Genomic DNA, 55,694 nt, shown 5'->3' with positions numbered 1-55,694 from the left:
CCGGATGGCGCGCCAGTGCCGTTCGGCGCCGAAGTGTTCAGTGCAGACGGCAAGCCGGTCGGGACCGTGGCGCAGGCAGGCCGCGTGCTAGTACGCGGGCTGGCAACGGACGCCGGCACGCTGACGGCACGGTGGAGCCAGGCCAGTGGCGATGCCTGCACGCTGCACTATGACCTCGGCAAGCCTGGCAACCAGGCGGCGGCAATGGTGGCCAGCGATGCACCGTGCACGCGCTGATGCAGCCGTTCACCACACCAGCTGGTGGCGACGCGCATAGTCGACCATCTCCACCAGCGAGCCGACATTAAGCTTGGCCATGATGTTGGCCTTGTGCGTGCTGACCGTCTTGCTGCTGATCAGCAGCTCGGCGGCGATCGCCTTGTTGGAATGACCGCGCGCCAGGTATTGCAGGATGGTGATTTCGCGATTGCTGAGCCGCGGGATGCCGGAGTCGAGCGCTTCGCCGAGCTGGCGCGCGGCTTCCAGCGTGTACATGGGGAACACCAGGTAGCCGCTCAGCACGCCGCGCGCGGCCTGCAGCACCTCGGGCACGCCGCGATGCTTGACCACGAAGCCGTGCGCGCCGGCGCGCAGCGCCCGCACCGGGGCGGCGGTGGCGTCGGTGCAGGACAGCACCAGCACATGTACCGTGGGAAAGGTTGCCGACACGCGCCGGACGAAATCGACGCCGGGATTGCCGAAATACTCGACATCGACCAGCACCAGCCCGGGGCGGTGATCGCGCACCAGCCGGAACGCATCGCGCACGCCGTCGGCTTCCAGCACTTCGGCGGCCTCCAAGGCCGCCGCCAGTTGACCGGACAGCGTAGTGCGGAACCGGGAAGGCTCGTCGACGATCAACGCGTGTTGCAATTGGAACTCCTTGACAGCTTGGGGGAACTGCCAAGATTAAGGGCCATGCTGCGTGCTGAAGCGCGGAATACTCGCTGCGCGGGAGCAGCAGAATCTGCGCGGCGGCCGGGCAATTCCGCAGGGGTGCACAGCCAGGCGTAGCCGGGCCGGCCTGCGCGTCAGGACCTGGCGGCGTCCAGCACTTCAGTCAGTTTGCGGCTGGCGTCCAGCGCCGCTGGGAAACCGCAGTAGACGGCGCTGTGCACCATCAGTTCGCGCAGTTCCTCGGGCGTGACGCCGTTGGCCAGCGCGCCGCGCAGGTGGCCGGCCAGTTCCTGCGGCCGGTTCAGCGCGATCAGCATCGATACCGTGGCCAGGCTGCGCTGCTTGCGATCCAGCCCTTCGCGGGTCCACACCGTGCCCCATGCAAACTCGGTGACCAGCTGCTGCAGGCTGGTGTCGCCCTGCTGTGCGGCGGCATCGAGCGCGCGCTGCACGTGCGTCGGGCCAAGGACCTCGGTGCGGACTTCGAGGCCGGTGGCGAACGCGGGGGTGGGCGTGTAGTCGGCATTCTGGCTGGGGTCGGCCATGGCATCTGTCTCCGGTATCAGGTGGTGACAGATCTTAGCCGAACCGGCCGCTCACTCCGTGCCGGCGGGCAGGAAGCGCGGCGCCGGCGCCGAGCGTGGCACCTCGCGCTCGCCCTGCCGGAACATCCGGTAGGTGCCGCGCGCCTGGTTGTGCGGATGGCAGGCGGCCTCTTCCAGAGTCAGCACGCGCGCGAAGCAGACATCGGTGCCGCCCAGCAATGCCTCCCAGTGCTTGCTCGGCTGGGCGGCGATGCACGCGGCGATGCGCGCCTTCAGGGCGGGCCACTGGACGCGGTCGTATTGCGTGGCGGGATCGACGTCGGTCAGTTCCAGCCGTTCGAGCAGTTCGCGGTAGAACTGCGGCTCGAGTGCGCCCAGCGTGATGGCGCGGCCGTCGGCGCAGCGGTAGACGTCATAGAACGGCGAGTCGTGGAACGGGCTGGGCTGGGGTCCGCCGAGCGTGCCGGCGGCCCGCGATACCTGCACCAGCGAGCCGAGCATGGCAACGATGTCGGTGATCGCCGCATCGACCACGCAGCCCTGGCCGCTGGCACGCGCGCTCAGGATGGCGCTGGTCAGGCCGAAGGCCAGCCCGAGCGCGCCGGTGGCGTCGCCCATCACGGTCGGCGGCACCATCGGCAGCGCATCGTCGCGCGCGGCCATCGACAGCAGGCCGGTCAGCGCGATGTAGTTCAGGTCATGACCGGCGCTCTGCGCCAGCGGGCCGCTCTGCCCCCAGCCGGTCATGCGGCCGTACACCAGGCGCGGATTGCGGGCATGGCAGGCCTTGGGGCCCAGGCCGAGCCGCTCCATCGCGCCGGGGCGCAGCCCTTCGATCAGCGCATCGGCGCCTGCCACGAGGTCGAGCGCCGCGGCGACGCCATCGGGCGACTTCAGGTTCAGCTGCACCACCTGCTTGCCGTGCTCCAGCTCCATCTCCGGCGGCACGGCCTGGCCGCGCAGGATGCGGCGCGCGTCAGGGGCGACCGGGCGGGTCACCAGCGTTACCTCGGCGCCGAGGCCGGCCAGCATGGCGCCGCACAGCGGGCCGGGGCCGATGCCTTCAAATTCCACCACCTTGATGCCGCGCAGGGGCAGCAGCTTGCCATGCTCACTCATTTGCTTGTCTCCGGTTGCCGTGCGCCGGGGTCCGAGGTCGGGATCCGGGCCAGCCTGGGTGGGATATGTAGTGCGCCGCGTCAGTACGGCCTCCTGCCGGCCTGTCACGGCGCTCGCGAGCCATGCTACGCGCCACGGCGCCTGGGCGGCAATGGCCGAAACAGCCAGCCGGGTTGACGGATTTGCCATGCGGCCGGTTATCGCACGCGAGGCCGTGGTGGCATCGTAATTTTCCGAACCAACTTGATCTAAGTCGGGTCACAGCGGGAAACTTGCTGCGATGATGGTTTCAGATGGCGCCGGCGCCCCGCGGCGGCAGCGTCAGGAGGTGTTCTTCAACCTGGCTCGTCCCGACAATCCCCAACGACAGCCCCCAATCCAGGAGATTCCCGTCATGACCAATATCGTGCTCGCCACCGATGGCTCGGCCTTCAGCGATGCCGCGGCGCGCTTTGTTGCCGAAGGCAAGCTGCTGCAGACCGGCTTTACCGTGCATGTCGTGCATGTCGCCCCGGAAGTGAGCGGCCAGGTGCGCGCCTTTGTCAGCAAGGAAACCATCGACGACTGGCACAAGGAGGCCAGTGACAAGGCGATGGCGGGTGTCAGCGAGATCCTCAAGACGGCCGGCGTGCCGTTCGAGCAGCATGCGCTGCACGGTTTTGCGCCGGAACGCATCGTGGCCTATGCGCGTTCGGTGAATGCCGAAGCCATCGTGATGGGCACGCACGGCCGCGGTTCCTTCTTCGATGCGGTGATCGGTTCGGTGGCCGGACGCGTGCTGGCGCAGGCGGATTGCCCGGTGCTGCTGGTCAAGGCGCCGGAAAAGAAGGGTAACTGAACAAAAGAGCCGGCAGGCTAACGTTTGAGGTGCTCCCAAGCCACCCCGAGCTAGCCTAAGCAAGGTGTTCTCCCTCTCCCGCAAGCGGCAGAGGGGAGTTGCAGCAGCCGTCAAGCGCCCCACAGGGGCGCTTCGTCCATCAGGGCCACCTGTTCGCGCAGTTCAAGAATGCGATCCTGCCAATAGCGCGCGGTGCCGAACCACGGGAACGCGGCCGGGAAGGCAGGGTCGGCCCAGCGGCTGGCCAGCCAGGCGCTGTAGTGCAGCAGGCGCAGGGTGCGCAGCGCCTCCACCAGCCACAGTTCGCGCGTGCGGAATTCGGCGAAGTCCTCATAGCCGGCCACAATGTCGGCCAGCTGGTCCTGCATTGCCGCGCGGTCGCCCTCCAGCAGCATCCAGATGTCCTGGATCGCCGGCGCCATGCGGCTGTCGTCGAAATCCACGAAGTGCGGGCCGGGCGCTCCGAGGCTGCCGCCGCGCGCATCGTCTTCGTCGATCCACAGCACGTTGCCGCGGTGGCAGTCGCCATGCACGCGCAGCAGCGGCACGTCGCCGGCGCGTTCGTAACAGCGGCGCACGCCGTCCAGCGCGAGCTCGGCGACCGACTGCCACGCCGGCAGCAGGTCGACGGGGATGCAGCCGCTGGCCAGCAGCCAGTCGCGCGGGGCAATGCCGAAGGTGTCGATATCCAGCGCGGGCCGGGCCTGGTAAGGCTGTGCCGCGCCGGTGGCGTGGATACGGCCGATAAAGCGGCCGAGCCAGGTCAGCGTGTCCTTGCGGTCGAGCGCGGGTTCGCGGCCGCCGCAGCGCGGGAACACCGCAAAGCGAAAGCCGGCGTGGTAGCGCAGCGTGCCGGCATCCGGCGCACCGGCCGGCAAGTACAGCGCCGGCACGGCCGGGATCTCGGCATCGGCCAGCTGCTGCACGAAGGCGTGTTCTTCCAGGATGGCCGCGTCGGTCCAGCGGCCGGGGCGGTAGAACTTGGCGATGACCGGCGCGGCGTCCTCGATGCCGGCCTGCCACACCCGGTTCTCATAGCTGTTGAGTGCCAGCAGCCGCCCGTCGGGGCGCAGGCCGGCGCTTTCGAGCGCGTCCAGCATCCGCTCAGGCGTCAGGCCGGCATAGGGAATACCGGAATCGGCCGGGGCGGTGAACGCTGTCATGGTGTCAGTCGCGGTTGCGGTTGCCGCCGAGCAGTGCGGCCTGCGGCGCCGGGCGGCGGTTGCGCACGGGGGCCGGGGCCGCATCGTGCTGCTGGCGCGCCGGCTGGGCAGCGCGTTGCTGGCCGCGTGCCGGCTCCTGGCTGCCCTGGCGCGGTGCGCCGCCGCGTGCGCCGCCATTGCTGCCACCATTGCCGCCGGCGTTGCCATTGCCGTTGCCGCCGCCGCGGCGCTGGCCGCCTTCGGCCTGCCGCTGGCGCGGTTGGCCGCCCTGGCCCTGGCGCGGTGCATCGTGGGCCTGGCGCGGCGCGCGCGCGCGTTGTGCCGGCTCGCCGTCGGCGTTGGCCGGGCGTGCCTGGCTGCGGCCGCGGCCCTGCCCTTGCCCCTGCCCTTGCCCCTGCCCGCCGCCGCCGCCGCGTTGCTGGCGGCCCTTCTGGATCGGCTCGGGCGCGATGCTCGGGTCGACTTCAAACCCCGGCAGCACGGTCTGCTCGATCTTGCGCTTGATCAGGCGTTCGATATCGCGCAGCAGCGCATGCTCGTCCACGCAGACCAGCGAGATCGCCTCGCCCTCGGCGCCGGCGCGGCCGGTACGGCCGATGCGGTGCACGTAGTCCTCGGGCACGTTGGGCAGGTCGAAGTTGACCACGTGCGGGAGCTGGTCGATATCGATGCCGCGCGCGGCGATATCGGTCGCCACCAGCAGCCGCAGCGTGCCGGCCTTGAACTCGGAGAGCGCGCGCGTGCGCGCCGACTGGCTCTTGTTGCCGTGGATCGCCAGCGCCGACAGGCCGTCCTTGGTCAACTGCTCGGCCAGGCGGTTGGCGCCGTGCTTGGTGCGGGTGAACACCAGCACCTGGTGCCAGTCGTGCTGGCGCACCAGGTGCGCCAGCAGTTCGCGCTTGCGTTCGCGGTCGACCGGGTAGACGCGCTGGTCGACGGTCTCGGCGGTGGTGTTGCGCCGCGCCACCTCGATCGAGGCGGGGTTGTTCAGCAGGCGGTCGGCCAGCGCGCGGATATCGTCCGAGAACGTCGCCGAGAACAGCAGGTTCTGGCGCTTGGCCGGCAGCACGTTGAGGATCTTGCGGATATCGTGGATGAAGCCCATGTCGAGCATGCGGTCGGCTTCATCGAGCACCAGCAGCTCTACCTGCGACAGGTCGACGGTGCGCTGGGCCACGTGGTCGAGCAGGCGGCCCGGCGTGGCCACCACGATATCGACGCCGCGCTTGAGCTGCTCGATCTGCGGGTTGATGCCGACGCCGCCGAACATCACCATGGAGCGCAGGCGCAAATACTTACCGTAGTTGCGCACGCTTTCCTCGACCTGCGCGGCCAGTTCGCGAGTGGGCGTCAGCACCAGCGCGCGTACCGGCGGCTTGCCGGCGCGCGGCGCGTTGCCGGCGGCTCGGGCCGCGGCGGACTCGGACAGCAGGTGCAGCATCGGCAGGGTGAAGCCGGCGGTCTTGCCGGTGCCGGTCTGGGCGCCGGCGAGCAGGTCACCGCCCTTGAGGACGGCCGGGATCGCCTGCGCCTGGATGGGAGTCGGTGAGGTGTAGCCCTGTTCGGCCACCGCACGCACAATCTTTTCGGACAAGCCGAGTTCGGAGAAAGACATGAATTGCTGCTTCGGCCATCCCTGCGCACGCGGTGCGCGGATCGCGGGATGGCTCGTGTAATCGATGTTCGGTATCGGTAACAGGAGCGGCCGGAAGGCCGGCCCGGCAGGCCAGTGGCCCGCCCGCGGGAAAGGTCGCTAGTGTACCAGTCCGTCGCGAGCCGGTTCTGCACATGCGGCAGCGCCGCATGCGCGGCTGCATACATCGGCGCGGCCAGGTGACGCTGCGCTATCATGAATGGCTCCGCAGGCGGCCCGCCTTCAAGGCGCCGCAGTGGCGCCTGCCCATCCTGACTGCCCCGGCCCCCTACTGCGCCCCGGAGCCCGCCATGCGCTTGCGTTTCCTCGAAGACCAGGAAGTCACCCTGTTTGCGGCCATCCCGGTCGGCATCGTGGCGGCCATTGCGACCACGCTGTTCAAGGAGGCGCTGGAAGGTGCCGGCGTGGTGCTTTTTTCCAGCCATGCCGACGTGGTGGTCGTCTTTGCCGCACTGGCGCTGGGCTGGCGCGTGGTGGTGCCCGCGGTGGGCGGTGCGCTGGCCGGCGCGCTGCTGGTCCTGTCCAACCGGCTGGCCAGCAGCCACAGCGGCGCGACCGACTATATGGAAGCGGTGGCAAATGGCAGCGGCCGGCTGCCGGTGCGGATCACGCTGCTGCGGGCCATGTCCTCGTTCTTCTCCATCGTCAGCGGCAGCTCGGTCGGCAAGGAAGGCGCGATGATCCAGCTGGCGGCGCTGTGCGGCTCGCTGTTTCCGACCACCCGGCTGGAGCGCGGCGGCGGCTCGAACATGCGCCGGATGCTGACCGCCTGCGCCGCCGCGGCGGGCCTGGCGACCGTCTATCACACCCCTTTTTCCGCCGCCGTTTTCGTCGCTGAAGTGGTGTTTGGCGCACTGGCAGTGCAGCGGCTGATGCCCCTGTTCCTTGCGTCGGTAGCCGGCGCCATGGTCAGCCAGTGGCATGGCGGACTGCAGCCGCTGTATCCGGGCCTGGTTATCGCGCCGGACCTGCGCCCGCATATCCTGCTGGCGGCAGCCGGACTCGGCGTGGCGGCCGGCATCGTCGGCGCGCTGTTCCTGCGCGCATCTGGGTTCGCCCGCAGCCGCTTCGCCGCGGTGCCGGGCGGGCCGGTGGCGCGGCTGGCGCTGGGCGGCGCGCTGGTGGGAGTGCTGGCGATGGCGGTGCCCGAGGTCGTGGGCAACGGCTACCACACCATCCAGACCATCCTGCAGGAACAGCCGCTGAGCGTGCCGGTGGCCGGGGTGCTTCTGGCCAAGCTGGTGGCCACGGTGATCAGCATGGGCTCCGGCGCGGTCGGCGGGGTGTTCACCCCGTCGCTGTTCGTCGGCGCGGCGCTGGGGCAACTGCTGGCGCTGGCCATGCATGGCGTCGCCGACGGTGCCACGCCGCTGCTGCCGCTGGTCGGCATGAGCGCGTTCCTGGCGGCGACCAGCCAGGCGCCGCTGATGTCGGTGCTGATGGTGTTCGAGATGACGCTGGCGCCGGCATTGCTGCTGCCGTCGATGATCGGCGCGGTGGCGGCGTACTACACGGCATCGCGCTGCCAGACGCTGTCGCTGTACAGCGTGATCGCCGAGCGCGCACAGGCGTCGGCCGCGGCCGAGCACGCCCGCACCATGACGCTGGCGGGGCTGTGCGACCCGACCGCCACCGTGCTCGACCCCAACGCCAGCCTGGCCGAGGCCGCCGACAAATTCGCCGAGACCGGTACCCGCTATCTCTACCTGGTGCAGTTCGACGGGCGCCTGCTGGGCGCACTGTCGATCCACGCCGTGCAACGCGCCCAGCGCGAAGGCTCGCAGCAAGGCGTGCTGGAGCTGGCCGAGCGCGACTTCCCGTCGCTGACGCCCGATTCGCGCCTGCGCGATGCGCTCGAGGTGTTCGCCGAACACGGCATCAACCGGATCCCGCTGGTGCGGGACAGGGTCGACCATGAGCTGATCGGTACCGTGTCGAAGCAACGTGTGCTGCAAGAGGCATCCTGCCTGTTCTGAATGCCATCTCGCCGGGCCGCCCCGGGGAGGCGCCAAACGAGTAAAATGCCCGGTTGCGCCCGCTCCGGGCCATCCCACCCACGCTTCGCCTTACTTGACGGAGTTTCCCCATGCCAGCAGGTCGTGATATGCGCCGCGAGGCGCCGGAAGTTGCCAGTTCCTCGCGCGGGCGGTTGCCGTGGCTGGCGGGCGTAACGGTGGCGGTGACGGTAACGGCCCTGCTGCTCGGCGCGGCCGCCGCCTCGGCCCAGCCGGTGCGGGTGATCCCTGAAGACGCGCCGGCAGCCAGGCTGGTGCTCGCCGCTCCGTCGGCCTCCGCGCCGCAGACCGCCACGCTGGACGGCAAGACCGTGGGCGTGGCACCGGGCGTGCGCCTGTTCGGTACCGACAACCAGCTGCTGGCCACCGCCGCGGTGGCAGGCCAGAAGCTGCCGGTGCGGTACAAGCTCGACCTCTACGGCCAGTTGCTGACCGCCTGGGTGCTGAGCGAGCCGGAGCAGAAGGCGCTGAAACAGAAATCGTAGTCCCCCGAAAGAGCGCGGCGTGCCCCACGCGACCGCGCGTTGTTGCAACACCCTGATGCCCCCAGGTCAACCACTGAGATCGGCATATGAAGAAAGTTTTCGTCAAGACGTACGGCTGCCAGATGAACGAGTATGACTCGGACAAGATGGTCGACGTCCTCAACGCCAGCCAGGGGCTGGAACCCACCGACAACGTCGAAGATGCCGACGTGATCCTGTTCAACACCTGCTCGGTGCGCGAGAAAGCGCAGGAGAAGGTGTTTTCCGAACTGGGCCGGATGAAGGCGCTGAAGGCGGTCAAGCCCGACCTGGTGATCGGTGTGGGCGGCTGCGTGGCCAGCCAGGAAGGGGCCAGCATCGTCTCGCGCGCGCCGTACGTCGACGTGGTGTTCGGCCCGCAGACGCTGCACCGCCTGCCCGACCTGATCTCGCGCCGCCAGCGCACCGGCCAGTCGCAGGTGGACATCTCCTTCCCCGAGATCGAGAAGTTCGACCACCTGCCGCCGGCGCGCGTGGAAGGCCCGAGCGCCTTCGTCTCGATCATGGAGGGCTGCTCCAAGTACTGCAGCTACTGCGTGGTGCCCTACACCCGCGGCGAGGAAGTCTCGCGCCCGTTCGAGGACGTGCTGGCCGAAGTGGCCGGCCTGGCCGAGCAAGGCGTGCGCGAAGTCACGCTGCTGGGCCAGAACGTCAACGCCTACCGCGGCAAGATGGGCGACACCACCGAGATCGCCGACTTTGCGCTGCTGATCGAATACGTGGCCGAGATCCCCGGCATCGAGCGCATCCGCTACACCACCAGCCACCCGAAGGAATTCACCTCGCGGCTGGTCGAGCTCTATGGCCGATGCGACAAGCTGGTCAACCACCTGCACCTGCCCGTGCAGCATGCCTCCGACCGCATCCTGATGGCGATGAAGCGCGGCTACAGCGTGCTGGAATACAAGAGCATCATCCGCAAGCTGCGCGCGCTGCGCCCGCAGATGTCGATGTCGTCGGACTTTATCGTCGGCTTCCCCGGCGAGACCGATGCCGACTTCGAGAAGCTGATGGCGATGATCGAGGAGATCGGCTACGACACGTCGTTCTCGTTCATCTTCAGCCCGCGCCCGGGCACGCCCGCGGCCAACCTGCACGACGACACCCCCCACGAGGTCAAGCTGCGCCGGCTGCAGCGCCTGCAGGCCACCATCGAGGAAAACGTGCAGCGCATCAGCCAGGGCATGGTCGGCACGGTGCAGCGCATCCTGGTGGAAGGCCCCGCGCGCAAGGATCCGACCGAGCTGCATGGCCGCACCGAGAACAACCGCGTGGTCAACTTTGCGCTGCCCGGTGTGCCCCAGGCGGGCCGCGACCGGCTGGTCGGCCAGATGGTCGATGTCAGCATCACGCAGGCGTTCCCGCACTCGCTGCGCGGCGAGATCGTGGTGCGCCAGTAATCCTGCAGGCAACCCCACTACATGAAGATCCCTTCCGCAGAATTCGTCGCTCCCAAGGACGACAACGCCCGGCTGCAGAACCTGTGCGGGCCGCTCGACGAGAACCTGCGCCAGATCGAGCAGGCGCTGGATGTGACTATCCAGCGCCGCGGCCACCGCATGACAGTGCGCGGCGCCAATGCGCAGGACGCCACGGCCGCGCTGGAGCGCTTCTACAACCAGGCGCGCACGGCGCTGTCGATCGACGACGTGCAGCTCGGGCTGGTGGAAACGCGCCAGCTCTCCGCGCATGGTGCCTACCTGCCCGGCAACGACAGCGCCGAGGACGAGCGCGAGTACGAAGACGAATCGCCGGTGCTGCACACCCGCCGTACCGGCCTGCAGGGCCGCACCGTGGCGCAGCGCGAGTACCTGCGCAATATCCTGTCGCACGACCTGACCATGGGCATCGGCCCGGCCGGCACCGGCAAGACCTACCTGGCGGTGGCGTGCGCGGTCGACGCGCTGGAGCGCGACGCGGTCAAGCGCATCGTGCTGACGCGCCCGGCGGTGGAAGCCGGCGAGCGCCTGGGCTTCCTGCCCGGCGACCTGGCACAGAAGGTCGATCCTTACCTGCGCCCGCTGTATGACGCGCTGTACGACCTGCTCGGCTTCGACCGCACGCAGAAGATGTTCGAGCGCCAGATGATCGAGATCGCGCCGCTGGCCTATATGCGCGGGCGCACGCTGAACCACGCCTTCATCATCCTGGACGAGGCGCAGAACACCACGCCCGAGCAGATGAAGATGTTCCTGACCCGGATCGGCTTCGGCTCCAAGGCGGTGATCACCGGCGACATCACGCAGATCGACCTGCCCAAGGGCCAGAAGAGCGGGCTGGTGGAGGCGCAGCATGTGCTGCGAGACGTGCGCGGCGTCGCCTTTACCCGCTTTTCCAGCATCGATGTGGTGCGCCACCCGCTGGTGGCGCGCATCGTCGATGCCTATGACGAATACCACGCCCAGCACAAGGACGCGTAATTGAAATCCCCGAAAGACCATAAATCCAAGGCCCCCGGCGTCAGCCTGACCCTGTTCGATGGCGATGGCCGCGCGCGCAAGAGCGCCGCGCATGCGCTGCGCGTGCAGCTGCCGGATGGCCGCAGCCTGACGCTGGACCTGTCGCAGGCCGCCGACGGCGTGGTCGCGCTGCTGGCCGAGCACACCGACACCAACCAGCAGGCCGGCCTGCTGGTGCGCCCGGACAACCATGACTCGCTGTCCGTGGCCGTGACCGCCACGCCGGTCGTGACCACCACCGGCACCCCGGCCACGCCGCCGGCGCTGGAGCTGGAGATCCAGCAGGGCGATGGCATCGGCAGGCAGGACGGCCTGCCGCCGCGCAGGAAGATCGAAACCTGGGTCAAGTCGGCGCTGTATGCCGATGCCACGCTGACGATCCGCTTCGTCGGCGAGGAGGAAGGCCGGCTGCTCAACCGCACCTACCGCGGCAAGGACTACGCCACCAATGTGCTGACCTTTGCCTATGCGGAGAACGAGGACGACCCCGTGACCGGCGATATCGTGCTGTGCTGCCCGGTGGTCGAGGCCGAGGCGCGCGAGCAGCGCAAGCCGCTGGAAGCGCACTATGCGCACCTGATCGTGCACGGCGTGCTGCATGCCCAGGGCTACGAGCACGAGGAAGACGCCGAAGCCGAGGAAATGGAGGCGATCGAGACCGAGACGCTGCAGGCGCTGGGCTACGCGGATCCCTATCTCGCCGAGCGCACCGGCACCGCGTGATTGGCGGCGCACCGGCGGCACCGGACATGGTGCCGCCGGCATCACATCCAGCAGCCGCCAACCCCCGGCTGTCACGGGACCGACAACCTTTTGGTGTATCCTTCAGTCGATCTCCACCACGCGCTCGCCGCGAAATGAACGACCCCTATCCCAGTTCGAAGCCCGCCTACCTGAAGCAGGTCGATCGCCCCAGATCGCTTCTCGAACGCCTGTCAGACCTGATCTCCCCCGAGCCGGACACCCGCGCAGAACTGCTCGAAGTGCTCCAGGAGGCGCATGAGCGCAACCTGATCGACGCCGATTCGCTGTCGATGATCGAGGGCGTGTTCCAGGTCTCCGAACTGACCGCAGGCGACATCATGGTGCCGAGCGCGCAGATGGATATGGTCAATATCGTCGACGCGCCGGAGACCTTCATCCCGTTCATGCAGCAGACCGCGCACTCGCGCTTCCCGGTCTACGAAGGCAGCCGTGACAACATCATCGGCATCCTGCTGGCCAAGGACCTGCTGCGCTACTACACCGATCCCGCCTTCGACCTGCGCGAGACGCTGCGCCCGGCGGTATTCATCCCCGAATCCAAGCGCCTGAACATCCTGCTGCGCGAGTTCCGCATCAACCGCAACCATATCGCCATCGTCGTCGACGAATACGGCGGCGTGGCCGGGCTGGTGACGATCGAGGACGTGCTCGAGCAGATCGTCGGCGATATCGAGGATGAATTCGACCTGGACGAAGACCAGGACAATATCCTGCCGATGCCCGACGGCAGCTGGCGCGTGCATGGGCTGACCGAGATCTCCCAGTTCAACGAGGCCTTCGGCACCGGCTTTTCCGACCACGACGTCGACACCGTGGGCGGACTGCTGTCCAACCACGTGGGCCACGTGCCCCACCGCGGCGAGGTCATCACCCTGCCGCCGATCCGCTTCGAAGTGCTGCGCGCCGACGCGCGGCAGGTGCACCTGCTGCAGGTGCGCCGCGAATCCCTGCCTGACAGCGCGAGCGCTGCCGGCGCATGAAGCATCCCGCCCCGATCCCCAACGGCGCCGCTGCTGCCAACGCCGGTGCTGGCAGCGTGCCCGGCGCGCGGTCGCGCGCCGCCGCGATGGCTCGGCTGCTGCTCGCTGGCGTGCTCGGCATTGCCCACACCCAGGCCTTCGCCCCGCACGACTGGTGGTGGCTGCAGATCCTGTCGCTGGCCGGCCTGGCCGCGCTGATGGCCGACGCGCCGCGCGCGCGCATCGCCGCGGCCACCGGCTATGCCTTCGGCCTGGGCTGGTTCCTGTCCGGCATCTGGTGGCTCTATATCAGCATGCACGTCTACGGCGAGATGCCGGCGTGGATGGCGGCGCTGGCGGTGGTGCTGTTCTCGGGCTACCTGGCGCTGTGGCCGGCGCTGGCGGGCGCGCTGTGGCACCGGCTGACGGCACGGCTGCGCGCAGGCACATGGGCCGCGGCGCTGCTCGCGCCGCTGGCCTTTGGTGCCGCGTGGGGCCTGTCGGAGTGGCTGCGCGGCGTCGTGTTCACCGGTTTCCCGTGGCTGTCGGGCGGCTATGCCCATACCGACGGGCCGCTTGCCGGCTTTGCGCCGCTGGTCGGCGTCTATGGCATCGGGGCGCTGGCGGCCGCTGTCGCGGCCTTGCTGGCCGGGGCCGTGCGCGGGCTGGGGCACGGTGCGCGCACGCCTGCCGTCGTGTCACTGGCGCTGGCGCTGCTGCTGCCGGCACTTGGCGCAACGCTGTCGCCGCTGGCCTGGACCACCCCAGCCGGCAAGCCGCTGACGGTGCGGCTGCTGCAGGGCAACGTGCCTCAGGACATCAAGTTCGAGGCCGCCGGCATCCAGCGCTCGATCGCGCTCTACCGCGACATGATCACCGCCGAGCCCGCCGACCTGGTGGTGACGCCCGAAACCGCCTTCCCGGTGATCCTGCAGGATCTGCCGGTCGACGTCGCCGTGGCGGTGCGCGACTACGCGCTGCAGAGCGGCACCACGGTGCTGTTCGGCGCGGCCGGCGCCGATTCGCCGGTCGATTTCACCAACAGCGTGTTCGGGCTGGGGCCGCTGACCGAGCGGCTGTACCGCTACAACAAGCACCACCTGGTGCCGTTCGGCGAGTTCATCCCGCTGGGCTTCCGCTGGTTCGTCGACATGATGAAGATGCCGCTGGGCGATTTCCGCCGTGGCGGGCTCGACCAGCCTTCGCTGCCGGTGCGCGGCGTGCGCGTGGCGCCCAATATCTGCTACGAGGATCTGTTCGGCGAGGAGATCGCGCAGACGCTGCGCCAGCAGCCCGCGCCCGCCAACGTGCTGGCCAACCTGACCAACCTGGCCTGGTTCGGCGACACCATCGCGCTGGACCAGCACCTGCAGATCTCGCGCATGCGCGCGCTGGAAACGCGCCGCCCGATGCTGCGCTCGACCAATACCGGCATGACCGCGGTGGTGCGCCCGGACGGCACCGTGCAGGCGCGCCTGCCCACCTTCACGGTCGGCACGCTGGTGGCCGAGGTGCAGGGCATGCAGGGGCTGACCCCATATATCCGCTGGGGGAACGCGCCGGTGCTGGCGCTGTTTGCGCTGCTGCTGGGCACAGCTGCCTGGCGCTCGCGGCGCGCAGGCTGAAGCCCGGCCTGGCGCTGCTGGCGCGCCGGGCTTCCCGCCGCTGATCGCACTGATCGCACTGATCGCACTGATCGCACTGATCGCGATAATCCGCGGCATCCGTGGCGCGCCAGGCGCGCGCCGGCTGCGCTATTTCAGCAGCCCGGTCGCGACCGACACTACGGCCGCGGCGATCATGACCGCGATTGCGACCAGGTAAGGTTTGCGAGAAAGGAGTGTCATGATCCCAAGTCCCCAACGTTAATTTCCTACCGGCAGGACGGCCAAGCCTGCCAACCGCAACGCTCTCAAGCGGGTTGCTTACTCATACTGTATACAAAAACGTTATCGGCTAGCGTTCCCGCAACTTGAAAACAGGGTCGGTATTTTCCCCATGCGTTGCGAAAGCCCGACATCCGCCGGCACCCCCGCGCGCCAGCCGCCACCCCGCCAATGGGGGCGTGCGGCCAAAAAGCCGATAGAATTCAGGGTTTGGCAAAATCCGTATGCGGCGGCCCCGGCACGCGCTGCGCCGCCAGCCCGCCGGGCGGCGCAAGTTCGCCCCAAGCCGACCGATCAGCCACTACCTAGTCTTCATATGCTGACCTTCCAACAAATGATTCTGACCCTGCAGGCCTACTGGGACCGGCAGGGTTGCGCGCTGTTGCAACCCATCGATCTGGAGGTCGGCGCCGGCACTTCCCACGTGCATACCTTCCTGCGCGCGATCGGCCCCGAGCCGTGGCGCGCCGCCTACGTCCAGCCGTCGCGGCGGCCGAAGGACGGCCGCTATGGCGAGAATCCCAACCGTCTGCAGCACTATTACCAGTATCAGGTCGTGCTCAAGCCCGCGCCGGAGAATATCCTCGAGCTGTACCTGGGCTCGCTGGAAGCGCTGGGCCTGGACCTGAAGCAGAACGACATCCGCTTTGTCGAGGACGACTGGGAGAACCCTACGCTGGGCGCGTGGGGCCTGGGCTGGGAAGTCTGGCTCAACGGCATGGAAGTGACCCAGTTCACCTACTTCCAGCAGGTCGGCGGCATCGACTGCAAGCCGATCACGGGCGAGATCACCTACGGCATCGAACGCCTGGCGATGTACCTGCAGAAGGTCGAGAACGTCTACGACCTCATCTGGACCGAATGGGTCGAGAACGGCGAGACGCGCCGCCTCACCTACGGCGACGTGTACCACCAGAACGAGGTCGAGCAGTCGACCTACAACTTCGAGCACAGCAACACCGAAATCCTGTTCCGCCATTTCGCCGAGCACGAGGGCGAGGCCAAGCGGCTGATGGGCAATGCCGAAGGCGCCGAGGGCAACGACGGCAGCCAGGCCGGCACGCGCCTGGCGCTGCCCGCCTATGAGCAGGTGCTGAAGGCAGCGCACACGTTCAACCTGCTGGACGCCCGCGGCGCCATCTCGGTGACCGAGCGCGCCGCCTATATCGGCCGCATCCGCAACCTGTCGCGCCAGGTGGCGCAGGCCTACTACGATTCGCGCGAGGCCCTCGGCTTCCCGATGTGCGGCAACGGCGGAGCCCGGGCATGACGCAACTGGCGCGCAGCGCGCTGTGCTGCGCCTTGGCCATCGCCACGCTGTCTGCCGCCGGCAATGCCGCCGCCGCGCGCGCCGAGGCCGCCCCGGCGCCGCAGGCGCTACTGCTGCCGGCCGAACTCAGCAATGTGTGCGAGGCCGATCCGCAGGCGCTGCAGCTGGCCATGTCGCGCCACTGGCGCCCGTCGCTGAACGCGCTCGACCAGTGGACGCAGCTGGTGCGCTCGTTCGCCTGCGACCTGTCGGGCCAGCGCGACCTGGGCTGGCACCGCGTGCCGCTGCGCGCCTATGAAAGCGCGATCCGCTACCCGCTGACCTGGGTGGAGGTGGAAACCACCAACGGCCGCACCCGGCGCAAGACCAAGACCTATTACTCGGCGGCCCAGCTGCCGCCGAAGATCGATTTCTGGGTGGGCGGGCGCATCGACGAGATCCGCTACGACAAGCGCCTGCGCCGCATCGACGCGCGCTTCCCCGCCGCGGGCAGCCGCGGCGGCAGCAACGGCGCCGCCAGCGCCGCGGCGGCCGCGCAATGCGCCTTCACCACGCTGCAATTCCGGCAACAGAACGGCCTGTGGCTGCTGTCCGGAGTGGAACCTAATCATTCGCCGCGCTGCTGACAGCGGCGCGCGCCACAACCTGTTGGATACGATTCATGTCGCAACCCATGACCGACTCGCTGCTGATCGAACTGTTCACCGAAGAGCTGCCGCCCAAGGCGCTGGCGCGTCTGGGCGACGCCTTCGCGCAGGGCCTGTTCGCCGGCCTGGGCGAGCGCGACCTGCTTGAGCCGGGCGCCACTGTGACGCCGTTCGCCACGCCGCGCCGGCTCGCCGCGCTGGTGTCGGGCGTGCGCCGCAGCGCGCCCGACCGCGAGCAGCGCGAGAAGGTCCTGCCGCTGTCGGTGGCGCTTGGCGCCAACGGCGAGCCCACCCCGCCGCTGGCCAAGAAGCTGGCCGCGCTGGCCAAGTCGGTCGGCGTCGCCGAGATCGACTGGCAGTCGCTGGAGCGCGCCTCGGACGGCAAGGCCGAGGCCTTCTTCTACCGCTACACCGCACGCGGCGCCGAACTGGCCGCCGGGCTGCAGGCCGCGCTGGAGGACACCATTGCCAAGTTGCCCATCCCCAAGGTGATGAGCTACCAGCGCCCTGACGGCAGCACCGTGCATTTCGTGCGCCCGGCGCACAGCCTGATCGCGCTGTTCGGCAGCGAGATCCTGCCGGTGTCGGTGCTGGGCCTGCAGGCCAGCAACGTGACGCAGGGCCACCGCTTCCTGTCGCACGGCACGATCGAGATCGCGCATGCCAACGACTACGCGAAGCAGCTCGAATCGGCCGGCCGCGTGCTGGCCAGCTATGGCGAACGCCGCGAGCGCATGCGTGCCGCGCTGCTGGCCGAGGCCGGCGCCGACCAGGTGATCATGCCCGAGTCGCTGCTCGATGAAGTCAATTCGCTGGTGGAATGGCCGGTGGTCTACGCCTGCCACTTCGAAGAAGCCTTCCTGGCGGTGCCGCAGGAATGCCTGATCCTGACCATGCAGACCAACCAGAAGTACTTTGCGCTGACGGATGCCGACGGCCATCTGCGCAACCGCTTCCTGATCGTGTCGAACCTGGCCACCGAGACGCCGCAGTCGATCATCACCGGCAACGAGCGCGTGGTGCGTCCGCGCCTGGCCGATGCCAAGTTCTTCTTCGACCAGGATCGCAAGAAGACGCTGGCCTCGCGCGTGCCGCAGCTGGCCGGCGTGGTCTACCACAACAAGATCGGCACGCAGCTGGACCGCGTGCAGCGCCTGCAGCAGATCGCCGGCCATGTCGCCGATGCGCTCAACGCCGCCGGCGTGGCCACCGACAAGGCGGCCGCGATGCGCGGCGCGGAGCTGGCCAAGGCCGATCTGCTGACCGACATGGTCGGCGAGTTCCCCGAGCTGCAGGGCACCATGGGCACGTACTACGCGCGCCACGACGACGAAGCCGAGGACGTGGCGCTGGCCTGCTCCGAACACTACCGCCCGCGCTTCGCCGGCGATGCGCTGCCCGAAGGCTCGGTCAGCACCGCCGTCGCGCTGGCCGACAAGCTGGAAACGCTGGTCGGCATCTGGGGCATTGGCCTGCAGCCGACTGGCGAAAAGGACCCGTTCGCGCTGCGCCGCCATGCGCTCGGCATCCTGCGCATGCTGATCGAGAAGCCGCTGGCGCTGTCGGTCACGTCGCTGCTGGCGCTGACGCAGCAGACATTCGCCGGCATTGCCGCGGTCAAGCCGGCGCCGGACGCCATCGCCGACTTCCTGTACGACCGCGTGCGCGGCTACCTGAAGGAAAAGGGCTACACCACCAACGAGGTCGAGGCCGTGGTCAGCCTGCGCCCGGACCAGCTGCACGACGTGCTGGGCCGCATGGAAGCGGTGCGCACCTTCGCCGCGCTGCCCGAGGCCGAGGCCCTGGCCGCCGCCAACAAGCGCATCACCAACATCCTGCGCAAGAACACCGAGCCGGTCGGCGCGGTGAACCCTGCGCTGTTCCAGGAAGAGGCCGAAGGCGCGCTGCACGCGGCGATCGAGAAGGTGCGCCCGGCCGTCGAAGCCGCCTTCGCCAGCGGCGATTTCACCGCCGCGCTGCGCGACCTGGCCCAGCTGCGCGATGCCGTCGACCGCTTCTTCAACGACGTGATGGTGATGGCCGAGGACGCGCAGCTGCGCGCCAACCGCCTGGCGCTGCTGGCCTCGCTGCATGCGCTGGCCAACCGCGTGGCCGACATCTCCAAGCTGGCCGCCTGAGCGCCGCCAGCACGCGATACCGGAGCCGCACATGCCGCAGACGCCCCCCAAGTTTGTCATCCTGGACCGCGACGGGGTGGTCAACCTCGACAGCGACCAGTTCATCAAGTCGCCCGACGAGTGGATCCCCATCGACGGCAGCCTGGAAGCCATCGCCGCGCTGAACCAGGCCGGCTATCGCGTGGTGATCGCCAGCAACCAGTCCGGCATCGGCCGCGGCCTGTTCGAGATGAGCGCGCTCAACGCCATGCACGAGAAGATGTACGCGGCGCTGGCGCGCCTGGGCGGGCGCGTCGAGGCCGTGTTCTTCTGCCCGCATACCGCCGCGGACGGCTGCGACTGCCGCAAGCCCAAGTCCGGCATGCTCGAGCAGATCAGCGAGCGTTTCGGCATCGAGCTGCGCGGCGTGCCGATCGTCGGCGATTCGCTGCGCGACCTGGAGGCCGGTGTCGCGGTCGGCTGCGCGCCTCACCTGGTGCGCAGCGGCAAGGGCATGAAGACGCTGGACAAAGGCGGCCTGCCGCCCGGCACGCAGGTGCATGACGACCTGCGCGCCTTTGCGCGCTGGCTGACCGGCAACGACGGCGGCAACGACAGCGGCAACCACAGCGCCACCCGCGAGTCCGCACAATAAGCCATTGCCGACGCTGGCTCCGACCCTCTTTTTTTGCGCCCCCACGCATGACGTTTCTCCGTTCCCTGCTGTTTGCGCTGTACCTGCTGGTGCTGACGCCCCCCTACGCCTGCGCCTGCTTCGTAGTGTTTCCCTTCATGAATGCCGACCAGCGCTTCCGCTTCGTGCGCGGCTGGCCGCGGCTGGTGATCTGGGCCGCCCGCGGCATCTGCGGCATCCAGTACCGCATCGAAGGCCATGAGCATATGGAGAGCATGCTCGACAAGCCGGTGGTGCTGCTGTCCAAGCACCAGTCGGCGTGGGAGACGGTGGCTTACGTGGCGCTGATGCCCAGGCCGCTGTGCTTCGTGTTCAAGCGCGAGCTGCTGCTGGTGCCTTTCTTCGGCTGGGCGCTGGGCATGCTGAAGATGGTCCATATCAACCGCAAGGAAGGCACCCGCGCCTTCGCCTCGGCCGTGCGCCAGGGCCGCGAGCGGCTGTCCGAAGGCGCCTGGATCATCATGTTCCCGGAAGGCACGCGCACGCCGTCGGGTCTGGAAAAGCCGCGCTACAAGAGCGGCGGCGCGCGCCTGGCGGTCGAGACCGGTGCCTGGGTGCTGCCGATGGCGGTCAACTCGGGCCGGGTGTGGCCGCGCAACAAGTTCCTCAAGTACCCGGGCATGGTGACGATCTCGGTCGGCCCGCCGATCTCCTCGGCCAACAAGACCGCCGACCAGCTCAACCAGGAAGTGGCCGACTGGATCGAGCGCGACATGCGCCGCATCGACGCGGACAGCTACCGCAGCGAAGCACGGGTAGAGCCGGCCGCATGAAGCTGCTGCGCCCCGCCTCCGAAGCCGACGGCGCGCAGCTGGAACTGCCGCTGGCAGAAGCCGCTCCCATAGTCCATGCACCGGCGGCGCCGCTGGTGCCGGAGCAGCCGGCATGGCCGGTACCGCAGCCCAATGCCCGGCTGCTGCACGTGGGCGAGCGCGCGCTGCACTATACGCTCAAGCGCTCGTCGCGGCGCACCATCGGCTTCACCATCGACGACCGCGGCCTGTCGATCACCGCGCCGCGCTGGGTCACGCTGGCCGACATCGAATCGGCCATCCTGGAGAAGCAGCGCTGGATCTTCAACAAGATGGGCGAATGGCGCCACCGCGAGGCACGCCGCGTGCTGCCCACGGTGCAGTGGCGCGACGGCGCCAGCCTGCCCTTCCTGGGCCAGCCGCTGACGCTGTCGCTGGAGTCGCCGATCGGCGCGCTGCTGTTCGATGCCGACAGCCGCGTGCTGCACCTGGCGCTGCCTGCGCACGCCGACGAGCAGCAGATCAAGGACCGCGTGCAGGGCTGGCTGCAGCAGCAGGCGCGCCGGCTGCTGGCCGAGCGGCTCGACGTCTATGCCGGCAAACTGGGCGTGCGCCATACCGGCTTTGCGCTGACTTCGGCGGCCACGCGCTGGGGCAGCTGCACCGCGGACGGCAAGATCCGGCTGAACTGGCGCCTGATGCATTTCCCGCTCTCGATGATCGACTACGTCGCGGCGCACGAACTCGCCCACCTGAAGGAAATGAACCACGGCCCGCGCTTCTGGCAGACCGTGGAATCGATCTTCCCGGAATTCCGCGACGCCCGCGCGCAGCTGCGCGCGCATCCGCCCGAGCTGCTGCCGAGCTTTTAAGCCACGCTTCCAAGCCACTTCCAAGCGGCCGGTGCGTTTCGGCTAAACGCACTAAAATGGCGCCTTCGAATACCTAAAACAGTTGAAGGCCCTCAAATGCGACTCCTCCACACCATGCTGCGCGTCGGCGACATGCAGCGCTCCATCGATTTCTATACCCGCATTCTCGGCATGCAGCTGCTGCGCGAGAGCGACAACCCCGAGTACAAGTACCGCCTGGCCTTCGTCGGCTACGGCCCCGAAAGCGAGACCGCGGTGCTGGAGCTGACCTACAACTACGGCGTCGACCAGTATGACCTGGGCACCGCCTACGGCCATATCGCGCTGGAGACCGACAACGCCGCGGCGGCATGCGAGCGCATCCGCACGGCCGGCGGCAAGGTCACCCGAGAAGCCGGCCCGGTCAAGGGCGGCACCACCGTGATCGCCTTCGTCGAAGACCCGGACGGCTACAAGATCGAGCTGATCGAGCGCCATTCCACCCGCGACGCCAGCCGCCCGTAACGCGTCCATCGGCCGCGACCGTGGACGCGCAAACCCTGAGCCGCCGGCCGCTGGACGGCATGGCGGTGGGCCTGATGGTGGTGCTGTGCGCCGCCTGGGGCCTGCAACAGGTGGTGATCAAGGTGACCGCGCCGCTGATGGGCGCGGTGCTGCAGGCCGGCGTGCGCTCGGCGGTGGCGGCGTTGCTGGTGTTCGGCTTTGCGGCCTGGCGCGGCACGCCGATCTGGCGCCGCGACGGCACGCTCAACGCGGGCCTGCTGGCGGGGCTGCTGTTCGGCGCCGAGTTCTTCTGCATCTTCGTCGGGCTGGGCCACACCACGGCCTCGCGCATGGCGGTGTTCCTGTACACCGCGCCGATCTTCACCGCGCTGGGGCTGCATTTCGTGGTCCCGGGCGAACGGCTGCACGCCGGGCAATGGCTCGGCGTGGCGCTGGCGTTCGTTGGCATGGCACTGGCGTTCGCCGATGGCATCGCGGCGCCGTCGCCCCATGGCAGCACGCTGCTGGGCGATGCGCTTGGCATTGTGGCCGGGGCGCTGTGGGCCGCCACCACCGTGGTGGTGCGCGCCAGTCCGCTGGCAACCGCGCCGGCCAGCAAGACGCTGCTGTACCAGCTGGCGGTATCGGCGGTGCTGCTGCTGGCGATGGCCATGGCAGCGGGCCAGACCGCGACCGTGCAGATCGACGGCGTGGTGCTGGCGAGCCTGTTCTACCAGTCGGTGCTGATCGCGTTTGCCAGCTACCTGGCGTGGTTCTGGCTGCTGCGGCGCTACCTGGCGTCACGGCTGTCGGTGTTTTCCTTCCTGACGCCGCTGTTCGGGGTGGCTTTCGGCGTGGTGCTGATGCACGACGTGGTGGGACCGCGCTTTGCGGTGGCGGCGGTGTTGGTGCTGGCGGGGATTGTGCTGGTGAATCGGCGGGCGTAGGCCTCTGGCGCGGCTCGCTCACCATGGGCGCCGAACGTAGCAGCTATCCCTTGTGAACGTTCCCCTCTACCGCCGCACGGGAGAGGGGAGCAAACCGCCGACGTGCGACGGCATGCTGTTCAATCAGCGGCGCGCCTCGAACGAGAACATCCCCAGCGCGTCGCGCACTTCCTCCAGCGTCTGCTGGGTCAGTTCGCGTGCCTTCTGCGTGCCCTGGCGCAGCACATCGAACACATAGTCCGGGTTCTTGGCCAGCTCTTCGCGGCGGGCGCGGATCGGCGCCAGCATGTCCTGCAGGATGCCTTCGATGCGGCGCTTGAGCACCATGTCGCCCAGGCCGCCCTTGCGATAGTGTTCCTTCAGCGCTTCGACTTCCTCGGTGTTCGGGTCGAACGCATCCAGGTACGTGAACACGACATTGCCCTCGACCTGGCCCGGATCCGACACCTTCAGGTGGTTCGGGTCGGTGTACATGCTGTGCACCGCGGCCTTGATCTGCTCCGGCGACGCGCCCAGCGCGATTGCGTTGCCCATCGACTTGCTCATCTTGGCCTTGCCATCGACGCCGGGCAGGCGGCCGAACTTGGGGATCAGCGCCTTGCACTCCGGCAGCACGTCCCGGCCGACCTGGTTGTTGATGCGGCGCACGATCTCGTTGGTCTGCTCGATCAGCGGGGCCTGGTCTTCGCCCACCGGCACCACCTGGGCCTTGAAGGCGGTGATGTCCGCGGCCTGCGCGGCCGGGTAGCACAGGAAGCCGGCCGGGATATCGCGGCCGAAGCCGCGCGCCTGGATCTCTTCCTTGATGGTCGGGTTGCGCTCCAGCCGCGATACCGTGACAAAGTTCAGGTACATCAGCGTCAGCTCGGCCAGCGCCGGCAGGTGCGACTGCACGGTGATGGTGGTCTTGGCCGGGTCGATGCCGACCGCCAGGTAGTCCAGCGCCACTTCCAGCACGTTGCGGCGCACCTTGTCGGGATCGTGCGCGTTGTCGGTCATGGCCTGGGTGTCGGCCAGCAGCAGGTATTGCTCATGCGAATCCTGCAGCGCCACGCGGCTCTGCAGCGAGCCGACGAAGTGGCCGAGGTGCAGCGGGCCGGTGGGACGGTCGCCGGTCAGGATCACGGGACGCCGGTTGGTTTGGCTGGTTTGGGCTGTCATGGAACGGTCTTGCACGAAATAAGTCGCGGAAATTCGGAATTCGTTGATCTGGGGCTTCAGGCGGCCTGCCCCGCAGCGCCGCCGCCGAGGCGGCGGGCCAGCTCGACATACTCGCCGACGGGCACTTCCTCGGCGCGGCGGCCAAGGTCGAAGCCCATCGCGTCGAAGTCGACCTGGTCGCGCAGGAACGACAGCGTATTGCGCAGCACCTTGCGCCGCTGCGAAAACGCCGCGGTGACCACGTCGCCGAGCACGGTGATGTCGCAATCGGCATGCGGCGAGCGCAGGCGGCCGTCGTGATGGCGCGGCCACGGGATCATCCGCACCACGGCCGAATCGACCTTGGGCGGCGGGTTGAAACTGCCCGGCGGCACGTCCAGCACATGCTCCATGTAGTAGCGCACCTGCAGCATGATCGACAGCCGGCCGAAGGCCTTGCTGCCGGGCTCGGCCACCATGCGCTCGACCACTTCCTTCTGCAGCATGAAGTGCTGGTCGCGCACCCGGTCGGCGAACTGCATCAGGTGGAACAGCAGCGGGCTGGAAATGTTGTACGGCAGGTTGCCGACGATGCGCAGCGGCCTGCCCGGCACTTCCAGCTTGCCGAAGTCGAAGTCCAGCGCGTCGCCGGCATGTACCTGCAGGCGCTCGCCGTAGCGGCGGCGCAGCCGCTCGACCAGGTCGCGGTCGAGCTCGACCACCTGCATCTGCGGGATGCGTTCGAGCAGCGGGCTGGTCAGCGCGCCGAGTCCCGGCCCGATCTCGACCAGCACGTCTTCGGCTTGCGGACTGATGGCATTGACGATGCCGTGGATGATGGTGTCGTCGACCAGGAAGTTCTGCCCGAATCGCTTGCGGGCCACATGGCCCTGGTGCACGTTGGAACGCATGGTTCGATGTTGCAGCATGAGGTCCGGCTTCAGCAAGGCGGCTGCAAGCCAGGATTGGGATGGCCCGGATGGCTGGCGCCCGCGCCATCGGGATGGCGGCCGTTGGCATGGCCGGCCATGGTGACCGCACTGCGGATGGCCTCGATCATGCTGCCATGCTCTGCCTGGCCGGTGCCAGCCAGGTCCAGCGCGGTGCCGTGGTCCACCGAAGTGCGGATGAAGGGCAGCCCCAGCGTGATGTTCACGCCATGGCCGAAGGTGCCGTATTTCAGCGGCGCCAGCCCCTGGTCATGGTACATCGCCAGCACGCAGTCGGCATCGCGCAGGTGGCGCGGCTGGAACAGCGTGTCGGCCGGGAAGGGGCCGCGCGCATCGATGCCGGCATCCTTGGCCTGCGCCAGCGCGGGCACGATCACGTCGATCTCTTCGCGGCCCATGTGCCCGCTTTCGCCGGCGTGCGGGTTCAGGCCCGTGACCAGGATGCGCGGGCGCGCGATGCCGAAGTAGCGGCGCAGGTCGGCATCGATGATGGTCAGCGTCTGCAACAGCAGCGGGACGGAAAGCGCGTCGGGCACCGCACGCAGCGGCAGGTGGGTGGTCGCCAGCGCCACGCGCAGCATGGCGTGGTCGTGCGCGGGCTGCGGGCCGGCCAGCATCATCACCACGCGCGGCACGCCGGCACTGTCGGCCAGGTATTCGGTGTGGCCGGTGAAGGGCACGCCGGCGTCGTTGATGGTGCTCTTCTGCACCGGTGCCGTGACCATGGCCGCAAAGCGCGGCGCGGCGCGGCCATGCGGGCGGCAGCCGGCGATGGCGGCATCGAGCAGCGCCAGCACGTACCGGCCATTGCGCGCGTCCAGCCGGCCCGGTTCGCACGCGACCGCCAGCGGGATATCCTCGACCACCACGTCGCCGTCGGCGATGCGCCGCTCCCAGGCGTGCGTCACGCCCAGCGCCGCGGCGCGATCGGCCAGCAGGCGGGCATCGCCCAGCACATGGAAGCGGTAGTGCCCGCTGCCGCCGTTGTTGCCATGGTTGGCGCCGGCGAGCTGCAGCAACGCCCCGATGGTGATATCGGGGCCGATGCCGGCGGGTTCGCCGGTGGAAATGGCCAGGGATAGCGGGTCAGGCATGTCGGCGTGGGCGAGTCGGCGGCGCGTGCGCGTATCAGCGCTGCCGGTTGATGCGGTACTCGACGTACGCCTGCGAGCGCAGCTGGCGCACCCAGTCATCATACGCGGCCCGCAGCTTCTGTTCGCGGACCTCGGCTCGGGCAAAGTCGCGCTGCTTCTCGGGCGACAGCTCGGTCTCGCGGCGGTTCAGCACCTGGATCAGGTGCACGCCGAACTGCGTGACCACCGGCTCGGAGATCTCGTTCGTGCGCAGGCGGCTCATGGCCTGCTCGAACTCGGGCACCAGCTCGCCCGGCGAAACCCAGCCTAGGTCGCCGCCGTTCTGTGCCGAGCCGTCCTGCGAGAAGCGCTTGGCCGCGTCGGCAAAGTCGCCGCCGTGGGTGATGCGGTCGCGCAGCGTGCTGAGCTGGCGGCGCGCCTCGGCTTCTGGCATGTTGGGGCCGGTGCGGATCAGGATATGGCGCACCTGCGTCTGCGTGATCTTGCCTGCCGCGGCCGTGCCGGATGCCGGGGCGGCGCGCTTGGCCACCAGCTTGACCACATGGAAGCCCGCGGCGCTTTCCACCACCTGGGGCGCCACGGCGCCAGGCTGGAGGTCGACCACCGAGTTGGCGAACAGCGCCGGCAGGCGGCCGATCTCGCGGAAGCCCATGGCGCCGCCCTGCGCGGCTTCCGGGCCTTCCGAATTGGCTTGCGCCAGCTGCGCAAAATCCGCGCCGCCCTGGGCCTGCTTCAGCAGCCCCTCGGCCTTGGCGCGCTGCGCCTGCTTCTGCGCCTCCGAGGCATTCTCGGGCACGCGCACGAGGATCTGCGCCACGTTGTATTCGGTCGGGCCGGTAGCGCCGGCCTGGCCGCCGCGGGCAGCCAGGAAGTTGTCGATCTCGCCGTCGTAGACCTGAACCTTGGAATCGACCTCGCGCTCGCGCAGGCGAATCACCTGGACCTGCTTGCGCAGTTCGTCGCGGTACTTGGTCCAGGTCATGCCGCTGGCTTCCACGCGGCGGCGCAGCTCGGTGGCGTTCATGCGGTTCTGCTGCGCCACCGATTCGATGGCGCGGTCGATCTCCTGGTCGGTCACGCGGATGCCGGCTTCCTGCGCGGCCTGGGTCTGCACGCGTTCCATCACCAGGCGTTCCAGCACCTCGCCGAGCAGGTCCGCGCGCGGCGGGACCGGACGGCCGGCGGCGCGCAGCTGGCCTTCGATCTCGTCGGCGCGGTCGAGCAGCTCGCGGCGCGTGATCACGCTGTTGTTGACCACGGCAACCACCTCGTCGACCAGCTGCGAGCGCTTCTGGTCACCGGGCTGCGGCACGCCGAGCTTGGGCTGGCTCGCCGGCGCGGTGACGTCGGACGACTGCGGCACGAAGATGCCGGTGGCACGTCCCGCGCCCGGCGCCTTCAGCTGCGCGGCGGCCGGCACGGCGATCGCGGCCAGCACGGCCGGCAGCAGCAGGCGGTGCCACGACGTCATAAGAAAGGAAAACACGGCGAATTCTTGACGTTTCATCTTAATCCGTCATTCATAGTGATCGTACTGGGTCGTCGGCACCGGCTTGGCGGACACAGGCTCGTAGCCCGGCACGTTCAGGCGCAGGATGTTCAGCGGATTGGACCCGATCTTGGAAAGGCCACGGAACTCCACCTGCAGGAAGACCCGCCCGGTATAGCCCTGCGTGGTGTTGCGGAAACGCTGGTAAACCACGCGGCCGACCCAGCAATCCGCGGCGTATTCGACGCCGGCCAGCGTATCGACCATCTGGCTCGCGCTCAGGTCGAAGGCAAAGCGGGCGATGGCGTAGGCGCGCCGCGTGATCGGCCACTGGCCCGACAGCTCGAACTGGTCGATCGCGGTGTTGTCGGTCACGGCGGTCGGACGGCGGTAGCGGTAGCCGGCGTTGAAGACCTTGCGCGGCTCGGGGCGGTATGAAAACGCCACGTTGCCGTAGTTGACCCGGTCGGTATCCAGGTTGTACTGCAAGCCCATGTCCAGGTAATAGCCCCGGAACATCTGGATGGTGGTCGCGGCAAGCAGGTCGGATGCGCCGGGCTTGGGGTCCGCCAGCGTGCCATTGAGCTGCACGCGCTGCCCGGTGAAGTCGTAGCGCTGCGCGATGGTGCCGCGGAAGCGCTCGATGCCGGAGTCGGACTCGATCAGGCGCGTGGTCAGGCCACCGGTGATCTTGTTGTTGTCGGCGATGCGGTCGTAGCCGGTGAACGGGTTCTCGCTGAAGATCTGGCCGTAGCCGAAATCGGACTGGACCGTGTCGAACAGCGGGAACAGGCTCTGGTCGCGGAACGGCGTGTACACGTAGAACAGGCGCGGCTCCAGCGTCTGCAGGAAGTTCACGCCGAACAGCCGGCTCATGGTCGGCGCCTCGCGCTCGAACGTCATGCCCGAATCCAGGCTGACGGTGGGCAGCACGCGCGAGAAATTGGTCTGCGCGTTGGGCGTATTGTCCTGCGACTCCATCTGGTACTGGGTCGCGTTGAACGTGACCTTCGGCGTCACGTACCAGCCGGCGCGCACGATCGGGTAGCTGATGCTCGGCTGGACATACATGCGCTCGCCCTGCGGCTGCTGGAAGCCCGTGGACGTCAGCGGGATGCGGAAGCGGGTATAGTCCGCCTCCACCTGCACGTCGAAGCCGCCCAGGTCATAGCGGAGGTACTTGCCGTTGAGCTGCGGCACGCGCTCGTACGATGGCTCGCTGGGGCGCAGCGTCTGGAACTTCTGCACCCGCGCCATCAGGAAGAAGTCCTGCCAGTTGTAGGTGACCCCGCCTTCCTGCACGTACTGGCGCTGCGCGGACTGCGCCACGCTGCGGTTGAAGTCGTCCGGGTACTGGTCGTCCGAGACCCGGTTGACGTTCAGGTAGGCGTTCAGCCCCTTGGCCAGGTTCTGGTTGTGCTGGATCGAGTAGGCCCAGCGGTTCGAGTTGGTCTTCTGGTCGTCAGGCAGGAACTCGGCGCGGATGCGGCCGGAGTAGCCCTGCCCCAGGTAGCGGTACTCGCCGCCCAGCTGCAGGCCCCGCTCCGTCATCAGGCGCGGGTAGATGGTCAGGTCGCGGTTCGGCGCGATGTTGAAGTAGTACGGCATGGTCAGGTCGAAACCCGAGCGCGAGCCGTAACCCATCAACGGCGCCAGGAAGCCGCTGCGGCGATCATCGTTCAACGGAAAACTGAATGCCGGCGCTGCCGCGATCGGCACCCCGAAGAAATTCAGCACGCCGCCATAGGCAACGCCCACCTGGCGGTCGCTGTCGAGGTCAATCTGGTTGGCGCTGAAATACCAGTCCGCATTGTCCGGCGAGCAGGTGGTGTACGACGCCCGCTTGATGGTGCTGCGGTCCTTGTCCAGGAAGTCGATGCGCTCGGCCTTGCCGGCGCCGCCGGTCTGCTGGAAGTAGTAGTCGGGCGACAGCATGTAGCCTTCGTTGGCCTCGACCTTCAGCTTCGCCTCCGGCCCCACTGCCAGCGTGCCGCTGCGCGACAGCCGCACGTTGCCCTCGGCATGGGCCTCGTCCGTATCCTGGTCGTAGCTCAGCTTGTCGCCCTTGACCACGCCGCCGTCGCGACGCAGTTCGGCATGGCCCTCGAGCTCGACGCCGCGCTCGCTGTAGCCGGTCATGCGGTCGCCCTCGATGAACGTCGGCGCGCCGGAATCAGGCTCGCTGGTCTTGGGAGGCTCGGCCAGCCGCGGCACCAGTTCGCCCGAGACCGCGGGCAGCTCGGGCACCTGCGGTGCGGCTTCGAACACCGGCTCGACCTGGTCCAGGTCCGGAATCGCCGAGCCAGACATCTGCGCCTGCGCGCCGGCCGACAGCCCGGCCATGGCCAGCACCAGCGGGCGCAGCCGGCCCGCGTTCAGGCGGCCGGCGCGCCTGGCGCGGGCGGCGGCGCCAGAGGGGGCAGGCGAAAGCAAGGCCTTGTTATTCGGTGTTCGTCGTTGTTCGGTCATTCGCACGGGTTGTCAGTCTCGGCGTGGGCTGCGGCCGCCTGCAAGCCGCCAACCCCTGCCAGAACAGGCTGCGGGGCAACGAAGGCCCCTCCCGGGGGCCGCCCGGCGCCCGGGTCTGGTCGGGTATTATACGGGGCATCCAAACCTGCCCTTGCGGCCGGCTTGCCCCGCTCCACGATATTTTTCCGCGCCCTTCCTGTATGGCAGCTCTTCCCCACGACCCGCGCCTGGACCAGCTCAAGGCCTGGGTGTCCGGCCTTGGCCCGGCATGGTCCGCCGATCCCGACTCCTGCGTGCCCGCATCGGCCGATGCCAGCTTCCGGCGCTATTTCCGCGTGCGCACCGGCAACCCGGCGCACCCGACCGCCATCGTCATGGACGCGCCGCCGGCGCACGAGGACTGCCGCCCCTTCATCCACGTCTGCCAGCTGTTCGGCGCGGCCGGCGTGACCGTGCCGACCGTGCTGGCGCAGGACCTGGCGCAGGGTTTCCTGCTGCTCGCGGACCTGGGCAGCCAGACTTACCTGTCACGGCTGGACGACTCCACCGCCCATGGCATGTATGCCGACGCCGCCGCGGCGCTGGTCCGCATCCAGGCCGCCACCCGCCCCGGCGAACTGCCCGCCTACGACCGCGCGCTGCTGCAGCGCGAGCTCGACCTGTTCCCGCAGTGGTACGTGGCCAAACACCTTGGCGCCACACTTGGCGACGCCCAGCAGGCCGACCTGCGTGAAGTAATGGATACGCTGCTTGCCAACAACCTGGCGCAGCCGCAGGTCTACGTGCACCGCGACTACCACTCGCGCAACCTGATGGTGCTGGACGGCGGCGCCAATCCTGGCGTGCTGGATTTCCAGGACGCGGTGATCGGCCCGATCACCTATGACGCGGTCTCGCTGTGGCGCGACGCCTATATCGAATGGGAAGAGGAACAGCAGCTCGACTGGCTGATCCGCTACTGGGAGCGCGCGCGCAAGGCCGGCCTGCCGGTGAATGCCGATTTCGGCGAGTTCTACCGCGATTTCGAGTGGATGGGCCTGCAGCGCCACCTGAAGGTGCTGGGCATCTTCGCCCGCCTGTACCACCGCGACGGCAAGGACGGCTACCTCGCCAACCTGCCGCTGGTGCTGAAGTACACCCGCAACGTTGCCGGCCGCTATACCGAGCTGCGCAAGCTGATCCGCCTGCTGGATGCGCTGGAAGGCGCGGCCAGCCCGGCCGGCTATACCTTCTGACGACGTGCCTGACGCCAACGACCCGGCCCGGCCGCACGCCGCCCACGCCAGCGCCGCCATTACCGCCCTCGGCGAATGGCTGGCCGGCGCGCGCGCGCTCGCGCCGATGCTGCTTGGCGTGGTGCCGTTTGGCCTGATCTACGGCGTGCTGGCCGTCGGCGCCGGCATGCCGGCGTGGCTGGCTTGTGCCATGAGCGCGATCGTATTCGGCGGCGCCTCGCAGATGATCCTGACCCAGTTGTGGACCGCCGGCACGCCCGCGGTGGTGATCACGCTGACGGTGGCCATGGTCAACCTGCGCCACGCCCTGTATTCCGCGACGATCGCGCCCACGCTGGCCCACCTGCCGCGCCGCTGGAAGGCGCTGATCGCCTACCTGCTGACCGACGAGGCCTTCGCCGCGATGACGCACCGGCTGGGCGATACCGGCCCGCGCGCGCAATACCGCCACTGGTACTACTTCGGCGGCGGCTTCGCGCTGTGGGCCAGCTGGCAGGTGTCGACGCTGGCCGGCGTGCTGGTCGGCGCCCAGGTGCCGCGCGACTGGCCGCTCGATTTCTTCCTGCCGCTGACGTTCATCGGCATCATCGTGCCCGGTCTCAAGCACCGCTCGCACGTGGCCGCTGCGGTGGCCGCCAGCATACTGGCGGTGGCCTGCTACGGCCTGCCGCACAAGCTCGGGCTGATGGTGGCGGCGCTGGGCGGCATCGCCGCCGGCATGCTGGTACTGGGCCGCGGCAACCGCCCCGGCGCGCGCCGGGCCGGCGCGGCGGATCGGGCCGGCTCGGTCGGCAAGGAGGCCGCATGAATGCGCTGACCTTGCTATGGGTCTTCCTGGCCGCCGGCCTGGCGACCTTCCTGATCCGCCTGTCATTCATTGCCGTGGAAGGCCGCGTGCGGCTGCCGGCGTGGTTCCGGACCGCGCTGCAGTTCGTCCCGGCCGCCATGCTGTCCGCGCTGATCGCCCCCGACCTGCTGATGCAGGGCGGCGAGCTCGCGCTCACCCCTACCAATGCGCGGCTGGTGGCCGGCGTGGTCGCCATCCTGATCGCCGCGCGTACCCGCAGCGTCGGCTGGACCATCGCCGGCGGCATGGCCGCGCTGCTTGCCCTGGAGGCCCTGTTCTGATGAAGGTCATGATCTTCGCCGCCGGCCGCGGCGACCGCATGCGCCCGCTGACCGATACCTGCCCCAAGCCGCTGCTGGCCGTGGCCGGCAAGCCGCTGATCGTCTGGAAGATCGAAGCGCTGGCGCGCGCCGGCCTGCGCGACATCGTCATCAACCACGCGTGGCTCGGCGAGCAGATCGAGGCCGCGCTCGGCGACGGCAGCCGCTTCGGCGTGCGCATCGCGTACTCGCCCGAAACCCAGGCACTGGAAACCGCCGGCGGCATCGCCAAGGCCCTGCCGCTGCTGTCGCACGACCCGGCCCGCGGCGAGATCTTCCTGGCCGTGTCGGGCGACATCTTCTGCGACTACGACTTCCGCAAGCTGCTGCCCCGCGCCGCCGCGATGGCCGGCGCCGCCGAGCCGCGCATGCACCTGGTCATGGTGCCCAACCCCGCGTTCCATCCGCGTGGCGACTTCGGAATGGACGCGCAAGGACGGCTATCGCTGGAGGAGCACCCGATCCACGGCGAGCGCCTCACCTTCGGCAATATCGGCCTGTACGATACGCGCCTGTTTGCCGGCATCGCGACTGGCACGCGGGTCGCCATGACACCCTTCTACCGCGCCGCGATCGCCGCCGGCACCGCCAGCGGAGAACGTTTCGACGGGCGCTGGGAAAACGTTGGGACGCCGGCGCAGCTGGCAGAGCTGGACGCCAGTATTGCGCCTGTGCCGGTCGCCTCCGTGGGGCGTTGAACCAGGGGTATGGAAGCCGCGCCATGGCAGTGGCGCGACGCGCCTTTTGCAGCACCGCCGCTGCAACGCGCCCGGCGGCGTTAGAATCGGCCTGATCCTCCTCTTCCCCAGGCCACACCATGTCCGCACCCGACAACGCCCTCCTCGCCGCCTGCCGCGAACGCCGCGCCCGTGTGCTGCAGCACCTGCGCGCCGGCGGCGGTGGCGTGGCGATCCTGCCTACGGCGCCGGAAGCGATGCGCAACCGCGACAGCGACTATCCGTACCGCCACGACAGCTATTTTTATTACCTGACCGGCTTCACCGAGCCCGAGGCCGTGCTGGTGCTGGTAGCCGGCGCGCCGGGCGACCCGGCCGATGCCGACCGCAGCATCCTGTTCTGCCGCCCCAAGCACGAGGAGCGCGAGATCTGGGACGGCTTCCGCTACGGCCCCGAAGGGGCGCGCGCCGCGTTTGGCTTCGACGAGGCGCATTCGTTCGAAGAGATCGATGCGACGCTGCCGCCGCTGCTGGCCAATCGCGCGCAGGTCGCTTACCCGCTGGCCGAGTCGACCCGCACCGACGTGCAGATGCGCCGCTGGCTCGACGCCGTGCGCATGCAGGGCCGCGCCGGGGTGTCGGCGCCGTCGGTGGCGATCGATATCCGCACGCTGCTCGACGAGATGCGGCTGTTCAAGGACGCGGGCGAGCTGGCCATCATGCGCCGCGCGGGCGCAATCTCCGCCGGCGCCCATGTGCGCGCGATGCAGGCCACGCGCCCGGGCCTGCGCGAATACCACCTCGAAGCCGAGCTGCTCTATGAATTCCGCCGCCACGGCGCGCAGAGCGTGGCCTACAACTCGATCGTCGCCGCCGGCCCCAATGCCTGCGTACTGCATTACCGCGCCGGCCCGGCCGAACTGAAGGATGGCGACCTGTGCCTGATCGACGCCGGCTGCGAGCTCGACGGCTACGCTTCGGACATCACCCGTACCTTCCCGGTGTCGGGGCGCTTTTCGCCCGCGCAGCGCGAGCTGTATGACCTGGTGGTGGCGGCGCAGGAAGCCGCGATCGCCGAAACCCGCGCCGGTGTGCCCTACAACGTGCCGCACGATGCCGCCGTGCGCGTGCTGGCGCAAGGCATGCTCGATACCGGCCTGCTCGACCGCAACAAGGAAGGCACGCTCGACGACGTGCTGGCCAGCGGCAGCTACCGCCGCTTCTACATGCACCGCACCGGGCACTGGCTTGGCATGGACGTGCACGACGTGGGCGAATACCGCGTCGCCAGCCACAGCGGCGAAGGCGAGCGCCCGTGGCGGCCGCTGCAGCCGGGCATGGTGCTGACCGTCGAGCCCGGCATCTACGTGCGTCCGGCGCAGGACGTGCCGGAGCGCTACTGGCATATCGGCATCCGCATCGAGGATGACGCCGTGGTGACCGATGGCGACTGCGAGCTGATCACCCGCGGCGTGCCGGTGCATGCCGACGAGATCGAAGCGCTGATGCGCGATGCCGGAGGCCGGCGATGATCGGTTGGCTGCGCAGACTCTTTCCCGGCCAGGGCAGCACCCAGGCTGCAGCCGCAAAACCGCGCGACCCGTCGGAGCCGTTCATCATCAACCTGTTCGACGACCGCGTCGTGGTGCACCGCCCCGATGGGCAGCGCGAGGAAATCGCGTGGGATGCGCTGGAACGCGTCGTGGTGCGCGTCTCCAACCGCGAACCCTGGGCGGGCGCTGCCTGGCTGATCCTGGTCGGCGCGCCCGACAGCGGCCAGGGCTGTGTGGTCCCGGCCGATGCCGCCAACTATGCCGCGCTGCTCGAGCAATTGCGCGCGCTGCCCGGCTTCAGCCAGCAGAAGCTCGACAATGCGCTGCGCGACGCTGCGGCCGGCAAGTCGCGCACTGACGCGATCTGCTGGAAGCGCGGGGCCGGCGAGACTGGCATCGGCGGCAGCGATGGCACCGGCGGCAATGCAGGAGGCAGTGACGATGCCGGCCGCGCCAGCTGATATCCAGGACATCGCCATCGTCGGCGGCGGCCCGGTGGGACTGGCGCTGGCCTGCCAGCTGCTGCGCACCACCGACTGGCGCATCGCGCTGATCGATGCGGCCACGCCGGCGCGCGCCGCGCGCGACCCGCGCGCGATCGCGCTGTCGCACGGCAGCCGCCAGCTGCTCGAGCAGATCGGCGCGTGGCCCGTGCCCGGCAGCCCGATCGAGCATATCCACGTGTCGCAGCGCGGCCGCTTCGGCCATGTCCGGCTGCACCATGACGACTACGGCGTGCCGGCATTGGGCTATGTGGTCCGCTATGGCGAGCTGTGCGATGTGCTCGAACGCGCCCTCGCGCGCGCCGCGCAGGCTTGCCCCGCCGACCGGCTGCAGCGCGTATTCGAGACCCGCATCGACCAGATCGAGCAGGCGCCATCCGCCGGCACTGGCGACGATCCCGACGGCGGCACGGTGCGGCTGACTGGCACCGCCCATGACGGGCAGGTCGCGCGCTTTACCGCCAGGGTGGCGATACAGGCCGAGGGCGGCCTGTTCCACGAGCAGGCCCGGCACCAGGGCCGCGGCGCGCGCACGCGCGACTACGGGCAGACTGCCGTGATCGCCCATGTGGCCTGCTCGCGGCCGCAGCCGGGCTGGGCCTGGGAGCGCTTTACCGACGAAGGCCCGCTGGCGCTGCTGCCCCACGACGAACATGGCGTTGCCGGCTACGCGCTGGTGTGGTGCTGCCCGCCCGAACAGGCCGCGCGACGGCTGGCGCTGCCCGACGCGGAGTTCGCGCTGGAGCTTGGCCATGCCTTCGGCGACCGCATGGGCTACTTCACGCTGGCGGGCAAGCGCCATGCCTTCCCGCTGGGGCTGAACGCCGCGTCGGTCACGGTCAGCGGCCGCGTCGCTGCGGTCGGCAATGCGGCGCAGACGCTGCACCCGGTGGCGGGCCAGGGCCTCAACCTGGGCCTGCGCGACGCCTTCGCGCTGGCCGATTCGCTGCGTGCCGCCTGCACGCCGCAGGCGCTGCAGGCCTTTGCCAGCCGGCATCGGCTCGACCGCGCGGTCACCATCGGCGTCACCGACCTGCTGCCGCGCCTGTTCGGCGTGCCCTACCCGCTTGCCGCGCATGCCCGCGGGGCGTCGCTGGCGGCACTGGCCTGCCTGCCGCCGCTGCGGCACGCGCTGGCGCGCCACATGATGTTCGGCATGCGCCGCTGAAAACTGGCATCGGGGATCTGTGGCGCGTGCGCCACGCGCCACAGATCCCGCTACAGATTGCGCCATCGATGCTCAATTCTTGGGCAGTCACTCCCGTTTGGCGGTAGAATCTCGGCCTCGCACATGTCCCGATCCATCGCCGGCAGCAGTTTCGGCAGGGGCATGTTTTTCCGTTTCGTCTCTGTTTCGCCCGATCGCCACAAGTGCTCCCGAGCCAGAGCAGGCCATCCCGATCCCGTCGGCGGCGCGCGCGCCGCCAGGGCGGCAGGGCCCCAGCAGAACCCGCGCTATCGTCGCTCTATCGTGCAGATCGGACCTCACCAACTCCGCAACAACCTGTTTGTCGCCCCCATGGCGGGCGTGACGGACCGGCCGTTCCGCCAGCTGTGCAAGCAGCTGGGCGCCGGCTATGCGGTGTCGGAAATGGTGGCGTCCAACGCACAGCTGTGGAAAAGCGAAAAGACCATGCGCCGCGCCAACCACGCCGGCGAGGTCGAGCCCATCTCCGTGCAGATCGCCGGTGCCGAGCCGTCGATGATGGCCGAGGCGGCGCGCTACAACGTCGACCGGGGCGCGCAGATCATCGATATCAACATGGGCTGCCCGGCCAAGAAGGTGTGCAACGTGGCCGCCGGCTCTGCGCTCCTGCAGAACGAGCCGCTGGTGGTGCGCATCGTCGAGGCGGTGGTCGCCGCCGTCGGCGAGCGCGTGCCGGTCACGCTGAAGATCCGCACCGGGTGGAACCGCGAGAACCGCAATGCGCTGCGCATCGCGCGCATGGTCGAGGACGCGGGCATCAGCATGCTCACCATCCACGGGCGCACCCGCGCCGACCTGTACCACGGCGACGCCGAGTACGAGACCATTGCCGCGGTCAAGGCAGCGATCTCGATTCCGGTGGTCGCCAACGGCGACATCACCACGCCGCAGAAGGCAAAGCAGGTGCTGGCGCTGACCGGCGCGGACGCGATCATGATCGGCCGCGCGGCGCAGGGCCGGCCGTGGCTGTTCCGTGAAATCGAGCACTTCCTGAAGACCGGCGAAATGCTGCCGTCGCCGGAGGTGGCCGAGATCCGCGCGATCATGAACGCGCACCTGGAAGACCACTACGCCTTCTACGGCGAGTTCACCGGCGTGCGCACCGCGCGCAAGCATATTGCCTGGTACACGCGCGGCCTGCGCGGCGCGAACCTGTTCCGGCACCGGATGAACACGCTGGAATCCACCACCGAGCAACTGGCGGCGGTCAACGCCTTCTTCGACGAGCAGGCGCAGTACTCGGACCGGCTGGTGTACGTGGACGACGAGCAGGGCAAACAAGATAAAGACGAAGCGAACAACAACAATAACGGGGAGTTGCTTGCCGCATGAGCCGCAACGCTATCGACCAGTGCATCCGGGATAGCCTGGACACGTATTTTCGCGACCTGGACGGTGAAGAGCCGTCCAATATGTACAACATGGTGCTCGAGGCCGTCGAACGGCCGCTGCTGGAAGCCGTGATGGTGCGCGCCGAGCGCAACCAGTCGCTGGCGGCCGCCTATCTGGGCATCAATCGCAACACGCTGCGCAAGAAGCTGCAGCAGCACGGTTTACTTTGAATTTGAAGCGTTTCCCACAGCCATGATCAAGCAAGCCCTCCTTTCCGTATCCGACAAGACCGGCATCGTCGAATTCGCGCGCGAACTGAACGCGCTCGGCGTGACGCTGCTTTCCACCGGCGGCACCGCCAAGCTGCTGGCCGACAGCGGCCTGCCCGTGACGGAGGTGGCCGACTACACCGGCTTCCCGGAAATGCTCGACGGCCGCGTCAAGACGCTGCACCCGAAGGTCCACGGCGGCATCCTGGCGCGCCGCGACCTGCCCGAGCACATGGCCGCGCTGGCCGAGCACAACATCCCCACGATCGACCTGCTGGTGGTGAACCTGTACCCGTTCCAGCAGACCGTGGCCAAGGATGACTGCACGCTGCCGGACGCGATCGAGAACATCGACATCGGCGGCCCGACCATGCTGCGCTCGGCGGCCAAGAACCACCGCGACGTGACCGTGATCGTCGATCCGGCCGACTACGCCGTGGTGCTCGACGAAATGCGTGCCAACGGCAATGCGGTTGGCTATGACACCAACTTCCGCCTGGCGACCAAGGTGTTCGCGCACACGGCGCAGTACGACGGTGCCATCACCAACTACCTGACCAGCCTGGGTGCCGACAAGTCGCACCAGGCCCGCAGCGCCTACCCGCAGACGCTGAACCTGGCGTTCGACAAGGTCCAGGAAATGCGCTACGGCGAGAACCCGCATCAATCGGCGGCGTTCTACCGGGACCTGAAGGCGGTGGATGGCGCGCTGGCCAACTACGTGCAGCTGCAGGGCAAGGAGCTGTCGTACAACAACATCGCCGACGCCGATGCGGCGTGGGAATGCGTGAAGTCGTTCGATGCGGCCAATGGGGCTGCCTGCGTCATCATCAAGCACGCCAATCCGTGCGGCGTGGCGCTGGGTGCCAACGCGCTGGAAGCGTATGAGAAGGCGTTCAAGACCGATTCGACCTCGGCCTTCGGCGGCATCATCGCTTTCAACGTGGAGCTGGACGAAGCCGCTGCGCAGGCGGTGGCCAAGCAGTTCGTCGAAGTGCTGATCGCGCCGTCGTTCAGCGCCGCCGCGCGCGCAGTGTTCGCGGCCAAGCAGAACGTGCGGCTGCTGGAGATTCCGCTGGGCAAGGGCATCAACCAGTTCGACTTCAAGCGTGTTGGCGGCGGCCTGCTGGTGCAGAGCCCGGATGCCAAGAATGTGCAGCCTTCGGAGTTGCGCGTGGTGACGCGCCGTCATCCGACGCCGAAGGAAATGGATGACCTGATGTTTGCGTGGCGGGTGGCGAAGTTCGTCAAGTCCAATGCCATCGTGTTCTGTGGTGGTGGCATGACGCTGGGTGTTGGTGCCGGGCAGATGAGCCGTGTGGATTCGGCTCGGATTGCCAGCATCAAGGCGCAGAATGCCGGGCTGACGCTGGCTGGTTCCGCGGTGGCGTCGGATGCGTTTTTCCCGTTCCGTGATGGGTTGGATGTTGTTGTGGATGCGGGTGCTACCTGCGTGATTCAGCCGGGTGGGTCGGTGCGGGATGATGAGGTGATTGCTGCGGCGGATGAGCGGGGGATTGCGATGGTGCTGACTGGGACGCGGCATTTCAGGCATTAAGCGGTTTTGTTTTGTTTGACGGCTGGAGCTTGTCGCTGTTGGTGACAGGCTGTCGGCCGTTGAAGCTGCTTTGTCGCTGTTGATGACATGCTGTCGGCCGTTGAACCGCCTGGTTCCGCCCTGCTGGGCGGGTCACTTTTTGTCCGAGCGACAAAAAGTAACCAAAAAACGCGTCGCCTGAGCGGCTGGCTATCAATCCATCGGCGTGGGTGGTTCAGGCGGTGGTGATTTCCGTTCGATGGGGGCTGGTGGTTCGAACCTGCTACGCCAGGTGAGTCTGGGATAGTGGCTGCGTCGACCCACTATTGAACGATCCCCATGCAGGGCGTAGGCCCCCTGCTAAACGCGTTATCGGTGTGACGCCTACGGCTGCGCTGCGCGCGCTCAGTATCGTAGGTCGAATGCTCGGGCACGGAGTGCGTCGCTGCGCTCGCACAGCGCCGTCGTGCACGACGCCGGGCCCGAAGCCGGGGCCAGGACGTGGGCGGCAGCCCTACCCTTAGGGCCGGCGCGCAGCGCAGCCGTAGGCGTTCCTACCATGCCATCAGCAGCAGGGGCCACGCCCAGCTCTGGGCTCGTTCAATCACCGCATCAATCCCGATCCTCCGTGGCGCACCACGGCGTCAGGCAGCCGTGCCCTGCAACGAAGCAAAGCCCCGTACGAAAACCGCCGCATACTACGATAAGAGTGGCCGCCCGCAGGGCCGTAAACGCGCTTTTTGGTTACTTTTTGTCGCTCGGACAAAAAGTGACCCGCCCAGGAGGGCGGAACCCAGCGGTTCAACGGCCGACACCATGTCACCAACAGCGCCAAGCCCCATACCAATCCAACCCAATATGCGAATCCTAGGCATCGACCCCGGCCTCCGCACCACCGGCTTTGGCGTGATCGAGAAACAAGGCAACAAGCTTGCCTACATCGCCTCGGGCACGATCAAGAGCAACGGCAACGAGAGCCTGCCGGAACGGCTGAAGACGCTTTACGACGGCATCAGCGAGATCTCCCGCACTTATGCCCCCGACTGCGCCGCGATCGAAAAGGTCTTCGTCAACGTCAACCCGCAATCCACGCTGCTGCTCGGGCAGGCCCGCGGCGCAGCGATCTGCGGGCTGGTCGGCTACGGCCTGCCGGTATTCGAATACACCGCGCTGCAGCTGAAGGTCGCAGTGGTCGGCTACGGCCGCGCCAACAAGGCGCAGGTCCAGGAGATGGTGACCCGCCTGCTGATGCTGCCAGGCCAGCCCGGCAGCGACGCGGCCGATGCGCTGGGCGTGGCCATTTGCCATGCCAACGGCGGCAATACGCTGGGCACACTGGCCGGCATGGCCCCGGAACTGGCGCGCAAGGGCATGCGTGTGCGACGCGGCCGGCTGGTCGGCTGAGCCAGCATCCCGAGTCTCTTACAATCAGGCATTCGTCTTCCCGCAGGAATACTGAATGCCCACCCAGATTGATGTCCTCGTCCGCCCCGTAATGCTTGCCTTGCGGCGCTGGCGGATCCCGGTCACCGCGGCCGCTGCCGGCGCCATGCTGGTCGCCGGCTGTGTCACCGCGCCCCGGCCGAAACCCCATGCGCCGCCGGCGCCGGCCCCGGCAACAGGCACGCCGCAGCAGCCCCCCGCCGCGGAGAAACCGAAGGCGCTGGTCATCGCCCATCGCGGCGCCAGCGCGCTGCGCCCCGAACACACTCTGGCCGCCTACACCAAGGCGATCGAGGACGGCGCCGATGCGATCGAGCCCGACCTCGTCATGACCCGCGACGGCGTACTGGTGGCCCGCCACGAAAACGACATCACCGGCACCACCAATGTCGCCGACGTGGCGCAATTCGCCGACCGCAAGCGCACCAAGGTCATCGACGGCGAGCGCCTGACCGGCTGGTTCACCGAAGACTTCACGCTGGCCGAGCTCAAGACGCTGCGCGCGCGCGAGCGCATCCCGCGCCTGCGCCCGGCCAATGCGCGGCTGAACGACCAGTTCGAGATCCCCACCTTCGATGAGATCGTTCGCCTTGCCGAGCAGGCATCGCTTCGCACCGGCAAACCCATCGGCATTTACGCCGAGCTGAAGCATCCGAGCTATTTCCGCGGCATCGGCCTGCCCATGGAAGACAAGCTCGCCGCCGCGGTGCGCGCCCAGCCTTACCTCCGCCAGGCACCGCTGTTCATCCAGTGCTTCGAAGGCGGCAGCTTGCGCGCGCTGCGCCGCACGTTCGGGCATGCGCAGCCCAACGTCAGGCTGGTGCAACTGGTCGGCAACCCGCGCAAGAGTCCCGCCGACTGGAAGCTCGCCGGCGACAACCGCACCTTCGGCGACATGCTGAATACGACTGGCCTGCGGGAGGTGGCGTCCTACGCCGACGGCATCGGCCCGGAGAAAAGCAGCGTCGTGCCGCGCGACGCCCAGGGCGCGCTCGCCGCGCCGACCGCGCTGGTCCGCCAGGCCCATGCCGCCAGCCTGTTCGTCCATCCCTACACGTTCCGCCCGGAGAACAGCTTCCTGCCCAAGGCGCTGCAGACCGGCGGCGACGAGGCCACGCGCAGCCCGTCGGGCATGGTGCGCGAGCTGGAAGCGTTCATCGCGGCCGGCGTCGATGGCTTCTTCACCGACGACCCGGCGCTGGGGCGCCGCGCGGCCGATGCAAATCGCTGAGGCGGCAAGATGGCAGCAATGCGGCCGCGAGGTACACTTGCGGCCGCTTCATCCCCTACCCAACAAGCCCAGACATGATCGGACGCATCGCCGGCACCCTCATCGAGAAGAATCCCCCGCACCTGCTGGTCGACTGCCATGGCGTCGGCTATGAGGTCGACGTACCGATGAGCACCTTCTATAACCTGCCGGCGTCGGGCCAGCCGGTCACGCTGCTGACCCAGCTGATCGTGCGCGAGGACGCGCACCTGCTGTACGGCTTCGGCACGGCGGCCGAGCGCAATACCTTCCGCGAGCTGATCAAGATCAGCGGCATCGGCGCGCGCATGGCGCTGGCGGTGCTGTCGGGCATGTCGGTATCCGAGCTGGCGCAGGCAATCACGCTGCAGGAAGCGGGCCGGCTGACGCGCGTGCCGGGCATCGGCAAGAAGACCGCCGAGCGGCTGCTGCTCGAGCTCAAGGGCAAGCTGGGCGCGGAACTGGGGCATGCGCCCGGCGCCGCGGCGGTGCCCGACAGCGCCGTCGATGTGCTCAACGCGCTGCTTGCGCTGGGCTACTCGGAGAAGGAAGCCGCCTCGGCAATCAAGCAGGTGCCGGCCGGCACCGGCGTGTCCGAGGGCATCAAGCTGGCGCTCAAGGCCTTGTCCAAGGGCTGAGGCGTAGAATGGCGGGGTGTTTTCCGGGGTATCCCCCATCAGCGCCATGATCGAGACCGACAAGCTTTCCGCCCCCGCCCGCGTAATTTCCGCCACCCCCGCCTCGTCGCAGGAGGAGGCGTTCGAGCGCGCGCTGCGGCCCAAGCTGCTGGACGAGTACGTCGGCCAGGAAAAGGTGCGCGGGCAGCTCGATATCTTCATGCACGCCGCGCGCAAGCGGCGCGAGGCGCTCGACCACGTGCTGCTGTTCGGCCCGCCGGGGCTGGGCAAGACCACGCTGGCCCATATCATCGCGCGCGAGATGGGCGTGGGCCTGCGCCAAACGTCTGGGCCGGTGCTGGAGCGCCCGGGCGACCTGGCGGCGCTGCTGACCAACCTGGAAGCCAACGACGTGCTTTTCATCGACGAGATCCACCGGCTGTCTCCGGTCGTCGAGGAGATCCTGTACCCGGCGCTGGAGGACTACCAGATCGACATCATGATCGGCGAAGGCCCGGCGGCCCGTTCGGTCAAGCTCGACCTGCAGCCGTTCACGCTGGTGGGCGCCACCACGCGCGCCGGCATGCTGACCAATCCGCTGCGCGACCGCTTCGGCATCGTGGCGCGGCTGGAGTTCTACAACGCGGAGGAACTGGCGCGCATCGTCACGCGTTCGGCGCAGTTGCTGCACGCCAGCATCGATCCGCTGGGCGCGCTGGAGATCGCGCGGCGCGCGCGCGGCACCCCGCGTATCGCCAACCGGCTGCTGCGCCGCGTGCGCGACTATGCCGAGGTCAAGGGCGACGGCACCATCACGCGCGAGATGGCCGATGCCGCGCTGGCCATGCTCGACGTCGACCGCGTCGGCTTCGACCTGATGGACCGCAAATTGCTGGAAGCGGTGCTGCACAAGTTCGGCGGGGGCCCGGTGGGCGTGGACAACCTGGCCGCGGCCATCGGCGAGGAGCGCGACACCATCGAGGACGTGCTCGAGCCCTACCTGATACAGCAGGGCTACCTGCAGCGCACGCCACGCGGGCGCGTGGCCACGGCGGCAGCCTACCGGCATTTCGGGCTGGCGTCGCCGCAGCCTGGCGGCGGCGAGTTGTTCGACGGGCAGTAAGGCACGGCGACGGGGCGTCGGCATCAGCCAATTAAACGTTTTAATCTCGCGCCCCAAATTTTTTCGAAGTGGATTGCTGGCCCATGGCCCATTGTCCACAATGGCTTCATCGGCACCTGCCGGTGCCCGCCGATGACCGTCCAGTAGGCAGCCCAAGGTTGCCCCGCGGTTGCGGCGCCATTGTGAACCGGTTTCCGAACCTGCAAGGAATGCCATGAGCCGTCGCCTGCGCCGCTCCGCCTCGTCCCTTCTCGCCGCCACCCTGGCCAGTGCCGCATTGGCGCTGCTGGCTGCCGGGAACGCCAACGCCCAGCGTGCGCAGGGTCCCGTCGGCGTCGCCGAAGAAGCCGTGATCAGCGGCAAGATCATTGATATCGATCCCAACTCCAAGGCGGTGCTGGTGCAAGGCCCGCGCGGCAATGTGGTCGAACTGGTCGCGGGCGACGAAGCGAAGAACTTCGGCCAGGTGCGCAAGGGCGACATCGTCACCGTGACCCGGGGCGCGGCCCTGGTGGCATCGCTGGAGCCGCTCGACAGCAAGACCACGGCCATGGCCGAGCAGGTTGACCGCACCACGCGCGCCGCCGAAGGCGGCAAGCCCGGCATCGCGCGCGAGATCACCACCACGGTCACCGCCGAGATCACCAAGGTCGATCCGGCCAAGCGCCTGGTCACGTTCCGTGGACCGCGCGAGACGCTGCGCACCGTCAAGGTCGAGGATCCCGCCATCGACCTGAACCAGATCAAGCGCGGACAGATGGCCAAGCTCGTCTATCGTGAAGTGGTGGCCATCACGGTCAAGGCACCGGCGGCGGCCGCAGCCAACTAAACACCGTGCCGGGCGCGGTACTTTTCCCCACCAGGAGGTTACCTATGAATCGTCGCCACTTTGTTACCCGGGTTGCCGGCTCGGGCCTGCTCGTTGCCACCGCAATGGCGGCAGGCTGCACCACCACCGGCACCAGCGCCTCGAAAGACCCGGTCGCCAAGAAGCAGGAAATCGATGCCGGGGTGGACGGGGCGTTGAACCGGCTGTTCGCGGCCAACGCCGGCGCACGCGACCTGGCGCAGCGTGCGCAGGGGGTCCTGGTGTTCCCGCGTGTCATCTCGGCCGGCCTGGTGGTAGGCGGCGAATACGGCGAGGGTGCGCTGCGATCGAAGGGTGCAACGGTCGGCTACTACAGCACCACGCAGGCCTCGGTCGGGCTGACCGCCGGCGGGCAGTCCAAGGCCGTCATCATCATGTTCATGACCCCGGAGGCCTACAACAAGTTTGTTGCCAGCAAGGGCTGGACCGCCGGCGCCGATGCCAACGTGGCGGTGGCCAAGGTCGGGGCGGACGGCAGGCTCGACACCCTGACCAGCCAGCAGCCGGTGATTGCCTTCGTGCAGACCAATGCCGGCCTGATGTTCGACGTCTCGGTGAACGGCTCCAAGATCAGCAAGCTGGAGATCTGACGCGGCCACCCGGCTGCGCCGCTGCATCCGAAATTCCCGGCTTCGGCCGGGAATCTTCATTTCAGGCGGCCGCAGCAACGCTTGGACCGGTCCGCGGCAGGCACGACGGAATCCGCGGCCCGCTGGCATAATCGCGCCCAAAATACCGCGCCAGCGCGTCCGACCGGGAGCCCCCATGTCCGCCGTCCCCGCCAGCACGACCCAACCGGGCCGCGTCTACCGCTACTATGACTTCGTCATGGTGGCGTTCGTCACCGTGCTGCTGTGTTCGAACCTGATCGGCGCGGCCAAGGCGGCGCAGGTGACGCTGCCCGTGATCGGCACGGTGACCTTCGGCGCCGGCGTGCTGTTCTTTCCGATTTCGTACATCTTTGGCGACGTGCTGACCGAGGTCTACGGCTATGGCCGTGACCGGCGCGTGGTCTGGGCCGGCTTTGCCGCGCTGGCATTCGCCACCTTCATGAGCCTGGTGGTGCTAAACATGCCGGTCGCGCCATTCATGGCGGACTATCAGAAGAGCTTGCAGGATGTGTTTGGCAACACCTGGCGCATCGCGCTTGGGTCGCTGATCGCATTCTGCTGCGGCAGTTTCACCAACAGCTATGTGCTGGCCAAGATGAAGCTGTGGACAGGGGGGCGGTGGCTGTGGACGCGCACGATCGGCTCGACCCTGGCGGGCGAACTGGTGGATTCGTCGCTGTTTTACGTGATCGCCTTCTATGGCATCTGGCCGCTGGAGAAGGTAGTCCAGGTCGCCGTGGCGCAGTATGTGCTGAAGACCGGCTGGGAAGTCGTGATGACGCCGGTGACGTACAAGGTGGTTGGGTTCCTGAAGCGGGCGGAGAACGAGGACTACTTCGACCGGCATACCGACTTCACGCCGTTCCGCGTGAGGGTCTGAAGCCCTCTCCCGCCGGGCGGGAGAAGGAACATCCAAAGCTTCAAGGCACTCGCCGGTCCACCTCGTCCAGCGCCAGGTTTTCCAGGTGGCTCACGTCCCCCCACGCCGCCAGCGTCAGGTGCGAGCTGTCACTGCGCAGCCGGTTGACACTGGCATTGAGCAACTCATGCTGGCGCGGCGCTTCCAGCGTCATGCCGGTGGCCTCGCGGTACAGGCAGTCGAGCACGCCGCCGTGCGCGACCAGCGCGATGCGCTCGCCGGGATGGCGGCGCGACAGCGCCAGCACGGCGTCGACGGTGCGCTCGTGGAAACCGAGCAGCGATTCGCCCTGCGGCGGCGCGTAGTCCGGCACGCGCGCCTGCCAGCGGGCAAAGTCTTCGGGCAGGTCCTCGGCCACTTCGGCGTAGGTCTTGCCCTGCAGGGTGCCGTAGCTGCGTTCGCGCAGGCGCGCGTCGGGGCGGATCTGCAGCCCGAGCGCTTCGGCGAGCGGCGCAGCAGTTTCCATGGCCCGCGACAGGTCGCTGGAATACACCGCATCGATCGGCTCGCCGGCCAGCGCGGCAGCCAGCGCGCGCGCCTGGGCGCGGCCGGTCTCGTTCAGCGGAATATCGAGCTGGCCTTGCAGCCGGCGCTCCCGGTTCCAGGCCGTTTCGCCATGGCGGATTACGATCAGGTGGGTAAAGGCCAGCGATTGCAGCCCGGAGCTTAGCGACATGCCGATTCCTTCGGTTTCCTTGAAGCCGCCTACTGCGCCAGCTTGGGATTGAGCGTGTAGGTGCCGGTCAGGCTGGCCTGCGCCAGCACGTGGCCCTGGATCGCGTCGCGCACCTGCGCGCCGGTGAAGGTGCCATCCAGCGGCACGCGGTCGATGTCCAGCGCATACAGCGTGAACACGTAGTGGTGCAGCAGCGTGTCGTTCCACGGCGGGCACGGGCCGTCATAGCCGAAATAGTCGCCCTTCATGTCGGCATCGCCGGCGAACCAGCCGGTGTAGTCGTTGATGCCGTGGCGCAGGCCACCCGCGGTGGCGGTGCCGCCGGTGGCCTCGGGACCCGGCTTGCCGCGCGCGATCACGCCATCGCTGTGCGAGGCGGCCGCGATCGAGCTCAGGCCCGGCGGAATGTCGACCAGCACCCAGTGGAAAAAGTCCACGCGCGGCAGCGACGCCGGCACTTCGCGGCCGTCCTGGTTGACGTCGTCGCCCTTGCTGGGCACGTCGCGGTCATGGCAGATCAGTACGAACGAGCGCGTCTCGACCGGCGCGTCTTCCCAGTGCAGGTCGGGATTGCGGTTGGCCGACAAGGCCACGTGGCTGGCGGCATCGGGCACGCAGAAAGCAAACTCGCCAGGGATCGGCGCGTTGTCGTTGAAGGACTTGCTCCAGAGTTTCATTTGTCTCTCCTGTCTTGATGACGCGCCGGGGCGCGGCAGCTTGGGATCTGTCTTGCGATCTGCGGTCTGGCGCTCGGCATCAGGCCGGCGGCACCCGCAGCCAGAACGTGACCGGCCCGTCGTTGACCAGGCTGACCTGCATCATCGCGCCGAACTCGCCGGTCTGCACCTGCGGATGCGCCGCGCGCGCCTTCGCCACGAAATGTTCGTACAACCGCTTGCCGTCTTCCGGCGAGGCCGCCGGCGTGAAGCTGGGCCGCGTGCCGCTGTTGGTGTCGGCCGCCAGCGTGAACTGCGACACCACCAGCAGGCCGCCGGCATTGCCGTTGCCGTCCATGTCCTGCACCGGCAGGTTCATCTTGCCGGCGGCATCCGAAAACACCCGGTACGACAGCATCTTGGCAAGCAGGCGCTCGGCCTGCGCCTCGGTGTCGCCGCGCTCGGCGCAGACCAGTGCCAGCAGGCCGGCGCCGATCTCGCCGGTGGTGCGGCCCTCGACGGTCACGCGGGCCTGCGCGACACGCTGGATCAGCGCAATCATGCCCGCCGCCTCAGGACAGCGTCACGCGCGCGAAGCGGCGCTTGCCGACCTGCACGACGTAGGTGCCGGCGGCGACCCTGGTGGCCTTGTCGCTGACCGTGGCACCGTCGATCTTGACACCGCCCTGCTCGATATTGCGGTTGGCCTCGGACGTGGACGGTACCAGGTTGGCCTGCTTGAGCAGCTGCGCGATGCCCAGCGGGGCACCTTCCAGGCTGACTGCGGGGATATCGTCGGGCACGCCGCCGCGGGCGCGGTGGTTGAAGTCTTCCAGCGCCTTCTCGGCATCGGCCTGGCTGTGGAAGCGCGCCACGATCTCCTGCGCCAACAGCACCTTGCAGTCGCGCGGGTTGCGGCCCGCGGCGATTTCCTGCTTCATCAGGTCGATCTCGGCAAGCGGGCGGAACGACAGCAACGTGTAGTACTGCCACATCAGGTCGTCCGAGATGCTCATCAGCTTGCCGAACATGTCGTTGGGCGCCTCGGTCACGCCGACGTAGTTGCCCTTGGACTTGGACATCTTCTCGACGCCGTCCAGGCCCACCAGCAGCGGCATGGTCAGGATGCACTGCGGCTCCTGGCCATATTCCTTCTGCAGCTCGCGGCCGACCAGCAGGTTGAACTTCTGGTCGGTGCCGCCGAGCTCCAGGTCGGACTTGAGCGCGACCGAGTCATAGCCCTGCATCAGCGGGTAGAGGAACTCATGCACCGAGATCGGAATCCCGGAGCGGAACCGCTTGGTGAAGTCGTCGCGCTCCATCATCCGGGCCACGGTGTACTTGGCGGCCAGCTGGATCATGCCGCGCGCGCCCAGCGGGTCGCACCACTCGCTGTTGTAGCGGATCTCGGTGCGGGCCGGGTCCAGCACCAGGCTGGCCTGGCGGTAGTAGGTCTGCGCGTTGGCCTCGATCTGCTCGCGCGTCAGCGGCGGGCGCGTGCTGTTGCGGCCCGACGGATCGCCGATGGTCGAGGTGAAATCGCCGATCAGGAAGATCACCTGGTGACCGAGGTCCTGCAGCTGGCGCAGCTTGTTCAGCACCACCGTGTGGCCGATATGGATGTCGGGCGCGGTCGGATCCAGGCCCAGCTTGATGCGCAGCGGCACGCCGGTGGCCTCGCTGCGCGCCAGCTTCTGCGCCCATTCGGATTCGATCAGAAGTTCGTCGCAGCCACGCTTGGAGACCTCCAGGGCGTGCATCACCGACGGCGTCAAGGGGTATTTGGCCGCGGGGCCCGTGGAAACTTCAGTCATGACGTAAGTCTTTGAAATACATGAAATTTTAGGAAAGATTCCGACAGCCGCGAGCAGCGGTTTTTGGTATAATCCGCCTTTCCCGGCGCCAGCGGGAGCCTCCCCAGTGCGCCAATCGTCACCTGCCGCAGCCCTCGAAATGAATCGATGCGGCGATCCGATGCAGGTGACCCGATAAAGTGAACAGCACGCGCCGCACCTCGGGGGAGGAAGGCAGACGAGACACATCGTTGCAGCAGCGGTGCTCAGACCAAGGTTGAATTTTACGTGATGTGGTCAAGACTCCGCGAAGTTTTCGCGCGCGAGCTGGTGGTTCTTGTTGACCCAACCAACCCCCAGCATGCGCGCCGGCGCAAGCAACTCACTGCCTCGGTGGGTGCAATCTTTACGCTCGGCATGGCCGCGGCGATGGGCGTGGCACCGCGCAGCGCCTTCGACGATCCGCTCGCCCCGCGCACCGAGCAGCCCCTGCGCATGCCCGACGTGCGCGAGCAGCTCGACCTGCTGACCGACAGCCAGGCCGTGTACGTGCGCGAAGAGCGCATGCAGCGCGGCGACACCATCGGCAGCCTGCTGCGCCGTCTCGGCGTGGACGATCCCGATGCGCAAGCCTTTATCGTCAAGAACCCCACCGCGCGCGGGCTGTTCAGCCTGAACCCCGGCCAGGCGGTGCAAGCGGAGATCGACGAAAGCAACATGCTGGTGTCGCTGCAGGCCAACCTCGGCGGCGACGCCGCGGCCTCGCGCGAGCTGGTGATCGAGCGCGTGCGCGCGGCCACCGGCAACGGCACCGCCGCCTACAAGGCCAAGGTCCAGCGCGTCGACAACGACGTCCACTACGAGATGGCGTCGGGCGCGATTTCCGGCGCCGGCTTCTTCAAGGCCATGGACGCGGCCAACGTGCCCGACGAGGTCGTGCAGCAGATGCTGTCGATCTTCTCCGGCGTGATCGACTTCCACCACGATATCGCCAGCGGCGACCGCTTCCGCATCATCTATGAAGCCGGCTTCCGCGACGGCACCTTCGTGCGCAACGGCCGCGTGATCGCGATCGAGCTGATCAACCGCAACCAGCTGCACCAGGCGCTGTGGTTCTCGCCCGAAGATGGCAAGGATGGCGCCGGCGCCTATTACACGTTCGACGGGCGCAGCATGAAGCGGCCGTTCCTGCGTTCGCCGGTGGAGTTCTCGCGCGTGTCGTCGGGCTTCGGCGGCCGCGAGCATCCGCTGCACCACGACTGGGCCCAGCACAAGGGCGTGGACTTCGCCGCCCCGACCGGCACCAAGGTGCTGGCCACCGGCGATGGCGTGGTCGAATTCGTCGGCCAGCAGAACGGCTACGGCAACATCGTCATCCTGAGCCATGCCAACGGCTACTCGACCTACTACGCGCACCTGTCCGGCTTTGCCGGCATGCGCCAGGGCCAGCCGGTGCGGCAAGGCCAGCTGATCGGCTATGTCGGCTCGACCGGCTGGGCTACCGGGCCGCACCTGCACTATGAGTTCCGCTTCAACGACGTGCCGCAGAACCCGCTGACCATCACGCTGATGGAATCCCCGCCGCTGAGCGGCAAGTCGCGCCAGGAATTCCAGACCTACACCAGCGGGCTGCTCAGCCGCATCAATGCGCTGCGTGCCTACAACGTGCTGACCGCTTCCAACTGACGCGCCGACCGTGACCCCGCCCGTGCCAGGCAGCGAACGCTATATCGGCATCATGTCCGGCACCAGCATGGACGGTGCCGATGCGGTGCTGGTCGATTTCAGCGGCGCGCGGCCGGAAGTACTGGCCGCCGCCAGCGAACCTTTCCCCGAGGCGCTGCGCGCCGCATACGGCGCCCTGCAGCAGCCGGGCGAGAACGAGATCCACCGCGAGGCACTGGCGGCCAATGCGCTGGCCGAGGTCTACGCCGCCTGCGTGGCCACGCTGCTGCGCGAGGCCGGCGTGCCGGCCGCCGCGGTCGCCGCCATCGGCGCGCATGGCCAGACCATCCGGCACCGGCCCGGCCTGTACGACGGCATCGGCTACACGCGCCAGAGCCAGCATCCGGCCCGGTTGGCCGAACTCACCGGCATCGATGTGGTGGCGGACTTCCGCAGCCGCGACGTCGCCGCTGGCGGCCAGGGCGCACCGCTGGTGCCGGCGCTGCATCATGCGCTGTTCGGCAGCGACGTCGAGACTCGTGTCGCCTGCAATATCGGCGGCATTTCCAATATCAGCATCCTGCCTGCCACCGGCGCCGTCAGCGGTTTCGACTGCGGCCCGGGCAATGCGCTGCTCGACTACTGGATCCATCGCCACCGCGAGCTGCCGTTCGACAGCAATGGCGACTGGGCGGCCAGCGGGCGCATCGACGATGCGCTGCTGGCGCGGTGCCTGGCGGATCCTTACTTCAGCGCGCCGCCGCCCAAGAGCACCGGCCGCGACCTGTTCCATCCCGGCTGGCTCGATATCCAGCTGCAGGCTTTCGGGCACCTCGCGCCTGATGACGTGCAGGCGACGCTGGCGGCGCTGACCGCCGAAGCCATCGCGCGCGATATCCGTACCCATGCGGGTGACGCAAGGCGCCTCGTGGTCTGCGGCGGCGGCGCCCGTAACGCCTTCGTGATGACGCGGCTGGCGCAGGCGCTGCCTGGCGTGGCCATCGAAACCTCGGAACACTATGGCGTGCCGGTCTCTCAGGTGGAAGCCATCGCCTTTGCCTGGCTGGCGCGCCAGTGCACGCTGCGCCTGCCTGGCAACGTGCCAACCGTGACCGGCGCTGCCGGCCAGCGCGTGCTGGGCGCGATCTATCCGCGCTGAACCGCTTCCGCGCCGGCGCCGCCCTCCTCCACATACGTCATGAATGCCTGCGCCAGCGGCGACGGCCGCATGGCCGGCGAGCGCGCCAGCACCACGCGCTGCGGCGTCACCGGCTCGCGTAGCGGCAGGCAGGCGATCGGCATGCCGTCGTAGCTGTGGTCCCCCGCCGGCCGGGTGCAAGACAGCGCCACGCCGTAGCCGTGCGCGACCAGTCCGCGCTGCATCTCGAAGGTCTGCGTGTACTGGTGCAGTGCCGGGTGCAAACCATCCGCCCAGAACAGCGACAGGAAGTACTCGCGAGTCTGCGGGATGTCCTCCAGGATCAGACGCTCGCGGGCAAGGTCGGCCAGGCTCACATCTGCGCTGTGCGCCAGCGCGTGTCCAGCGGGCAGCAGCGCGTAGGGGGGCAGTTGCGCAAGTGTGCAGCGCTCGGTGCGGGCATCCAGCCCGAGGTCGTAGGTCAGCGCCAGTTCCGCCTTGCCGGCCTGCAACGCGCGGTGCACGGTGGCGAGGTCAGCCTCGAACAGCGTCACCGAGACCCGGGGGTGCCGCTCGCGGAAGCCGGCTAGCAGGCGCGGCACGAAATACGGCCCCAGGTCCTGGAAACACGTCAGCGACAACTGGCCGCTCAGGCCGCGCTCGCCCGCTTCGTCGGCAGTCAGGCCCGCCGCCAGCGCCAATATGTCGCGCGCACGGCCAAGCAGGCGCTGGCCGGCCGGCGTCAGCGCCAGGCCGCGGCTGACCTGGCGCCGGAACAGCGGCTCTCCCACCGTGTCTTCCAGCTGTGCGATCGCGGTCGATACAGACGGCTGCGACACATGGCGGGCGCGCGCCGCCGCGCTGATGCTGCCGTGCTCGGCGGCGGCGACGAAGTACTCGAGCTGGCGGAAAGAGAAAGGGATCATATTTTCCTATATCACACCATAGGAAATATATGCTTTTCCTATCCATGACGGATGCCGATACTGCGAGCATCGTCAAACGGAGCCCCCGCCATGGAAATTACCCAGGAACAGATCGATACCTACCAGCGCGACGGCGTGCTGGTGCTGCGCGGCGCGTTCGCGGAGTGGATCGAGACCCTGCGCGAAGGCTTCGCGCAGAACCTGGCCGAGCCTGGCCCTTTCGCCATCGAGAACGTACGGCCCGGCGAAGGCGGGCGCTTTTTCGAGGACTACTGCAATTGGCAGCGCATCGCGCCGTTCGATGCTTTTATCCGCCAGTCCGCGGCGGGGTCCATCGCCGGCCGCATCATGCAATCGCAGGCCGTGCAGGTGTTCCACGAACACATCCTGGTGAAGGAGCCTGGCACGGCCAAGCCCACGCCGTGGCACCAGGACCTGCCCTACTACTGCGTCGACGGCACCCAGACCGCGAGCTACTGGATCCCGCTGGATCCCGTCACGCAGGCCAATACGCTGCGCGTGGTGGCCGGCTCGCATCGCTGGCCGCGGCTGGTACGGCCCAGGCGCTGGGCCAGCAACGAAAGCTTCTATGGCGGCCAGGGCAACGATGACAGTGCATTCATGGACATGCCGGATGTCGAGGACGGCAGCCACACGCTGCTTGCGCCCGAACTGGAACCGGGCGATGCGGTGGTATTCGACTTCCGCACCGTGCACGGCGCCGCGGGCAATACCGGCACCGGCCGCCGGCGCGCGTTCTCGGCGCGTTTCCTTGGGGACGACGTGCGCTTCATGCAACGGCCGGGACGTACCTCGCCCCCGTTTCCCGGCATCGGCCAGCAGACCGGCGAGCGCTTGCGCGAGGACTGGTTTCCGGTGGTCTGGCGCGCCGGCCAGTAGTCACGATCCCGAAACAAAAAAACGCACCCGAAGGTGCGTTTTTTTGGGGCCGGAACCGCTCAGACCGAGAACGACGAGCCGCAACCGCAGGTGGTCGAGGCATTCGGGTTCTTGATCACAAACTGGGCGCCGTTGATGTCTTCCTTGTAGTCGATCTCGGCGCCGACCAGGTACTGGTAGCTCATCGAGTCGATCAGCAGGGTGACGCCGTTCTTGACCATGGTAGTGTCGTCTTCGTTGACTTCCTCGTCGAAGGTAAAGCCGTACTGGAAGCCCGAGCAGCCGCCGCCCTGCACGAACACGCGCAGTTTCAGCTCGGCATTGCCCTCTTCCTCGATCAACTGCTTGACCTTGTCGGCGGCGCTGTCGGTAAAGACGAACGGTGCCGGCACGTCCTCGGTAACGGGTGCCTCTGCGACTGCGTTCATGGGGTGTTCTCCTGTTTAGATACGCCTGTATTCTAAGCGCTACTGGAAGATCGTGCCGAACCCCTTTGTTTTCAAGGGATTCCGGACGTGCGGCAGGCCGCTCAGGCGGCCTTTTCGGTGGGACTGGCTGCGTCTGGCGGAGTTTCGTCGTCCGCAGCATCTGTTTCAGCCGTCTTTTCCGTCACTTCCGTTACGGCACCGCCATCGATCACGTTGGGCAACGCCTTGACTTCACCGGCCGCGCCCTGTGCCAGCGGCACCAGCCTCCCTTCGACCAGTGCTCCCTGGTGCATCTCCAGCGCCGCATAACGCACGTCTCCCAGCACGCGGGCCTGCGGCTGCAACTCCAGCAGGTCGGTCGCTTGCACCGGCCCCTTCACCGTGCCATTCAGCACCAGATGGCCGACGCTGATCTCGCCTTCGACCATACCCTTCTCGCTGACCACCAGCATGCTTGCCTTGCCCGGCGCCGCGGTGACGTTGCCGCGCACACGCCCATCTAGCCGCAGGCCTCCGGCAAACACCAGGTCGCCGTCGATGGCGGTGTCTGCGCCGATCAGCGTATCGATCGAAAGGCCCTTCTTCTTCGAAAACAACATCGCTCACTCCTCTCTCGTTCGTACCGGGCCGCCGGGCCCGGGGCGCGTCGCCATGACAGACGGCTTGCCGATAGCGACAGGGCGTGATTGTATCCGCGTGCATCGCATACCCCACAAAAGTCTGGCTCCACCCGCTATTTCGGCAGCCGGATGTGAATCCGCAGGGAACAGGCGAAAAAAAACCGCACGGCCAGCGTGCGGTTTTTCTGGATTTCGCGGCATCCGGCAGGGACCAGGACCGCGAAAACGCATCAGCGCTTCGAGAACTGCTTGCGACGACGCGCCTTGTGGAAGCCGACCTTCTTACGCTCGACTTCACGTGCATCGCGCGTGACGTAGCCAGCCTTCGACAGGGCCGACTTCAGGGTCGCGTCGTAGTCGATCAGGGCGCGGGTGATGCCGTGGCGCACTGCGCCGGCCTGGCCCGTTTCGCCACCGCCGGTCACGTTGACCTTGATGTCGAACGTTTCGCCGTGGGCGGTCAGTTCCAGGGGCTGGCGCACGATCATCAGCGAGGTTTCGCGAGCGAAATACTCTTTGATGGGCTTGCCGTTGACGACGATGTCGCCCTTGCCCGACTTGATGAAGACACGAGCCACAGCGCTCTTGCGGCGGCCAGTACCGTAATTCCAGTTACCGATCATGGATTGGCCTCCTTAGATTTCCAGCGCCTTGGGCTGCTGCGCTTCGTGCGGATGCTCGGCTTCGGCGTAAACCTTCAGCTTCTTGATCATCGCGTAGCCCAGCGGACCCTTCGGCAGCATGCCCTTCACAGCCTTTTCCAGGGCACGGCCCGGGAAACGCTGTTGCATCTTGCCGAACGTCGTTTCGTAGATACCGCCCGGGTAGCCCGAA

Annotated in this window: 56 protein-coding genes (2 of these 56 cut by a window edge); 37 read left to right on the top strand and 19 right to left on the bottom strand. The window is 68.1% G+C overall.

Annotated elements, in window-relative coordinates; all coding sequences use genetic code 11:
- Window positions 1-237, top strand: the end of a protein-coding gene (locus E1J61_RS09235) for a fimbria/pilus outer membrane usher protein (RefSeq protein WP_133093770.1). Its footprint begins 2,325 nt before the window's first position; only the last 237 of its 2,562 coding nucleotides appear in the window; the start codon falls outside the window, past its left edge; its stop codon occupies window positions 235-237.
- 9 nt (window positions 238-246) lie between these two features.
- On the opposite strand, the gene E1J61_RS09230 is transcribed toward E1J61_RS09235, so the two are convergent.
- From E1J61_RS09230 to E1J61_RS09220, 3 genes are all read right to left on the bottom strand, one after another.
- Entirely contained in the window at window positions 247-873 is a 627-nt protein-coding gene (locus tag E1J61_RS09230) for a response regulator transcription factor (RefSeq protein ID WP_133093769.1), read from the bottom strand.
- 158 nt (window positions 874-1,031) lie between these two features.
- Window positions 1,032-1,442, bottom strand: a complete 411-nt coding sequence (locus E1J61_RS09225) for a carboxymuconolactone decarboxylase family protein (RefSeq protein WP_133093768.1) — start codon at window positions 1,440-1,442, stop codon at window positions 1,032-1,034.
- Between the two features lie 51 nt (window positions 1,443-1,493).
- Window positions 1,494-2,561, bottom strand: a complete 1,068-nt coding sequence (locus tag E1J61_RS09220) for a CaiB/BaiF CoA-transferase family protein (RefSeq protein WP_133093767.1) — start codon at window positions 2,559-2,561, stop codon at window positions 1,494-1,496.
- Between the two features lie 394 nt (window positions 2,562-2,955).
- Between E1J61_RS09220 and E1J61_RS09215 the strand changes: the two genes are divergently transcribed.
- Complete coding sequence (locus tag E1J61_RS09215; RefSeq protein WP_133093766.1) at window positions 2,956-3,399, top strand: universal stress protein; 444 nt, start codon at window positions 2,956-2,958, stop codon at window positions 3,397-3,399.
- A 110-nt stretch (window positions 3,400-3,509) separates the two neighbouring features.
- Here E1J61_RS09215 and E1J61_RS09210 read toward each other — a convergent pair whose 3' ends face one another.
- Window positions 3,510-4,562 (bottom strand): serine/threonine protein kinase, encoded by a 1,053-nt coding sequence (locus E1J61_RS09210; RefSeq protein ID WP_133093765.1) that lies wholly within the window; start codon window positions 4,560-4,562, stop codon window positions 3,510-3,512.
- Between the two features lie 4 nt (window positions 4,563-4,566).
- Entirely contained in the window at window positions 4,567-6,177 is a 1,611-nt protein-coding gene (locus tag E1J61_RS09205) for a DEAD/DEAH box helicase (RefSeq protein ID WP_133093764.1), read from the bottom strand.
- A 329-nt stretch (window positions 6,178-6,506) separates the two neighbouring features.
- On the opposite strand from E1J61_RS09205, the gene E1J61_RS09200 reads away from it, so the two are divergent.
- The 15 genes from E1J61_RS09200 to E1J61_RS09130 all read left to right on the top strand — a co-directional run bounded on the left by E1J61_RS09200 (window position 6,507) and on the right by E1J61_RS09130 (window position 22,606).
- On the top strand, window positions 6,507-8,192 hold the full coding sequence (locus E1J61_RS09200) for a ClcB-like voltage-gated chloride channel protein (RefSeq protein WP_133093763.1): 1,686 nt from the start codon (window positions 6,507-6,509) through the stop codon (window positions 8,190-8,192).
- Between the two features lie 110 nt (window positions 8,193-8,302).
- On the top strand, window positions 8,303-8,716 hold the full coding sequence (locus E1J61_RS09195; RefSeq protein ID WP_133093762.1) for a hypothetical protein: 414 nt from the start codon (window positions 8,303-8,305) through the stop codon (window positions 8,714-8,716).
- Window positions 8,717-8,802: 86 nt separating this feature from the next.
- Window positions 8,803-10,155, top strand: coding sequence for a tRNA (N6-isopentenyl adenosine(37)-C2)-methylthiotransferase MiaB (gene miaB, locus E1J61_RS09190; RefSeq protein ID WP_133093761.1), 1,353 nt, complete (start codon window positions 8,803-8,805; stop codon window positions 10,153-10,155).
- 21 nt (window positions 10,156-10,176) lie between these two features.
- Window positions 10,177-11,175: a PhoH family protein gene (locus E1J61_RS09185; RefSeq protein ID WP_133093760.1), complete on the top strand. Its 999-nt coding sequence runs from the start codon at window positions 10,177-10,179 to the stop codon at window positions 11,173-11,175.
- Entirely contained in the window at window positions 11,176-11,937 is a 762-nt protein-coding gene (ybeY, locus tag E1J61_RS09180) for an rRNA maturation RNase YbeY (protein WP_133093759.1), read from the top strand.
- A gap of 134 nt (window positions 11,938-12,071) precedes the next feature.
- The gene (locus tag E1J61_RS09175) at window positions 12,072-12,959 is read left to right on the top strand and encodes an HlyC/CorC family transporter (protein ID WP_133093758.1); all 888 of its coding nucleotides are present in this window, start codon (window positions 12,072-12,074) and stop codon (window positions 12,957-12,959) included.
- On the top strand, window positions 12,956-14,563 hold the full coding sequence (gene lnt, locus E1J61_RS09170) for an apolipoprotein N-acyltransferase (protein ID WP_133093757.1): 1,608 nt from the start codon (window positions 12,956-12,958) through the stop codon (window positions 14,561-14,563). Before E1J61_RS09175 ends, lnt begins: the two co-directional genes overlap by 4 nt.
- A gap of 577 nt (window positions 14,564-15,140) precedes the next feature.
- On the top strand, window positions 15,141-16,094 hold the full coding sequence (glyQ, locus tag E1J61_RS09165; RefSeq protein ID WP_133093756.1) for a glycine--tRNA ligase subunit alpha: 954 nt from the start codon (window positions 15,141-15,143) through the stop codon (window positions 16,092-16,094).
- Window positions 16,091-16,720 (top strand): hypothetical protein, encoded by a 630-nt coding sequence (locus E1J61_RS09160; RefSeq protein WP_133093755.1) that lies wholly within the window; start codon window positions 16,091-16,093, stop codon window positions 16,718-16,720. The genes glyQ and E1J61_RS09160 overlap by 4 nt, the downstream gene beginning before the upstream one ends.
- A 35-nt stretch (window positions 16,721-16,755) precedes the next feature.
- Window positions 16,756-18,879 (top strand): glycine--tRNA ligase subunit beta, encoded by a 2,124-nt coding sequence (gene glyS / locus E1J61_RS09155; protein WP_133093754.1) that lies wholly within the window; start codon window positions 16,756-16,758, stop codon window positions 18,877-18,879.
- A gap of 31 nt (window positions 18,880-18,910) precedes the next feature.
- Window positions 18,911-19,513: a D-glycero-beta-D-manno-heptose 1,7-bisphosphate 7-phosphatase gene (gmhB, locus tag E1J61_RS09150; RefSeq protein WP_133093753.1), complete on the top strand. Its 603-nt coding sequence runs from the start codon at window positions 18,911-18,913 to the stop codon at window positions 19,511-19,513.
- A gap of 47 nt (window positions 19,514-19,560) precedes the next feature.
- A complete protein-coding gene (locus E1J61_RS09145; protein ID WP_133093752.1) occupies window positions 19,561-20,325 on the top strand; it encodes a 1-acyl-sn-glycerol-3-phosphate acyltransferase in 765 nt (254 codons plus the stop codon).
- A complete protein-coding gene (locus tag E1J61_RS09140; protein WP_133093751.1) occupies window positions 20,322-21,176 on the top strand; it encodes a M48 family metallopeptidase in 855 nt (284 codons plus the stop codon). The genes E1J61_RS09145 and E1J61_RS09140 overlap by 4 nt, the downstream gene beginning before the upstream one ends.
- A 96-nt stretch (window positions 21,177-21,272) precedes the next feature.
- Window positions 21,273-21,680: a lactoylglutathione lyase gene (gloA, locus tag E1J61_RS09135; RefSeq protein WP_133093750.1), complete on the top strand. Its 408-nt coding sequence runs from the start codon at window positions 21,273-21,275 to the stop codon at window positions 21,678-21,680.
- A gap of 59 nt (window positions 21,681-21,739) precedes the next feature.
- Window positions 21,740-22,606: a DMT family transporter gene (locus E1J61_RS09130; RefSeq protein WP_195430696.1), complete on the top strand. Its 867-nt coding sequence runs from the start codon at window positions 21,740-21,742 to the stop codon at window positions 22,604-22,606.
- 123 nt (window positions 22,607-22,729) lie between these two features.
- Here the strand turns inward: E1J61_RS09130 and trpS are convergent, their stop codons facing one another.
- From trpS to E1J61_RS09105, 5 genes are read right to left on the bottom strand one after another with little or no spacing between them, the layout of a single operon-like run.
- On the bottom strand, window positions 22,730-23,767 hold the full coding sequence (trpS, locus tag E1J61_RS09125) for a tryptophan--tRNA ligase (protein WP_133093748.1): 1,038 nt from the start codon (window positions 23,765-23,767) through the stop codon (window positions 22,730-22,732).
- Window positions 23,768-23,823: 56 nt separating this feature from the next.
- On the bottom strand, window positions 23,824-24,657 hold the full coding sequence (rsmA, locus tag E1J61_RS09120) for a 16S rRNA (adenine(1518)-N(6)/adenine(1519)-N(6))-dimethyltransferase RsmA (RefSeq protein ID WP_133094207.1): 834 nt from the start codon (window positions 24,655-24,657) through the stop codon (window positions 23,824-23,826).
- Window positions 24,658-24,686: 29 nt separating this feature from the next.
- A complete protein-coding gene (gene pdxA / locus E1J61_RS09115; RefSeq protein WP_133093747.1) occupies window positions 24,687-25,790 on the bottom strand; it encodes a 4-hydroxythreonine-4-phosphate dehydrogenase PdxA in 1,104 nt (367 codons plus the stop codon).
- Window positions 25,791-25,824: 34 nt separating this feature from the next.
- Entirely contained in the window at window positions 25,825-27,297 is a 1,473-nt protein-coding gene (locus tag E1J61_RS09110; protein WP_133093746.1) for a peptidylprolyl isomerase, read from the bottom strand.
- Between the two features lie 9 nt (window positions 27,298-27,306).
- Window positions 27,307-29,748, bottom strand: a complete 2,442-nt coding sequence (locus E1J61_RS09105) for an LPS-assembly protein LptD (RefSeq protein ID WP_133093745.1) — start codon at window positions 29,746-29,748, stop codon at window positions 27,307-27,309.
- A gap of 200 nt (window positions 29,749-29,948) precedes the next feature.
- On the opposite strand from E1J61_RS09105, the gene E1J61_RS09100 reads away from it, so the two are divergent.
- The 17 genes from E1J61_RS09100 to E1J61_RS09020 all read left to right on the top strand — a co-directional run bounded on the left by E1J61_RS09100 (window position 29,949) and on the right by E1J61_RS09020 (window position 46,019).
- The gene (locus E1J61_RS09100; RefSeq protein ID WP_133093744.1) at window positions 29,949-30,983 is read left to right on the top strand and encodes an aminoglycoside phosphotransferase family protein; all 1,035 of its coding nucleotides are present in this window, start codon (window positions 29,949-29,951) and stop codon (window positions 30,981-30,983) included.
- Between the two features lie 106 nt (window positions 30,984-31,089).
- Entirely contained in the window at window positions 31,090-31,791 is a 702-nt protein-coding gene (locus tag E1J61_RS09095) for an AzlC family ABC transporter permease (RefSeq protein WP_240745976.1), read from the top strand.
- Window positions 31,788-32,111: an AzlD domain-containing protein gene (locus E1J61_RS09090; protein WP_133093742.1), complete on the top strand. Its 324-nt coding sequence runs from the start codon at window positions 31,788-31,790 to the stop codon at window positions 32,109-32,111. The genes E1J61_RS09095 and E1J61_RS09090 overlap by 4 nt, the downstream gene beginning before the upstream one ends.
- Window positions 32,111-32,848: an N-acetylmuramate alpha-1-phosphate uridylyltransferase MurU gene (murU, locus tag E1J61_RS09085; RefSeq protein ID WP_133093741.1), complete on the top strand. Its 738-nt coding sequence runs from the start codon at window positions 32,111-32,113 to the stop codon at window positions 32,846-32,848. Before E1J61_RS09090 ends, murU begins: the two co-directional genes overlap by 1 nt.
- A gap of 119 nt (window positions 32,849-32,967) precedes the next feature.
- On the top strand, window positions 32,968-34,359 hold the full coding sequence (locus tag E1J61_RS09080; protein ID WP_133093740.1) for an aminopeptidase P N-terminal domain-containing protein: 1,392 nt from the start codon (window positions 32,968-32,970) through the stop codon (window positions 34,357-34,359).
- Window positions 34,356-34,841 carry a hypothetical protein gene (locus E1J61_RS09075; RefSeq protein WP_133093739.1) on the top strand — a complete coding sequence of 162 codons (486 nt, stop codon included), beginning with the start codon at window positions 34,356-34,358 and terminating at the stop codon, window positions 34,839-34,841. Before E1J61_RS09080 ends, E1J61_RS09075 begins: the two co-directional genes overlap by 4 nt.
- The gene (locus tag E1J61_RS09070; protein WP_207951191.1) at window positions 34,822-36,051 is read left to right on the top strand and encodes a UbiH/UbiF/VisC/COQ6 family ubiquinone biosynthesis hydroxylase; all 1,230 of its coding nucleotides are present in this window, start codon (window positions 34,822-34,824) and stop codon (window positions 36,049-36,051) included. The genes E1J61_RS09075 and E1J61_RS09070 overlap by 20 nt, the downstream gene beginning before the upstream one ends.
- Window positions 36,052-36,354: 303 nt before the next feature.
- Window positions 36,355-37,422 (top strand): tRNA dihydrouridine synthase DusB, encoded by a 1,068-nt coding sequence (dusB, locus tag E1J61_RS09065; protein ID WP_133093738.1) that lies wholly within the window; start codon window positions 36,355-36,357, stop codon window positions 37,420-37,422.
- A complete protein-coding gene (locus tag E1J61_RS09060) occupies window positions 37,419-37,652 on the top strand; it encodes a Fis family transcriptional regulator (protein WP_019447044.1) in 234 nt (77 codons plus the stop codon). Before dusB ends, E1J61_RS09060 begins: the two co-directional genes overlap by 4 nt.
- Window positions 37,653-37,674: 22 nt before the next feature.
- Entirely contained in the window at window positions 37,675-39,249 is a 1,575-nt protein-coding gene (gene purH, locus E1J61_RS09055; RefSeq protein ID WP_063236800.1) for a bifunctional phosphoribosylaminoimidazolecarboxamide formyltransferase/IMP cyclohydrolase, read from the top strand.
- Between the two features lie 837 nt (window positions 39,250-40,086).
- The gene (gene ruvC, locus E1J61_RS09050; protein WP_133093737.1) at window positions 40,087-40,632 is read left to right on the top strand and encodes a crossover junction endodeoxyribonuclease RuvC; all 546 of its coding nucleotides are present in this window, start codon (window positions 40,087-40,089) and stop codon (window positions 40,630-40,632) included.
- Between the two features lie 91 nt (window positions 40,633-40,723).
- Window positions 40,724-41,902, top strand: a complete 1,179-nt coding sequence (locus tag E1J61_RS09045) for a glycerophosphodiester phosphodiesterase (protein WP_133094205.1) — start codon at window positions 40,724-40,726, stop codon at window positions 41,900-41,902.
- A gap of 74 nt (window positions 41,903-41,976) precedes the next feature.
- Entirely contained in the window at window positions 41,977-42,558 is a 582-nt protein-coding gene (gene ruvA, locus E1J61_RS09040; protein ID WP_133093736.1) for a Holliday junction branch migration protein RuvA, read from the top strand.
- Window positions 42,559-42,604: 46 nt separating this feature from the next.
- A complete protein-coding gene (gene ruvB / locus E1J61_RS09035; RefSeq protein ID WP_133093735.1) occupies window positions 42,605-43,660 on the top strand; it encodes a Holliday junction branch migration DNA helicase RuvB in 1,056 nt (351 codons plus the stop codon).
- 214 nt (window positions 43,661-43,874) lie between these two features.
- The gene (locus tag E1J61_RS09030; RefSeq protein ID WP_240745920.1) at window positions 43,875-44,489 is read left to right on the top strand and encodes a hypothetical protein; all 615 of its coding nucleotides are present in this window, start codon (window positions 43,875-43,877) and stop codon (window positions 44,487-44,489) included.
- Between the two features lie 44 nt (window positions 44,490-44,533).
- The gene (locus E1J61_RS09025; protein WP_133093734.1) at window positions 44,534-45,118 is read left to right on the top strand and encodes a YSC84-related protein; all 585 of its coding nucleotides are present in this window, start codon (window positions 44,534-44,536) and stop codon (window positions 45,116-45,118) included.
- A gap of 175 nt (window positions 45,119-45,293) precedes the next feature.
- A complete protein-coding gene (locus E1J61_RS09020; protein WP_133093733.1) occupies window positions 45,294-46,019 on the top strand; it encodes a queuosine precursor transporter in 726 nt (241 codons plus the stop codon).
- Between the two features lie 40 nt (window positions 46,020-46,059).
- On the opposite strand, the gene E1J61_RS09015 is transcribed toward E1J61_RS09020, so the two are convergent.
- The 4 genes from E1J61_RS09015 to tyrS form a co-directional block, all read right to left on the bottom strand.
- The gene (locus E1J61_RS09015) at window positions 46,060-46,734 is read right to left on the bottom strand and encodes a histidine phosphatase family protein (protein ID WP_133093732.1); all 675 of its coding nucleotides are present in this window, start codon (window positions 46,732-46,734) and stop codon (window positions 46,060-46,062) included.
- A 29-nt stretch (window positions 46,735-46,763) separates the two neighbouring features.
- Entirely contained in the window at window positions 46,764-47,411 is a 648-nt protein-coding gene (locus E1J61_RS09010; RefSeq protein ID WP_133093731.1) for a YbhB/YbcL family Raf kinase inhibitor-like protein, read from the bottom strand.
- A 79-nt stretch (window positions 47,412-47,490) separates the two neighbouring features.
- Window positions 47,491-47,952, bottom strand: coding sequence for a D-aminoacyl-tRNA deacylase (gene dtd / locus E1J61_RS09005; protein ID WP_133093730.1), 462 nt, complete (start codon window positions 47,950-47,952; stop codon window positions 47,491-47,493).
- Window positions 47,953-47,962: 10 nt separating this feature from the next.
- On the bottom strand, window positions 47,963-49,204 hold the full coding sequence (gene tyrS / locus E1J61_RS09000; RefSeq protein ID WP_133093729.1) for a tyrosine--tRNA ligase: 1,242 nt from the start codon (window positions 49,202-49,204) through the stop codon (window positions 47,963-47,965).
- A gap of 270 nt (window positions 49,205-49,474) precedes the next feature.
- Here tyrS and E1J61_RS08995 point away from each other — a divergent pair, with 270 nt between their 5' ends.
- Together E1J61_RS08995 and E1J61_RS08990 are read left to right on the top strand one after the other, a co-directional pair.
- Window positions 49,475-50,869, top strand: coding sequence for a M23 family metallopeptidase (locus tag E1J61_RS08995; RefSeq protein ID WP_133093728.1), 1,395 nt, complete (start codon window positions 49,475-49,477; stop codon window positions 50,867-50,869).
- A gap of 52 nt (window positions 50,870-50,921) precedes the next feature.
- Entirely contained in the window at window positions 50,922-52,007 is a 1,086-nt protein-coding gene (locus E1J61_RS08990; protein ID WP_243736837.1) for an anhydro-N-acetylmuramic acid kinase, read from the top strand.
- On the opposite strand, the gene E1J61_RS08985 is transcribed toward E1J61_RS08990, so the two are convergent.
- Window positions 51,995-52,912 carry a LysR family transcriptional regulator gene (locus E1J61_RS08985; protein WP_133093726.1) on the bottom strand — a complete coding sequence of 306 codons (918 nt, stop codon included), beginning with the start codon at window positions 52,910-52,912 and terminating at the stop codon, window positions 51,995-51,997. The genes E1J61_RS08990 and E1J61_RS08985 overlap by 13 nt on opposite strands.
- 90 nt (window positions 52,913-53,002) lie before the next feature.
- On the opposite strand from E1J61_RS08985, the gene E1J61_RS08980 reads away from it, so the two are divergent.
- Entirely contained in the window at window positions 53,003-53,812 is an 810-nt protein-coding gene (locus tag E1J61_RS08980; RefSeq protein ID WP_133093725.1) for a phytanoyl-CoA dioxygenase family protein, read from the top strand.
- 59 nt (window positions 53,813-53,871) lie between these two features.
- Here E1J61_RS08980 and erpA read toward each other — a convergent pair whose 3' ends face one another.
- From erpA to rplM, 4 genes are all read right to left on the bottom strand, one after another.
- A complete protein-coding gene (gene erpA / locus E1J61_RS08975) occupies window positions 53,872-54,240 on the bottom strand; it encodes an iron-sulfur cluster insertion protein ErpA (RefSeq protein ID WP_010813904.1) in 369 nt (122 codons plus the stop codon).
- Window positions 54,241-54,341: 101 nt separating this feature from the next.
- Window positions 54,342-54,839, bottom strand: a complete 498-nt coding sequence (locus E1J61_RS08970) for a polymer-forming cytoskeletal protein (protein ID WP_133093724.1) — start codon at window positions 54,837-54,839, stop codon at window positions 54,342-54,344.
- 251 nt (window positions 54,840-55,090) lie between these two features.
- Window positions 55,091-55,483 carry a 30S ribosomal protein S9 gene (gene rpsI, locus E1J61_RS08965; protein ID WP_018312775.1) on the bottom strand — a complete coding sequence of 131 codons (393 nt, stop codon included), beginning with the start codon at window positions 55,481-55,483 and terminating at the stop codon, window positions 55,091-55,093.
- Between the two features lie 12 nt (window positions 55,484-55,495).
- Window positions 55,496-55,694: the 3' end of a 50S ribosomal protein L13 gene (gene rplM, locus E1J61_RS08960; protein ID WP_010813907.1), read on the bottom strand. 230 nt of this gene lie beyond the right edge of the window; the window shows 199 of its 429 coding nt (coding positions 231-429); the start codon falls outside the window, past its right edge; it ends in the stop codon at window positions 55,496-55,498.

Origin of the sequence: Cupriavidus sp. L7L (assembly GCF_004353535.1) — a bacterium.
GTDB lineage: Bacteria > Pseudomonadota > Gammaproteobacteria > Burkholderiales > Burkholderiaceae > Cupriavidus > Cupriavidus oxalaticus_A.
Note: the sequence above shows the minus strand (reverse complement) of the source record. Positions and strands in the feature narration are given on the sequence as shown.

Coding starts and splice junctions, on each gene's coding strand:
- E1J61_RS09160 (WP_133093755.1), top strand. CDS start 16,091: ATGACGCAACTGGCGCGCAGCGCGCTGTGCTGCGCCTTGGCCATCGCC.
- glyS (WP_133093754.1), top strand. CDS start 16,756: ATGTCGCAACCCATGACCGACTCGCTGCTGATCGAACTGTTCACCGAA.
- E1J61_RS09205 (WP_133093764.1), bottom strand. CDS start 6,177: ATGTCTTTCTCCGAACTCGGCTTGTCCGAAAAGATTGTGCGTGCGGTG.
- dtd (WP_133093730.1), bottom strand. CDS start 47,952: ATGATTGCGCTGATCCAGCGTGTCGCGCAGGCCCGCGTGACCGTCGAG.
- E1J61_RS09195 (WP_133093762.1), top strand. CDS start 8,303: ATGCCAGCAGGTCGTGATATGCGCCGCGAGGCGCCGGAAGTTGCCAGT.
- E1J61_RS09090 (WP_133093742.1), top strand. CDS start 31,788: ATGAATGCGCTGACCTTGCTATGGGTCTTCCTGGCCGCCGGCCTGGCG.
- E1J61_RS09100 (WP_133093744.1), top strand. CDS start 29,949: ATGGCAGCTCTTCCCCACGACCCGCGCCTGGACCAGCTCAAGGCCTGG.
- E1J61_RS08995 (WP_133093728.1), top strand. CDS start 49,475: ATGTGGTCAAGACTCCGCGAAGTTTTCGCGCGCGAGCTGGTGGTTCTT.
- purH (WP_063236800.1), top strand. CDS start 37,675: ATGATCAAGCAAGCCCTCCTTTCCGTATCCGACAAGACCGGCATCGTC.
- E1J61_RS09185 (WP_133093760.1), top strand. CDS start 10,177: ATGAAGATCCCTTCCGCAGAATTCGTCGCTCCCAAGGACGACAACGCC.
- ruvC (WP_133093737.1), top strand. CDS start 40,087: ATGCGAATCCTAGGCATCGACCCCGGCCTCCGCACCACCGGCTTTGGC.
- E1J61_RS09105 (WP_133093745.1), bottom strand. CDS start 29,748: ATGACCGAACAACGACGAACACCGAATAACAAGGCCTTGCTTTCGCCT.
- rpsI (WP_018312775.1), bottom strand. CDS start 55,483: ATGATCGGTAACTGGAATTACGGTACTGGCCGCCGCAAGAGCGCTGTG.
- erpA (WP_010813904.1), bottom strand. CDS start 54,240: ATGAACGCAGTCGCAGAGGCACCCGTTACCGAGGACGTGCCGGCACCG.
- E1J61_RS09015 (WP_133093732.1), bottom strand. CDS start 46,734: ATGTCGCTAAGCTCCGGGCTGCAATCGCTGGCCTTTACCCACCTGATC.
- trpS (WP_133093748.1), bottom strand. CDS start 23,767: ATGACAGCCCAAACCAGCCAAACCAACCGGCGTCCCGTGATCCTGACC.
- E1J61_RS09025 (WP_133093734.1), top strand. CDS start 44,534: ATGAATCGTCGCCACTTTGTTACCCGGGTTGCCGGCTCGGGCCTGCTC.
- E1J61_RS09175 (WP_133093758.1), top strand. CDS start 12,072: ATGAACGACCCCTATCCCAGTTCGAAGCCCGCCTACCTGAAGCAGGTC.
- glyQ (WP_133093756.1), top strand. CDS start 15,141: ATGCTGACCTTCCAACAAATGATTCTGACCCTGCAGGCCTACTGGGAC.
- E1J61_RS09075 (WP_133093739.1), top strand. CDS start 34,356: ATGATCGGTTGGCTGCGCAGACTCTTTCCCGGCCAGGGCAGCACCCAG.
- miaB (WP_133093761.1), top strand. CDS start 8,803: ATGAAGAAAGTTTTCGTCAAGACGTACGGCTGCCAGATGAACGAGTAT.
- E1J61_RS09140 (WP_133093751.1), top strand. CDS start 20,322: ATGAAGCTGCTGCGCCCCGCCTCCGAAGCCGACGGCGCGCAGCTGGAA.
- E1J61_RS09145 (WP_133093752.1), top strand. CDS start 19,561: ATGACGTTTCTCCGTTCCCTGCTGTTTGCGCTGTACCTGCTGGTGCTG.
- E1J61_RS09130 (WP_195430696.1), top strand. CDS start 21,740: ATGGCGGTGGGCCTGATGGTGGTGCTGTGCGCCGCCTGGGGCCTGCAA.
- gmhB (WP_133093753.1), top strand. CDS start 18,911: ATGCCGCAGACGCCCCCCAAGTTTGTCATCCTGGACCGCGACGGGGTG.
- murU (WP_133093741.1), top strand. CDS start 32,111: ATGAAGGTCATGATCTTCGCCGCCGGCCGCGGCGACCGCATGCGCCCG.
- E1J61_RS09095 (WP_240745976.1), top strand. CDS start 31,090: ATGCTGCTTGGCGTGGTGCCGTTTGGCCTGATCTACGGCGTGCTGGCC.
- ruvA (WP_133093736.1), top strand. CDS start 41,977: ATGATCGGACGCATCGCCGGCACCCTCATCGAGAAGAATCCCCCGCAC.
- E1J61_RS09110 (WP_133093746.1), bottom strand. CDS start 27,297: ATGAAACGTCAAGAATTCGCCGTGTTTTCCTTTCTTATGACGTCGTGG.
- E1J61_RS09200 (WP_133093763.1), top strand. CDS start 6,507: ATGCGCTTGCGTTTCCTCGAAGACCAGGAAGTCACCCTGTTTGCGGCC.
- lnt (WP_133093757.1), top strand. CDS start 12,956: ATGAAGCATCCCGCCCCGATCCCCAACGGCGCCGCTGCTGCCAACGCC.
- E1J61_RS09060 (WP_019447044.1), top strand. CDS start 37,419: ATGAGCCGCAACGCTATCGACCAGTGCATCCGGGATAGCCTGGACACG.
- E1J61_RS09070 (WP_207951191.1), top strand. CDS start 34,822: ATGCCGGCCGCGCCAGCTGATATCCAGGACATCGCCATCGTCGGCGGC.
- E1J61_RS08970 (WP_133093724.1), bottom strand. CDS start 54,839: ATGTTGTTTTCGAAGAAGAAGGGCCTTTCGATCGATACGCTGATCGGC.
- E1J61_RS09210 (WP_133093765.1), bottom strand. CDS start 4,562: ATGACAGCGTTCACCGCCCCGGCCGATTCCGGTATTCCCTATGCCGGC.
- E1J61_RS09020 (WP_133093733.1), top strand. CDS start 45,294: ATGTCCGCCGTCCCCGCCAGCACGACCCAACCGGGCCGCGTCTACCGC.
- E1J61_RS09030 (WP_240745920.1), top strand. CDS start 43,875: ATGAGCCGTCGCCTGCGCCGCTCCGCCTCGTCCCTTCTCGCCGCCACC.
- tyrS (WP_133093729.1), bottom strand. CDS start 49,204: ATGACTGAAGTTTCCACGGGCCCCGCGGCCAAATACCCCTTGACGCCG.
- E1J61_RS09215 (WP_133093766.1), top strand. CDS start 2,956: ATGACCAATATCGTGCTCGCCACCGATGGCTCGGCCTTCAGCGATGCC.
- E1J61_RS09220 (WP_133093767.1), bottom strand. CDS start 2,561: ATGAGTGAGCATGGCAAGCTGCTGCCCCTGCGCGGCATCAAGGTGGTG.
- E1J61_RS09080 (WP_133093740.1), top strand. CDS start 32,968: ATGTCCGCACCCGACAACGCCCTCCTCGCCGCCTGCCGCGAACGCCGC.
- E1J61_RS09225 (WP_133093768.1), bottom strand. CDS start 1,442: ATGGCCGACCCCAGCCAGAATGCCGACTACACGCCCACCCCCGCGTTC.
- pdxA (WP_133093747.1), bottom strand. CDS start 25,790: ATGCCTGACCCGCTATCCCTGGCCATTTCCACCGGCGAACCCGCCGGC.
- E1J61_RS09045 (WP_133094205.1), top strand. CDS start 40,724: ATGCTTGCCTTGCGGCGCTGGCGGATCCCGGTCACCGCGGCCGCTGCC.
- ruvB (WP_133093735.1), top strand. CDS start 42,605: ATGATCGAGACCGACAAGCTTTCCGCCCCCGCCCGCGTAATTTCCGCC.
- gloA (WP_133093750.1), top strand. CDS start 21,273: ATGCGACTCCTCCACACCATGCTGCGCGTCGGCGACATGCAGCGCTCC.
- E1J61_RS09010 (WP_133093731.1), bottom strand. CDS start 47,411: ATGAAACTCTGGAGCAAGTCCTTCAACGACAACGCGCCGATCCCTGGC.
- E1J61_RS08990 (WP_243736837.1), top strand. CDS start 50,922: ATGTCCGGCACCAGCATGGACGGTGCCGATGCGGTGCTGGTCGATTTC.
- rsmA (WP_133094207.1), bottom strand. CDS start 24,657: ATGCGTTCCAACGTGCACCAGGGCCATGTGGCCCGCAAGCGATTCGGG.
- E1J61_RS08980 (WP_133093725.1), top strand. CDS start 53,003: ATGGAAATTACCCAGGAACAGATCGATACCTACCAGCGCGACGGCGTG.
- E1J61_RS08985 (WP_133093726.1), bottom strand. CDS start 52,912: ATGATCCCTTTCTCTTTCCGCCAGCTCGAGTACTTCGTCGCCGCCGCC.